Here is a 47095-nt window from a genome sequence, read left to right on the forward strand (position 1 = left end):
TAGTACATTTTTTTTCATTCCCGCTTCAATGAAGGCTTTTGCCACAGAAAGTGCATAAACAAAACCTGTACATGCGGCACTTACGTCAAATGCTTGAACAGTAGGTAAATCAAGTTTTGATGCAATTAAACAAGCAGTAGATGGCATACAAAGATAATCAGGAGTTACTGTTGCACAGATAACTAAGTCAATATCTTCTTTTGCAATATTTGCTCTGTCGATGGCAACTTGTGCTGCCCTTGCCCCTAAATCAGATGAAGCTTCATTTTCTTCTGAAATTCTTCTTTCTTTGATTCCTGTTCTTTTAGTAATCCATTCATCTGTAGTGTCAATGATTTTTTCAAAATCAAAATTAGTCATAATCTTTGGAGGTATATAAGCTCCAATTGATCTAAACGCTGCATACGTCATAAAAATTTTCCTTAAATAAAAAAGAGAGATTAAGAGCTATATTGCTCTAATCTCTCTTCAATATCGTTGTTTAAGTTAGAACTTGCACTATTGATAGCTTGAAAAATTGCATTTTGAATAGCTTTTGGGTTTGATTTCCCATGTGCAATTATAACTGGGGCTTTTACACCTAATAGTGGAGCACCACCATATTCAGCATAATCTACTCTAACTTTTAAGTTTTTAAATACTTTTCTCATTAATACTGCACCAGCAATTGAGATAAGTGATCGTTTTAGGTTTTTCTTAATAATTTGACCTATTGTATCTGCTACACCTTCAGCAGTTTTAAGTAAAATATTACCAATAAACCCATCACAAACAACAACATCAACTGAACCTTTAAAAATATCACTACCTTCTACATTTCCTGCAAAGTTAGGAATTTTAGAAATTAGTTTAAAGGCTTCCTTAGTAACTTCATTACCTTTACTCTCTTCTTCCCCATTACTTAGTAACCCAACTAATGGTTCATCAATTTGTAAAACATCTCTTGCATATACTTGACCCATAACTGCAAACTCAAATAAGTTTTTAGCATCACAGTCAACATTAGCTCCAACGTCTAATACTAAAGTATTTTGGTTTTCACTTGTTGGCATAAGTGTTGCAATTGCTGGTCTAGAAACACCTTTGATTCTTCCGATTCTAAGTGTTGCTAAAGACATAGAAGCACCTGAATGACCTGCTGAAACTACTGCATCTGCATCACCAGTTTTAACTAAATCTATTGCTTTATAAATAGTTGAGTCTTTTCTTTTTAATGCATCAGTTGCAGAATCAGTCATACTGATAACATCTTCAGTATGTATAATTTCTACTCTGTCTTTTAAGTGTGAAGGAATTAAGTTTTCAAGTTGAGTTTTATCACCTACTGCAACAGCAGTAAAGTTATTATTTAGTCTTAGAGCGGCAATTAAACCGTCTATTATGGGTTCGGGACCGAAATCCCCTCCCATAGCATCAATAGCAATTTTAAGCATTAGTTTTTGTATTCACCAGTATTTGGGTTTACCGTGTGAGGCATCTTCCAAGTTCCATCACTATCTTTTACTGGTCTTTTTAAAGTAATTTTATAGTGAGTTCTTCTCTTAGCTGCTCTAGTATGAGATACTCTTCTCTTAGGTACTGCCATAATATTCTCCTTATTTAATATTCTTTATCGACTAATTCAATATCTGTACAATTATTGCAGATATGATAGTCACTGTATATAGATGATAATTCACTTTCAATAATTTCATCAAAGTTTATCATATGGTCATCTATTTCTATTACTAAGTCATCTGACTCAGAGGATTCATTCTTGAAAATACCATCACTTATCAAGAAATTAAACTCTTCCTCTAAAGTAACAGTATCGTCTTCACCACATCTTGCACATTGAACTGTAGTTTTACCATTTAAAGTGCTGTCTATTTTGACTAAAGATGGCGATATTTTACAAAAAGTACCTTCAATTTTAACTGAATCGAACTGGGCACTAAAGTTTTTAGGGCTTTGTGGTACTTTTCTAAATTCTATTTTCATTTAAAATATGAACTATTCTTAGCAAATTTCTCTGTCAGAGAAGAAAAATTTAATTTCGATAGCTGCATTTTCTAAAGAATCTGAACCGTGTACTGCATTTGCATCAATTGATTCAGCGAAATCAGCTCTGATTGTACCAGCTGCTGCTTCTTTAGGGTTAGTTGCACCCATTAAGTCTCTGTTTTTAGCCATTGCGTCTTCACCTTCTAAAACAGAAACAACAACTGGTCCAGAAATCATGAATTCAACTAATTCACCAAAGAAAGGTCTTTCTGCGTGAACTGCATAAAATGCTTCAGCATCTGCTTTAGATAACTGTACTTTTTTTGTTGCAGCAATTCTTAATCCGTTTGATTCAAATCTGTCTAAGATTTTTCCTACAACGTTTTTAGCTACTGCATCAGGTTTAATGATTGATAACGTTTGTTCCATTGGTATTTTCCTCATTTATTTTTTAAGTCGCGGATTATACCTAAAAAATAAAAAAAAGGCAAGTAGTAAAAAATACCACTTACCTTATATAGTAAAATTATATATAATTATATTGAAAATTAGTTATTAATCTTCAACGCAAGGTTCACCTTCAGTCATACCTTCTCTAACTGGTTGAGCTGCACCATCTCTTGCATCCCATACGATACATCCTTCAGTAGGACATGCTTCTGCACATGCAGGTTCATCATTGTCACCAATACATTCAGTACATGTTTGAGGGTTTACATAATAAATATCTTCACCTGTTGGATTCTCATCGTTATCAACAATTGATTCAGTTGGACATTCATCTAAACATGCATCGCAATTAATACAAATATCTGTAATCTTAACTGCCATTTATAACTCCTTGTTAAATTTAAGAAACTTTAGCACAGTAATAATAAATTTATCTTTAAGTCTTTATATTATTAAAAAACCCACAGAATGGTAGTTTAATGAAAATAATAACAACTATCAAATAGTAAAAGTATATAAAACAAATTATTTGGATAAAAATTTTCCTAAAATAAAACTTATCTTAAATTTTAAACTTTATCTATACTCTTATTATTAGTTTCAAATAATTTGTACTATAATTTTATCACAAATAAATTTTAATAAAAGGAAATTACATGTTAGTTACAAAAAAAGCTCCAGATTTCACAGCTACAGCAGTACTTGCTGATGGTCAAATTGTTGAAGATTTTAACCTATATGATAACATTGGTGAGAAAGGTGCGGTATTATTTTTCTATCCATTAGATTTTACATTCGTTTGTCCTTCAGAAATTATCGCATTCTCTAAAAGAATTGAAGAATTCACTTCAAGAGGTATCAATGTAATTGGTGTTTCTGTTGACTCTCAATTCTCTCACTTTGCATGGAGAGAAACTGCTGTTGAAAATGGTGGAATTGGAAGAATCAAATATCCACTAGTTGCAGACTTAAGCAAACAAATTTCAAAAGATTATGATGTATTATTCGGTGAGTCTGTAGCATTAAGAGGATCATTCTTAATTGACAAAGATGGAACTATTAGACATGCAGTAATTAATGATTTACCATTAGGAAGAAACATTGACGAAATGATCAGAATGGTAGATACAATGTTATTTACTAATGAGCACGGTGAAGTTTGTCCTGCAGGATGGAACAAAGGTGATGAAGGTATGAAACCATCTACTGAAGGTGTAGCAGAGTACTTAGGTAAAAACGAAGGTAACTTATAATATCTTTTAAAGATGCCTCTTTAAGGCATCTTTACCTTTTGTAATATTTAATTTCTTGACTTTTTTTTAAATAAACACTAAAATAACATTATAAAAATTCTTAATAACACTACATAACTACATAACTTTATATATGTAATTCTATAAAAGGCAAAATATACTTATGGAAGAGTCAAAAACTCAATCTAAATCAAAATCTGCTAATAATGGCAGAAAAACAAGAACTCACGTACCCGTAGAGGGCTTTAAAATTGAACAACTTAGGGAACTCCCTTTAGAAGAACTTCTTAAAATAGCAAAAGACTTAGAAGTAGAAAACCCACAAGAACTTAAAAGACAAGACTTAATGTTTAACATTTTAAAATCACAAATTGACCAAGGTGGTTTTATTCTGTTTACAGGAATTCTTGAAATTAAAGATGGTGGATTTGGTTTCTTAAGAGCCATGGATGGAAACTTCTCTGATACTTCAAATGATTCTTATGTTTCTGCAACGCAAATTAGAAAATTTGCATTAAGAACAGGGGATATTGTAAGCGGACAAGTTAGACCACCAAACAAAGACAGTGAAAAATATAATGCTTTATTAAAAATTGAAGCTATTAATTACCTACCAATCAACGAATCAAAAAACAGACCTTTATTTGATAACTTAACTCCTTTATACTCAACAGAGAGATTTAAATTTGAGTATGACCAAACAAGAATGACAGGTAGAATGTTAGACCTTTTTGCTCCAATGGGTAAAGGACAAAGAGGACTTATCGTTGCACCTCCAAAAACTGGTAAAACTGAATTATTAAAAGAGTTAGCTCATGGTATTACTAGAAATCATCCTGATACTCACTTAATGGTTCTATTAATTGATGAAAGACCTGAAGAGGTAACAGATATGCAAAGGTCAGTTAAAGGTGAAGTTTATTCTTCTACTTTTGATTTACCAGCACATAATCATGTAAGGGTTGCAGAAATTGTTATTGAAAAAGCAAAAAGACTTGTAGAGATGAAAAAAGATGTTGTAATCTTACTTGATTCTATTACAAGACTAGCAAGAGCATACAATACAGTTACTCCAAGTTCTGGTAAAGTACTTTCTGGTGGTGTTGATGCAAATGCATTACATAAACCAAAAAGATTCTTTGGTGCGGCAAGAAATATAGAAGAGGGTGGTTCTTTAACTATTATCTCAACAGCACTTATTGAAACTGGTTCAAAAATGGATGAAGTTATTTTTGAAGAGTTCAAAGGTACTGGTAATAGTGAAGTTGTATTATCTAGAAATGCAGCAAATAGAAGAGTATATCCAGCTCTTGATATTATTAAATCAGGAACAAGAAAAGAAGAGTTACTTCTTACACCTGAGATTTTACAAAAAACTTGGATTTTAAGAAATGCAATTGGTTCTATGGATGAAGTAGAAGCACTTAAATTCTTATATTCAAAAATGCAAAAAACTAAAAACAATGAAGAGTTTTTCGCAGGGATGAATGAGTAGAAAAATGTAGTCCCAAAAGGGGCTGCTTTTTTTTATTCATAATCCTAAGTATAATAATCAAGATTAAAAGACTAGGTATTCTTAAATAAATATCAAAATTATAAATAAGTTGCCCTTTTAATACTTGTTTTATGCTTTTTTGTATAATATTCGGCCAGAAATAAGGACTTGTTATGATAACTATTAAAAATCTAAATAAATTTTATGGTAGTACAAAAGTTTTAAATGATATATCAATTGATATCAAAGAAGGTGAAATTTTTGCTATTGTAGGACACAGTGGCGCTGGAAAATCTACACTTTTAAGATGTATAAATGGACTTGAAGACTATAGTGATGGTTCATTAAGAGTAAATGATAAAGAGATTAAAACACTTGATAAAAACAGTTTAAGAGAGTTTAGAAAAAAAATTGGAATGATTTTTCAACATTTTTCACTAATTCAAAGAAAAACTGTATATGAAAATGTTGCATTACCTATGCAACTTTGGGGATATAGCAAAAAAGAGATTGATAAAAAAGTAAATGATTTATTAGCTCTTGTTGGATTAAAAAATAAGCTAAACTCATATCCAAGTCAATTAAGTGGAGGACAAAAACAGCGTGTTGCTATTGCTAGAGCATTAACTTTAGACCCAGAAGTTTTATTATCAGATGAAGCAACATCTGCCCTTGACCCAAATACTACTACTTCAATTTTAAATCTTTTAAAAGAGATTAATGAAAAGCTTAACATTACTATTGTAATTGTTACTCATGAGATGGAAGTTGTAAAACAAATAGCACAAAAAGCACTTCTTTTAGAGCATGGAAATATCATTGGTTTTGATGATACTGAAGAGTTGTTTTTAAAGCCTGATGAAAAGATGAAACACTTCTTAGGTGAAAGTGAAGTTGTACCTGCTCAAGGTATAAATATTAAACTCTATTTTCCAAAAGATAATGCTTATCAATCTTTTATCACCAAAATGGCAAGAGAGTTAGATATGGACTTTAATATTGTATGGGGAAAACTTGAAGAGATTAATACTCATATTGTAGGAAATATGGTTATTAATATTGAAGAAGAGAATCAACAAATAGTAATTGATTATATAAAAGAGCATGATATTGTATGGGAGGTATTATAATGGTTGATATTTTATTACCAGCACTTGGTGAAACTGTATATATGTCATTTGTATCTACTTTTTTTGCAGTAATAATTGGATTTTTCCTTGCAATTATTCTAATTCTTACTTCAAAAGATGGATTAAGAGAAAATCTAAAATTATATACAATATTAGATGTTGTAATTAATACTTTAAGGTCTTTCCCTTTTATAATATTAATGATTGTATTATTTCCTCTTACAAAGTTTTTAATAGGAAAAAGTATTGGTACAACAGCTGCTATAATTCCTCTTACGATTGGAGCTGCTCCTTTTATTGCAAGATTAATTGAAAGTGCATTTAAAGAAGTGGATAGAGGTGTTGTTGAAGCTGCAAAATCATTTGGTGCAAGTGATTGGCAAATTATTTTTAAAGTAATGTTTGTAGAAGCAATGCCAAGTATTATTTCTGCTATTACTTTGACTTTAATTACAGTTATAGGTTTTTCTGCAATGGCAGGAGCTGTTGGTGGTGGAGGTTTAGGAGATGTAGCTATTAAATATGGATACTACAGATTCCAAACGGACACAATGTTATATACAGTAGTTATACTGATTGCTTTAGTTCAATTAGTACAAAGTACTGGTGATTATATTTATAAAATTACTAAAAAATAAGAAAGGATATACATGTTAAAAAACATTTTAAAATTAGTATTACTTGGTGCTGTTGCATTAGGTTTTGTTGCTTGCACAGGTTCTGAAGAACCAAAAGAAGAGGCTAAAAAAGTTATTAAAGTTGGAGCTACTCCAGTTCCACATGCAGAGATTTTAGAAGTTGTAAAACCACTTTTAAAAGAAAAAGGTTATGAGTTAGAAATTGTTGAGTTTACTGATTATGTTACTCCAAATATCGCAGTTGATGAAGGTGAGTTAGATGCAAACTTCTTCCAACATACTCCATATTTATTAGAGTTTAACAAATCTAAAAATACAAAATTAGTTAAAACTGTAAATGTTCACTTAGAGCCAATGGGATTATATTCAAATAAAATCAAATCTATAGATGAATTACAAGATGGTGCAACTATTGCAGTGCCAAATGACCCAACAAATGGAAGTAGAGCTTTAGACGTATTAGTTAAAGAAGGTTTATTAAAATTCAAAGATGTTCAGTTTAAAACTGCAATTGATATTATTGAAAACCCAAAAAACTTAAAAATCAAAGAGTTAGATGCTCCTCAATTACCAAGAGTACTTGATGAAGTAGATGCTGCGATTATTAATACAAACTATGCTTTAGCAGCGGATTTAAATCCTACTAAAGATGCATTAGTAATTGAGTCAAAAGATTCTCCATATGCTAATATTTTAGTAGTAAGAGAAGGTAATGAAAATAAAGATTATATCAAAGCATTAGATGAAGCGTTAACATCAAAAGAAGTTAAAGATTTTATTGCTAAAAAATATAAAGGTTCTATTGTAGAAGCTTTCTAATATAAAAGAAGGAAATTTTCCTTCTTTTATTTTTCCTTTACAAACATATTTATTACATATGTGACGGCTGTAAATGCTACTAAACTCAAAACCACAAACATCAAAATCTCACTAATAAACATGACAATTCCTTTGCATATCTTTTAATAAATGAATGCTCATTCATAAAGTAAGCAGTATAAAGAAAATTGCTTTATATAACTCTTAAGTAGTTTTAAAAACTTTTGAATATTGTTCTAATCTAAAATCAAAAGTAGTATAGTTTGGATTTTGTAATTTTCTTTCTTTGAATAGTTTATTTGAACCAATATATCTATTTGCTGCATTTGATGGAGAAGTTAAAGAAATAGTTTTGATTTGTCTATTATCAAAGAAAAATTTATGCTCTTTTGGAATATCAGAAGATACTAGCTCAAATTTTATTTTTTGCTTTTTTAATATCTGTCTCAAAAAATATTCTGGACCATTTTTGGAATTTCCTCCTGTGAAAATAAGAGTATCGATATTTTTATATTCATATAAATAGTTAAGTATATCTCTTAAAATGATTTCACTCATTCCTAAATCACTTGCATTTATCTTTTCTCTTTTGCATGATTCAACAATATCACAAATACCAATTTGGTTTTTATCTAAAAACTCTTTTCTCATAGTTATAGCTTCTTTTGATTGATTGTAAATCAAATTTAGAGAAAAAATTTCATCTAAACATTTCCACAAAAGCCCATCTTGTGAACCATAACAAAAGTCAACATCATTTTGTTTAAACTCTCTTGTACAAAATCTTGGTGGAGGTAAAGTACCTACAATAATCTTTTTTGTATCTTTATTTAAATAAGGTTTATACGGATGAAAGTGATGAAACAAGTTATTCCTTTGTCTTTTGCTAATTCTAACGTTTAAAGCTTAAAATATTAAGGCTTTAAATATATATTATTTAACTAATTAGTTATAACTTTTTAGGTATAATCTTTCTTATTTTATAAAGGTTTTGTTTGAAAGTTGGTGTGTTTGATTCAGGTCTTGGAGGTTTAACAGTAGTTCAATCTCTTGCAAACTCTTTAAAAGGGCTTGAAGTTTTTTATATAGCAGATACTTTATTTGCACCTTATGGAGAAAAAACAAAAGAACAAATTTTAAAACATAGTTTGGATATTACAAATTATTTAATAAAAGCACATGATATTGAAGCGTTAATTGTAGCTTGTAATACAGCAACATCAGCAGCAATTATAAAGCTAAGGGAAGAGTTTCCCAATTTGATTGTAATAGGAACTGAACCTGGAGTAAAACCAGCAATGCTAATAAGTGAATCTAAAAGTATTGGAGTTTTAGCTACTCCTGCTACTTTAGGTGGTGAAAAGTATCAAAAACTTTTAAAAGATTTATCTTTAGAGCATGAATTTACAGTTTATGAGCAAGCTTGCAAAGGTTTAGTAGAACAAATAGAAAATGGAAAAGTTTCCCATGTAGATACACACAAGATGTTAACTACTTGGTTAGAACCTATGAAAGAAAGAAATGTTGACACTATAGTTTTAGGTTGTACACATTATCCTTTAATTAGTCATTTAATAAAAGAGATTATGGGAGCAAATATAAAACTTATTGAGACAGGGTCAGCTATTGCAAGAAGATTAGAAAGCTTCATTTCTAATAATATAAAAGATGAAGAAACAAAAATAAAAGTCTTTTATACAGGCAAAATAAAAAAAGATATGATAGATATGATTTTAAAAAACTGGGAAGATGGTGGACAAATAATGGTAAGGGAACTACATGAGCAATAATGAGATTGAAAAAAAAGTTTTAGCATTAAAATATAGACCGAAAAGATTTGAAGATTTAGTAGGGCAGACAACAATCTCTCAAACACTTTCATTAGCATTAGATTCAAATAGACTATCACATGCTTATCTTTTTAGTGGATTAAGAGGAAGTGGTAAAACTTCAACAGCAAGAATTATGGCAAAAGCACTTCTTTGTTCAAATGGACCAACATCAAAGCCATGTGAAGTATGTGAAAATTGTCAAAGTGCAAATGCAAACAGACACTTAGATGTTATTGAAATGGATGCCGCTTCAAATAGAGGTATTGATGATATTAAAGATTTAATTGAACATACAAAATATAAACCAAGTTCTGCAAGGTTTAAAGTATTTATTATCGATGAGGTTCATATGCTTACTACACAAGCATTTAATGCCTTACTTAAAACACTTGAAGAACCTCCTGGTTTTGTAAAATTTATTCTTGCAACAACTGACCCATTAAAACTTCCTGCAACAATTTTAAGTCGTACTCAACACTTTAGATTTAATAAAATAGCAAATACTGATGTACTTCATCATCTATCTCATATTTTAAATGAAGAAAACATTGAGTTTGAAACTGAAGCAATTGATATTATTTCAAGAAGTGGGCAGGGGAGTTTAAGGGATACTTTAACCTTACTTGACCAAGCTATTATTTTCTCAAAGGGAAAAATAACAGTTGCTTCTGTTGTTGATATGTTAGGTCTTATAGAACCAGAACTTATGAATAAGATTTTTGATGTTATATTAAAAAAAGGTGATGTAAGACAATTGGTTATTGAGCTTGAAAACTATGAAGTTTCTCAAGTTTGTGATGAGATGAGTATTTATCTTAGACAAAAAATGCTTGATAAAGATGCAAGATTTGATTTATTGCTTTTTGATAGATTCTTTAGAATTTTAAGTGATGCAAAACACTTATTATCTTTAAACTCAGATGGTACTTTTGTTCTTATTTTAACTCTTTCAAAAATGATTGAAGCAACAAATTTAAAAACTATTGATGATATTATAAATCAAGTAGAAGAAGTAGAAGTTAAGCCAATGATGAAAGAGGCAATATCTATTGAAAAAGTAATGGAGCATGCAAATAATGATGTTAACCATGCTTATGATGATATGCCAGTACAATTAAATGAACAATATCATCAAAATCAACGTACTTCTGATTCTCAAAATAATGATATCTCTTTAAATTCTGTAGATGCAATTGAGACTGTAAAACCTATTGAGACTGTAGAACATCCACCAGCTCAAGAAGAAATTCAAGAAAAAGAACCAGAAATACAAGAAGATAGTTTTGCAACTCCTTTTGATGAGTTTGCAACACCTTTTGATGAACCTATTGTTGAGCAAAAAGAAGAAAAGGTAGAAGATAGTGAATCTTCTATTACAGAAAAACCAAAGCAGTTTGAAACTGAAAATGTACAAGAAATAAAAGAAGAGCTTTCTTCTACACCTTTTGAAGATACAACACCATTTGAAACTACACCTACACCTGAATCAGTTCAAGAAGAAGCAATACAAAAAGAAGAACCTCAATCACCAGTTCATGAACCAGTAAATGAGAATAATGAAGAAGTAGTTTCACAAGCATATGATCCAAATAAAGATGTTTATGAAAAACTTATAAATAAAGTTTATGAAAGAGATGTACAATTAGGGGAACTATTTGAATACAACTTTGTGTATAAATCATATGAAAATAATAAACTTCAAATAAGCTCATATGCCCAAGGAGAAGATAGAAAATTCTTACTTAAACATTATGGTGTAATTAAAATATTCATTTATGATATTTTCGGAGAAAATACAGAAATTGAATTTATAAAGGAAGACCCCTCCGCAAGAGGAGCCTAAAAATCAGAATAGTTCACAAGTAGAAGAACAAGACAATAACTCATCTGATAGTGGCTCTATGATTGAAGATGTAGAAGTGGGGTCTGGTTGTGTTGCAGATATGCAAAAAACAGCTAATCCTACTCCTTCTCAAAGGGAGTTAGAATTAAATGAGATATTAAATTCTCCTATGCTTGATAAAGCAAAGGAGCTATTACACGTTAAGAAGATAACTGTAAAAACTAGAAACTAATGAAAGGATATATATGATTTTAAAACTACTGATTCCATTGATTTTATTGCTAAGTTTTTTAAATGCAAATGACACGGAAGACAAGATATTAGAGTTTGAAGAAAAAAGATTTTCTCAAAATCCTAGAATAGAAGTAAATGATTTATCTATTTTTATGAAAAAAGAGTTATCTCAAAAAGGTTGGTATGGTTTTATTGTTGATATTAAAGCAACAATGGCAGGAAATAACGTAAATGCAAAAGATATTGTTTTTTCAAATGGTGAAGTTATTTCATCGGAACTATTTGATTTAGAAACTGGAAAATCATTAAAAGATCTAATGACACCAAAACTAACAAATAAGTATTATGATAAGAAAAGACTTATTGCAGGAAATCATAATGCAAAAGATAAGATTGTGATTTTCTCAGATCCTTTATGTCCATTTTGCATGGATTATGTGCCAGATGTAATAAAATATGTTAAAAAACATGAAGATAAAATTGCATTATACTATTATCATTTCCCACTTTTAGCACTTCATCCAGCAGCAGCACCTTTAGTAAAACTAATGGTAAAAGCAAAACATGATGGAATAGAAAATATAGAAGAAAAAATATATTCTATATTTTGGGATGAAAAATTTTCTTCAAAAGAAAAAGATGAGAGTGTTGTAATTGATGCTTTTAATAAAGAGTTTAAAACATTATATACAGAAGAAGATATAAATAGTAAAAATATAAATGAAGAGATTTTTGAAGATGTATCTATGGGTGAAAACGTTTTAGTTCAAGGTACACCAACTGTTTTTATTAATGGTGAACAAGATAAAACTAAATTAAAATATGAAGAGTTAGGAAAATAAATGAAGAAAATAACAATAGCAACAAGAAGTAGTAAACTAGCACTATGGCAAAGTGAATATGTAAAAGCAAAACTAAATGAGCACTACCCAGAACTTGAAGTTGAATTAAAAACTTTTTCTACAAAAGCAGATAAAATTTTAGATGTTCCTTTAGCAAAAATTGGAGGAAAAGGTCTTTTTACAAAAGAGTTAGAGGTTGCACTTTTAAATAAAGAAGCTGATATTGCAGTACATTCTTTAAAAGATGTTCCTGTTGAGTTTGAAGAAGGTTTTGTTTTAGCAGCTTTATCTCAAAGATTTGATCCAAGGGATGCACTTTTAAGCCAAAAGTACGCAAGTATTCAAGAACTACCTCAAAATGCAGTAGTTGGAACAACAAGTTTAAGAAGAAGACTTGAAATAAAACTGTTAAGACCTGATATTGTTTTAAAAGATTTAAGAGGAAATATTAATACTAGAATTGCAAAATTAAAAGCTGGTGAATATGATGCTATTATTTTAGCAGCAACTGGAGTACAAAAACTTCAAATTGAAGATGAAGTAAAATATTTCAAACCTATTTCAACAGAAGAGATGATTCCTTCTATGGGACAGGCAACTTTAGGTATTGAAACTTTAGATAATCCAGAATTAGTAGAGTTAGTATCTATACTACATGATAAAAATGCCGAGATTGAATCAACAATTGAAAGAGATTTTGTACGAACTTTAGAAGGTGGGTGTCAAGTTCCTATTGGAATTAAAGCAACAATTATTGATGAGAATTCTGTTGATGTAAGAGCAATTGTTGGTATGCCAGATGGAAGTGAATATATTAAAGAAGAAATTGTATCAAATATCAATGAATACAAAACAGTTGGTAAAACTTTAGCTCAAACTTTTATTGATAAAGGTGCAAAAGAGCTACTAGCTCGTGCTGAAAAAGTAGCATTTGCATAGCATTTTAAGGGGCTTTTAGCCCTTTTTGCTTATTTATTTCTCAAATTGAATAAATCCTTTCTTAAATTGTAAAATTCACTAGATTTTTCTTATATGTTTTTGTATTATTAATTATTAAATTAAGGAGATAATATGAGAATAAAAGCAGAAAATTCAATTTTTGTACAAGTTGACATCCAAGAAAAACTATTTCCACATATTTCAAATAATGAAGAGTTAGAAAAAAATCTACAGATTTTAATCAAAGGATTAAAACTACATGAGATTCCAGTTATTGTAAATGAACAATATAAAAAAGGAATTGGTGAAACGATACCAAGTATTCAAGAATTAACAAAAGATTATCCTCATTTTGAAAAAACAACATTCTCTTGTTGTGGTAATGAAGATGGATTAAATGCTATTAAAAATAGTGGGAAAGATACGGTTATTTTAGCAGGAATTGAAACACACGTATGTGTTTTACAAACAGCTATTGATTTACTTGAAGAGGGATTTAAAGTTGTATTAGTAACAGATTGTGTTAATTCAAGAAAACAAGCAGATAAAGATATGGCAATAACTAGATTGGTTCAAGCAGGGGTTGTTCCAACAACTTATGAATCATTATTATTTGAATTAACTGTAAATGCAAAACATCCTGTATTTAAAGAAATATCAAAACTTGTAAAGTAGCAAAGGCTACTTTACTTTAATTCTTTCACTTATTTATTTACTAAGGTTTACAATTTTGTTATAATATTTCCCATTAAAGGCGAAATATGAAATACCTCTTAAATCTTCTACTTCTATTTTCAGTAAGTATAAGTTTATATGCAAATAACAATGAGTACTACCAAGTTAGAGAATATTTAAAAAAAAATAATCAAGAACATATTTATAAAGAGTTCAAGCAAACGGTAAAAGAAAAAGCAAAAGCTTTAGAAAAGAAGAATAAAAAAATAAAAATTGTTCTTGTTTACCCAGGAAATCAGATTTCTGATTATTGGAGAAAGAGTAAGCTTTCTTTTGAAAAAAGATTACAAGAGTTAAATATAAATTATGAATTAATAGAGTTTTTTACAAAACCTGCTATAGAGATAAAAGAGCAATCAAAACATCTTATGGAAGCTTTGAAATTAGAACCTGACTATTTAATCTTCACATTAGATACAAGTAAACATAAAAAGTTTATTGAAAGAATTATTAGTAATAAAAAAATAAAACTTATATTACAAAATATAACAACTCCTTTAAAATCATGGGGAGAGAGACAACCTTTTCTTTATGTAGGATTTGACCATTACAAAGGAAGTATTTTATTAGCAGATTATTATATAAAACAAACTAAAGGAGAAGGTAAATATGCTGTTTTATATGGTTCTAAAGGTTATGTTAGTTTTATGAGAGGTAATAAATTTGTAGACTATATAAGAAAGAATTCAAATTTAATCCTAACAGATGAATATTATACAGATTTAAATAAAGAAAAAGCAAAAAATGCAACACTTGATTTACTTGATAGAAGTAGTGACATAAAGTTTATTTATGCATGTACAACTGATATTGCCTTAGGTGCAATAGAAGCATTAAAAGAAAAAAACTTATTAGGGAAAATAAAAATAAATGGCTGGGGTGGAGGCTCTTCTGAATTAGAAGCTATTGAAAAAGCAGAACTTGATATAACTGTTATGAGAATGAATGATGATAATGGTGTAGCGATGGCAGAAGCAGTAAAGCTTGATATTCTAAAACAACCATATAAGGTTCCAACTATATATTCTGGTAACTTTGCTATAGTAAAAAAAGGAATCAAAAAAGAAGAGTTAGAGAAACTAAAAAATAGAGCATTTAGGTATACAAAAGATGACTAAAAAAAAGTTTTCATTAACACTTATAAATAGTTTATCTATTATTATATTTTTAGTAGTTGTCTCTTTTGGTATTTCTATTTGGGCATATTTCTCTACTGAGAAAGTATTAAATCATAATTTAAAACAGTATTTCAATCAAACAATAAATCTAACAAATATTATAATAGAAAATGAAAAAAGAAATTTAGATGAAATAACATTCAAAATTAGTAAGATTCTTGTAAGAGTAGATGAAAATCAAAGTTCTTTAGGAAGATTAATAAGTGATTCCACATCAACTGATCAAGTTGATTTATTATATTTAGAAAAAAGCAATGAAATTATTAATTTTAGTAACTCTTTATTTGATACAGATTATATAATTAAAAAAATAAGTGAAAAAAGATTAAAAGAAGGGAATATCTTTTTATTAATAGAAAATAAAGATGATATATATTTGATTTTACTTAGTTCAAAAAAAATTATTAATGAAAAAACAGGAAGAGTAAAAGCAAAACTTTATGCAGGAAAAATTATAAATGATAACTTTTTTATAGTTTCAAACATTAAACAAAATGCTTCTTTAGTAGATGTTTTTATTTATTATAATGATTATCTAATAGCAACAACAGCAAAAAATGAGTTAGAAAATATCCAAAGTCTAAGAGATAAAGAGATAATAAAAGAAGATAAAAGAATTTATTTTAATGAAAAAGTTAATATTAGAAATGATGATTTCATAAATATTATATATATAATAAATAACTCATCAATCTCTTTACTCAAAAATGATTTTATAAAAGCGGGATTACTTTTACTATTTTTTGTGATAGTCTCTTTTTCTATTTTATATATATTTACTAATAGATATTTTATTAAACCTTTTTCAAAATTACTTAACTTTGCAAAGGAGTCAAAGGATAACAAATTAGTAATTTATGAACAAAGTAATATTTTAGAGTTTGATAATTTTGCAGTAAATTTAAAAGAGATTATTGATGAATTAAGAGATTTAAAAGAACAATATGCAAGAGCCATCGAGGGAGTTCAGGATGGACTTTGGGATTTAGATTTAGTAAATGATAGTGCGTATTACTCTAGAAGATATTTAGAAATGCTAGGATACAACTCTTTAGATGAAGTGGATGACATAAAAAACTTTTGGAAAAAAAGTGTTCACCCTGCTGATTATAAAAATACTTTAAAAAAGTTAGCTAGACATCTAAAAGGTGAAACAAGTTTTTATCAGGACCATTATAGATTTAAATGTAAAGATGGGTCTTATAAATGGTTAAGAATTAGAGGAAAAATATTTTTTGATATTGAAGGTAAACCTGTTAGAATGACAGGTTTTCATACTGATATTGATGAGATTATTAAACTTCAAAAAGATAATAAGAAAAAAGAACAAATGATTTATCAACAAAGTAAGTTAGCATCTATGGGAGAAATGATTGGTAATATTGCCCACCAATGGAGACAACCTTTAAATGTAATTAGTACTATATCTTCAAGTCAAATAATGCAAATTGAGCTGGATATTGATAAAAAAGAAGAGACTATAAAAAATCTAGAAAAGATAGTTAATACAGTTCAATATTTATCTACGATTATTGATAAATTTAGGAATTTCTTTAATCCAAATAAAGAACTTGAAGAGTTTAGTATAGAAGATGTAATCAAAGAAAATATCGAAATATTTGAAGCTTCATATAAATCACACGGAATATATCTTCAAACAGATTTAACACCAGTTAATATAAAAGGTTATAAGTTTGAATTAATGCAAGTAGTAATTAACCTTATTAACAATGCTAAAGATGCCATTCAAGCTAATTTAAAACCTGAAAATAAAAAGTATATTTTTATGAAGAATTATATTGAAAATGATAAAGCAATCATTAAAATATCAGATAATGCAGGTGGAATAAAAAATAGAATAAAAGATAAGATTTATGAACCATATTTTACTACAAAACATAAATCTCAAGGAACAGGATTAGGACTTTATATGTCTTCTGAAATAATCAAAAAGCATTTTAGTGGGCAAATAAATAATGAAACTATAGTATATGAATATGAAAATAATAAATATAAAGGTGAAGAGTTTACAATAATAATACCTATTGCTATAAATCAATAGGTATTAAACTCTTAATAAATATTTTCCATATTTTAAAGCCCAAGCAAAAAATAAAAGAATCCAAATAGTAGCACTTAAATGTAAGATATTCATAAATATTGTTGAATTATCTAATACTAAAATAGAAGCTGCAATTCTTGAAATAACTAATACTTGTGTTAATATAAAAAGCCACTTTGTAAATTCGTCTGCAATAATAGGCTGTGCTGGAATAGCATGACCTAAGCTAACTCTACTTCCAAAACCTATTAATAAAGTTGTCACAAAACCTAATGCAAAAATATGAAGTCCAAGCTTTAAAATAGAACCTTCTAAAAGTGACTCTAAAAATATTCCTAAAAAACCTAATGGAAACCATGCAAAACCTATTACTAAAATCTGTAAAATAGCACTTGTTTTTTTAAACATATTAAGTTTTATAAATACATATGTAAAGAATAGAAATGATAGAAGTGAGCTAATCATAATAAGAGGTTTTAACTCAAACTGTAAAGCAATAGCAACAGTTGTAATAAGTATAAAAGACACTGGCTTTATAAATTTAGGTTTTTGCCAAGGGTTGATTTTTGTATAGGTAAAATAAAATCCTGGAATCATTCGTAAGGCTACAAAATATACCATATTGATTAGATAAGTAAAAAATATTAGATATGATAAGTCTAAGCTAAATACTGCATCAAAAGTAAGAAGAACTGCTCCTAATGTAAATATAGAGTTTAAATAAATACTATCTTCTTTTATTAAAGCTTTTCCTTCTTTAATAGTAGAATAAAAGATTTTAGCAAAATAGAACATTACTATAGCAACAATTAGTTTTCCTACAAGGGGATTAATTAATAAACTTATGAAAAAGGCAACTTGTAAAATAATCCAAGGTTTAACATATAATTCTTCTTTGATTGGTAATGAAGCATTATATTTAGGTATTACAGTAATTAAAAAACCTAAAAAAGCATTTGTAAATACTGCATAATTTAATCCAAAACCATGAATTGTAGAAAATTCTAAAGAAAGCTTACCCATTAAAGAGAATAAAGTCATAATCATAATAAAAATAGCAAAAAAGATTGCACTTACAAAAAACATTTGATGAGGTTGAGAATAAAATCTTTCTTTCCAAGATTGTTTTAAAATTTGTGGATTCGGAGAAGTTGAAAATTGCATATTGCATCCTAAATAATTTTAGGAAGTATTACATAAAAAGAACAGTAATTTGTTGATTTTAATCAATAAAAAAAGGTCTGAATATAAAACTCAGACCTTTTTGGATAAATATATTGGCTAATTAAACGTCCATAGTACCAGCAGGTACATGTACATCACCATCCATGATGATTCTTGCACTTCTACTCATACTAGCTTTTTCTACAATATATTTTCCATCTTTTTGTGATAACGTTGCTCCAACTTTGATTGCCCCTGAAGGATGACCAAAAGTAACTGTATCTTTCTCTCCTCCACCAGCAGCAAGGTTAACTAAAGTTCCTGGAATACAAGCAGCAACACCAATTGCAACTGAAGCTGTACCCATCATAGCATGATGTAATTGTTGCATAGAAAGTGCTCTAACATGTAAATCCATTTCATTGGCTTTAACTTCTTTTCCTGAAGAAGTAATAAAGTCTTGAGCAGGAGATACAAAAGCAATTTTTGGAGTATGTTGTTGAGTTAATGCATCTTCCTCACTTTTCATAACACCCATTTTAAGAGCACCTGCAATTCTAATCTTTTCAAATTTTTCTAAGGCAACAGTGTCAGAGTTAATATCCCCTTGAAGTTCTGTTCCTTTGTATCCAATTTCATCTGCATTAACAAATACAGTTGGAATACCAGCAGTAATCATAGTTGCTTTTAATGTTCCTATCCCTTCAACTTCTAAATCATCTACTAAATTTCCAGTAGGAAATAGTTCTTCAGATGGGTCAACAGGTTCTACAAACTCTAATTTAATCTCTTCAGCAGGGAAAGCAACACCATCAATTTCATAATCACCCATTTCTTTAACCATTCCGTCTTCCATAGTTACATAACAAAGAATAGTTTTTTTGATATTTGCTTGCCAGATTCTTACACAACAAACTCCATTTTCTGGAACATTATTAACTAAACCTTCTTTAATAGCAAAAGGTCCAACTGCACTTGAAAGGTTTCCACAGTTTCCACTCATATCTACAAAATCTTTGTCAATTGCAACTTGGCAGAAGTAATAATCTACATCATGATTAGGAATATCTGATTTTCCAACTAAAATAGCTTTAGAAGTAGATGAAGAAGCTCCACCCATACCATCCATTTGTTTTTTATAAATATCAGGACTTCCTACAATTCTTTGTAATAATTTATCTCTTTTTCTTGAATCATTTTTTGCTTCTTCTGGAAGATCTGCTATATTAAAGAAAGTACCCTTTGAAGTACCACCTCTCATATATGTAGCTTTTACTTTAAATTGTGGTTTATAAGCCATAAATTTCCCTTTTAATTTAAATATTTATAGAAAAATCTATATTAATTCTTCTATAAATATTTAAAAAAGAGGAGAACCTCTTTTTTAAATTTAAATGTTATTCTTACTTAGTTTCAGCAACAACATCTTTAGCGAATTTTTGTAAAATACCACCATTTTTGTAAACTTCAACTTCAGCAGAAGTATCTAATCTACAAAGTACAGTAAACTCTACTTTTTCACCATTTGCTCTAGTCATTTCAACTTTTAAATCACATCTTGGAGTAATATCACCAATAATATCGAATGTTTCAGAACCGTCAATATTAAATGTGTGTCTATTTTCACCTTCTTTAAATTGTAATGGTAATACACCCATTCCTACAAGGTTTGTTCTATGGATTCTTTCAATTGATTCAGCAATTAAAACTTCAACACCAGCTAATCTTACACCTTTAGCTGCCCAGTCTCTTGATGAACCTTGACCATAGTTTGTACCAGCAATGATAATAAGTGGTTGCTTTCTATTGTTATACTCTTCAATAGCTTCCCACATTCTTGATTCTTTACCTTCAGGCATAATCTTAGTTAATGAACCTTGTTTAACATTTCCATTTTCATCTTTAACCATTTCGTTAAATAGTTTTGGATTTGCTAAAGTAGCTCTACTTGCTGTATTGTGATCACCTCTATGCGTTGCATAAGAGTTTAAATCTTCAACAGGTAATCCCATTTTTAAACAATACTCACCAGAAGCTGAATCTGGTAAAATTGCATTTGATGGAGATAAGTGGTCTGTTGTTATGTTATCAGGGAATACACCAAGTGGTCTTAAACCTTTTAATGCTGGCATACTCATATACTCATCTTCCCAATAAGGTGGCTTTTGAATATAAGTTGAGTTTGGATTCCATTTATAGAATGGCTCAGCTTTAACAGCAGTAATTCCATCTCTATTAAACATTGGTTCATAGATGTCATTATACATTTCTGGTCTAACATACTCTTTTTCAACTTTATCAATCTCTTCATCTGATGGCCATAAGTCAGCTAACTTAATATCGTTACCATCTTTATCTTTGCCTAATACATCATTTTCAATATCAAATCTTACAGTTCCTGCTAATGCATATGCAATAACAAGTGCAGGAGATGCTAAGAATGCTTCTTTTACGTATGGGTGGATTCTTCCATCAAAGTTTCTGTTTCCAGATAATACAGCAGTTGAGTAGATATCTCTATCAATTACTTCTTGTTGGATTTTTGGATCTAAAGCACCTGACATACCGTTACAAGTAGTACATGCAAAACCAACTACACCGAATCCTAATTTTTCCATTTCAGGTAATAATCCAGCTTCTTTTAAATAAACTTCAATTACTTTTGAACCTGGTGCTAATGAAGATTTAACCCATGGTTTTCTTTCTAATCCAAGTTCATTTGCTTTTTTAGCTAAAAGTCCAGCTGCAATAACATTTCTTGGGTTAGAAGTATTTGTACAAGAAGTAATAGCAGCAATTAAAATACCACCATCTGGAATGAAGTCACCTTCTTGAGTCCACTCTTTTACAATTCCTTCATCTCTAAGTGTTGAAGTTGGAACTAATTTATGAGGTTTAGAAGGACCAGCTAGTGATCTAGTTACTTTAGATAAGTCAAACTGAATAGTTCTTGCATATGTAGCATTCTCAAATTGATTAGCCCATAAACCATTTGCTTTAGCATAAGCTTCAACTAATTCACATTGTTTTTGCTCTCTACCTGTTACTTTTAAGTAAGAGATTGTTTGCTCATCAATTGCAAACATACCAGCACTTGCACCATATTCAGGAGTCATATTTGCAATAGTTGCTCTATCTCCAAGATTTAAGTATTTAATACCAGGTCCAAAGAATTCTAAATATGCTGAAATTACATCGTTTTCTCTTAAAAATGAAGTCATAGCAAGTGCAATATCAGTTGCAGTAATACCAGCAGCTCTTTCACCAACAATTTCAACACCGATGATTTCAGGAACTCTCATATATGAAGGGTTTCCAAGCATTACATTTTCAGCTTCTAATCCACCAACACCAACAGCGATTACACCAAGTGCATCTACGTGAGGAGTATGTGAGTCAGTACCAACTAATGTATCAGGACTTGCAACACCATCATTTAAGTGTACAACTGGAGACATTTTCTCAAGGTTAATTTGGTGCATAATACCATTACCTGGAGGAATAACATCTACATTATTAAATGCTTCTTTAGTCCAGTTAATAAAGTGGAATCTATCTGCATTTCTTCTATCTTCGATATCTCTATTTTTTTGGAATGCATCTGGGTCAAATCCACCACACTCTACTGCTAAAGAGTGGTCAACGATTAATTGTGTTGGAACAACTGGATTAACTTTATCTGGATTTCCTCCTCTAGAAGCAACTGCTTCTCTAAGACCAGCTAAGTCAACAAATGCAGTAAGTCCTAAGATATCATGACAGATTACTCTTGATGGATACCAAGGGAAATCTTTATCTGTTCTTTTTTCAATTAATTGAATAAGTGAATCTTTTAAGTCTTCACTAGGACATTTTCTAATTAAGTTCTCTGCTAAAACTCTTGAAGTATAGTTTAGTTTTTCGAATGAACCAGGAGTAATATCTTCTACCGCTGATTTAACATCATAATATTTAACACCATCTACACCATCAAGGTCTTTAAGATATTTTTCATTTGTCATATTATTTATACCTATTTTTAAATTTTCTCTATAAAAAATAAAAGCCATCAAAAATTTGATGGCTTTTAAGTTTTGAATAATCTTTAAATTATTCTCTTTCTTCTAATGGAACATATTTTAAATCTTCTGGACCAGTATAGTTAGCTGATGGTCTAATAATTTTACCATCTTCTCTTTGCTCAATAGCATGTGCTCCCCATCCAGTAACTCTTGAGATAATGAAAATCGGAGTAAACATATCAGTTGGGATTCCCATTTGGTTATATGAAACTGCAGAGAACCAGTCTAAGTTAGGGAACATTTTTTTGTTTTCCCACATTACAGATTCTATTCTTTCAGCAACATCATACATTAAAGTGTTGTTGTTTTCTTCAGAAAGTTCTTTTGCAACTTGTTTAATTACTACATTTCTTGGGTCACATACAGAATAAACTGGGTGTCCAAAACCAATAATAATCTCTTTTCTAGCCATTCTTTCTAAGATATCTTTTTCTGCTTCATCAGCTGAAGAGTATCTCTCTTGGATGTAGAATGCAACTTCATTAGCTCCACCATGTTTTGGACCTCTTAAAGCTCCAATTGCACCAGCAATACATGAGAACATATCTGAATTAGTTCCAGAGATTACTCTTGAAGTAAATGTTGATGCATTAAATTCATGCTCAGCATATAAAATTAATGATGTATGCATAGCTCTAACCCAAGACTCTCTAGGTTTTTCACCATGTAAAAGATGTAAGAAGTGACCACCAACTGAATCATCATCAGTTACTACATCAATTCTTTTTCCATTGTATGCATAGTGGTACCAATAACATAACATAGAACCAAAACAAGCCATTAATTTATCAACAATTAATTGTGCTCCCTCTTTTGGGTGAGATTCATCTTCAGACATGATTGCTCCAAGTACTGAACAACCAGTTCTCATAACATCCATTGGGTGAGAAGTTTTTGGTAATTGTTCTAATGCAACTTTAACACCATCTGGTAAATCTCTCATCCCTTGTAATTTTTCTTTATAAGCAGCTAATTCTGCTTTATTAGGTAATTTTTCATGTACAATTAAGTATGCAATTTCTTCAAATTCTGCTGTGTTAGCAAACTCTAAAATATCATAACCTCTATAGTGTAAGTCATTTCCACTTTTACCAACTGTACAAATAGCAGTGTTTCCCGCAGCATGACCTGATAAAGCAACAGACTTTTTTGGTTTAAATCCCGTAGTAGTACTCATAAATTTCTCCTTATATTATCTTTTCCCTAGATTTTTTTAATTTAAGTATAAATTATTTTGCTTTTGCCTTAGCAAATAATTCATCCATTTTCTTTTCATAATCATGGTAACCTAACATATCGTATAGTTCCATTCTTGTTTGCATAGTATCAAGAACACCTTCTTGAGTACCTTTTTCTTTTAATTCTTGGTATACATTTAATGCAGCTTTGTTCATAGCTCTGAATGCTGATAATGGATAAAGTACCATATCAATTCCTACACTTGCTAACTCTTCAGTAGTAAACATTGGAGTTGCACCAAATTCAGTAATATTTGCTAATACTGGTACAGACATTTTTTCTGTAAACTCTTTATACTCTTTTAAAGTATGAATTGCTTCTGCAAAAATTGCATCTGCTCCAGCTTCAACATATGCTAAAGCTCTTGAAACTGCTGCTTCTTGACCTTCAGAAGCATGGGCATCAGTTCTTGCAATAATATAGAAATCTGGGTCTAATTCTTGCTTAGCATCTACTGCAGCTCTAATTCTGTCACACATTTCTTCAGTTGAAACTAACTCTTTATTTGGTCTATGACCACATCTTTTAGCAGCAACTTGATCTTCAATATGTAATCCAGCAGCACCAGATCTAATGAATTCTTTAACAGTTCTTGCAACGTTAAAAGCGTGTCCCCAACCTGTATCAGCATCTACGATTAATGGTGTATCACAGATAGATGTAACTCTTCTAATATCAATACATACATCCTCAATCATAGTCATACCTAAATCAGGTAATCCATAAGAAGCGTTTGCAATACCACCACCAGATAGGTAGATAGCTTTATGTCCTGCTTTTGTAGCTTGTAATGCTTGGTAAGCATTAATTGTTCCTACAATTTGTAAAGGACTTTCTTCTTTTAAAGCCTCTCTAAATTTTTTTCCTGCGCTCATGTTAATCCTTCATAAAATTAATTGACTTTAATTATACATGAGAATTATAAATAGGTAATGTATGTTTTTTGTTTTGGAAATGGCAATTTTTTTTATGAATATATAAATTTGTACAATATTTGTTCTTATGTATTGTTTTGGTACAATAACCTTTAAATATTAGTTAAGGTTTGAAAATGATGTATAAAAACGGTATAGAGAAGTTTATTGAGATTTTTAAAAGATCTAATCTAAGTATATCTAAATTTGCTTCGTTAATCCAAAAAGATAGAAGAACAGTTACCTCTTGGATTGATAATATTTCTGATATAGAACCAAATGATGATGTAAAACAAAAAATTTGTACAATATTTAGATATCCAGACTTTATTTGGGAAGAGGGTTGTACTGGAGATGAATTTGTAAAATCTATTACTCAAATTCCTCAAAAAGAAGTAAGAATTATTGATGAAGATTATTATGGAAGATTAAAGTACATAATGGATTTAGAAAGAAATAGAAGATTTGTAATACAAGCACAATTTCCTGGTCCTATGTATAGAGATACAGCAGTAAAAAGAGTATATAGAACAAAAACATCAACTGATATAGAAGAATTAAAACAAAAAAGAATTGATCAAATGTTAAAATATGATTATGATACTACAGAATGGTATTCTATTAAATCTGTACTCTCTTTTTGTTTTTCTACAATTGGGAATTTCTATACAAAAGAAGAAAAAATAAAAATATTAGAACTTATATATGAACTATTTAACAATAACTATAATAAAAAACTTTTTTTATTTGATTCTTTTTCAAGAAAAATATATGGAATGGAAACAACATATATATCAATAAATGTCAAACAAAAGATTCTTTTCTTTAAATCACCTATTGAGTCAGTATTTATTGAAATTAGAAATAAAAATTTAGTCGAAAGAATGCACAAGTACTATTCTTCTCCTGTGGAAGCTCCATCTCATGTAAACTTTTTAGAGTCAATTAATATTATAAATATATTAAAAGATGCGGTAAGATATAACAATAGTATTTTACAAGCATATGAAACTATAAATAGAACAACAGATTATGGAGAATTATTTTTCAATAATTTAAGTGTAGATTTACAAAAACAAGTAAGTCAACCAAAGCCTGGACAAAAAAGAAACTAAAGGTAAATTATGGATTTTTCTTTATATACACATGAGTTAATAGTTTTAATGACAGCAATGGTGATTGCATTATTATCTCCTGGACCAGATTTTGCAATGGTATTTAAACAAAGCATTACTTATGGTAGAAGAGCTTCTATTTTTACAAGTATTGGAATAGGTCTTGGAATTTCTGTGCATGTTATTTATTGTATTTTAGGAATTGGACTTATCATTTCAAAATCAATAATACTTTTTAATATCATAAAATATTTAGGTGCTGCATATTTAATCTATCTTGGAATAATGAGTTTAAAATCAAAAGGTTTTAAAATCGATAAAAATAATATAAAATATGATAAAAATATGAGTGATTTTAAATCTTTTATGGTAGGATTTTTATGTAACGCATTAAATCCAAAAGCAACACTATTTTTCTTATCAATGTTTACTGTTGTAATTAGTATTGATACACCGATTTTTATTCAAGCTATTTATGGGTTATTATGCATGTTATTAACGACAATATATTTTATAATAGCATCACTATTTTTAACAAAAGATAGTGTAAGAGAATTTTTTAATAAGTTTGGAGTTTGGTTTGATAGAGCTGTTGGAGCTGTTTTGATATCTCTAGGAATAAAAATTGCATTAAGTAAATAAGGAAAAATATGAGTAGCAAAGACAGATTACTAAAAGTCACATTTGATGAAATATATGAAAATGGTTATTATGCAACTTCTGTTGATAAAATACTTAAAAAAGCAAAGATGAATAAAGGAAGTATGTATCACTTTTTTAAATCAAAAAAAGAGTTGATGTTAGCCGTTATAGATGCTCATATATTTGAATATATTGATAAAAAATATGGTGCAATTTTAGAGTCTGAAAGCAATTATATAGATTCTATGTTCAAAGTTTTTGAAAATAAAGACTCTTTTAATTTTACTTTTGGTTGTAGATTAAATACTTTAGTACAAGAACTTTCTCATCAAGACAAAGATTTTAAAGTTGCACTAGAAAAGGTATATACTCATTTTGAAGATATTATTTATAATGTGTTATTAAAAGCTAAAGAAAACAATGAAATAAACTATGAAGATATAAAAGAGCTTTCTGTATTTGTTGTAGCAACTATTGAAGGTGCCTTGTCAACTGCAAAGAAATCACAAGATGGTAAATATTTTGAGGTTTGTATAAAACAACTTAAAGTTTTTTTTGATCAAATTAGGAATTAAATAATTAAATGTCTTGACTATATAGTCAAAGTTTGTTATAATTTTATTGACTAAGTAGTCATGTCCCTTTTTTTGTGTCCAAGGCTTGACTAACTGGTTAATCCCTTCCCCCGATTTAGTTCTTATACATAACTATGGAACTTCAATCTACTCTTTATTCAAACTACATAATTTGTAGTATGATAATTTGCTTAAAAGCATAAGTCTAATAAAAAAACGAAAGTTCTTTTTATTAGACTTTATTTTCAATTTTATAATAAATCTAACTCTTCACTTATATCTTTTATAAGTTTTGAAAGTGGGCGTTTATTTATATCTTTATCTTCAACATATCCTGATGTAATAAGTCTTTGTAAATCTTCTTTATTATTAAAAAGCTTTCCTTCGTATTCATCTAATAAACTATCTATATAATCATCTGAATATATTACTCTTTTTTGCAAAAGTTCAGAAACAATATCTTTATGTTCATTATATAAATTCTTTATATTAAAAATTTCTATATGATTTTCAACTTTATCTTTATTATTTAAAATTTTATAATCTAGTTCTATTCTCTTCTCGTCAAAGAAATCTAAATTTTGTATTGATAATTTTTCTCTACTTTTAATACCTTTTAATTTAAACTTTACACTATCATTAAAACTTTCATTATATGGATAAAATATATCTTGTTGTTTTGATGATTTTCTTAAATTACAAGTTCCACAACTTGGAACTAAATTATAAATACTTACAGATAAATATGGATAATCTTTTTTATCAAAAAAGTGGTCAAGTTGTGCAGTTGCATTTTCTTTACCTTTTTTGTTAAAATTAAAAATATAATTTCTATTACAATATGGACAAACTTTTACATTTAAATCTTTTACAAATAAAGCATTATTTAATCTTGAATACAAAGTTAAAAATATATCTTTTTGTTTTATTGTTAATTTTGTTTTTGATTTATTACTTTTTATATAATCTACAAGTCTACATAAATCAGAATATTCCATTTTAATTAATTTTTCTAAATCTAAATTTTCTTTAAATCCTTTTAGCTTTTTACTAATTAATGTATTTAATTCAGTTAAGGTAATAGTCCACATAAGCTTTTTATTTTTTTCTTTAGATAATTTTTCATTAATAAATTTATTAGATATATGTCCATAAAAATTATCTATTGCTTCTTTTGATATATTAATCTTCTGCATTTTCTATTTCTTCTAATCTATCACTTAATTTTTTCATCTGATTTTTTATCAAATCTATTTCATCTATTTTACTTAATCGTTTAGAATCTAACATTTTTTGTAACTGTTTTTTAATAACAGGTTCCCCAATTATATTTATCAAGTTTTGAGCTTCTTCATTACTTTTTATTGTAGATTTATTATTATTTAAAAAATTAATGACCTCATTTATCTTCTCTTTTGCAAACTCTCCCATAAGACCATCTTTCATAAAAAAACCATGGGAAAGTAACGTATGGATATTTGCGCCAAAAGTATCTATTTCTACATCTACTTCTCTTCCATTTTTTAAAAATATCACATTTTCTTTTGCTAGGTCTGAAATGATAAATGGCGAATGTGAAGTTAATATAAAATGGAATTTTTCTTGTCTATTTTTAAATATACTTATTAAATAATTCAGTAATTTCTTTTGCCATTCAGGATGCAATTCATTATCTGCTTCATCTAGAAGTATAAAGTAGTTTTTTTTCTTGTACTTTTGTATAACTTTTTCAATATAAAACCTAATTCGTAAAATTGCTTTTTCACCATTGCTTAGATCATCATAGTCAACATTATTAGTAGATAATATTTTTAGTTTAAAAAATTTACTTGGTAAAGACGTTAATAAACTTATATTATTTTCATTTAAATATTCTGTATTAACATTAATATTAGCGAAAGTGTTATCAATTTGAAATATTTGATTCAAATCATTTTCATTTAATATTTTTAAGTAATTTATTAAATCTTCAAGTTCATAAGATAAAGGTATCTCTTTTATATCTTGTCTAACAAATGATTTCTCAATTGATTTTAAATGTTTACTTATAAATTCTGCTAAATCTTTTGGATTATTTATTATATTTTTATTAGTATCATTTATTTTAATATGTCTACCTTTTAATAAATTAAAAATTGTGCTATATATTAAATGTAATATAAAATCTTTAATTTCAAGTTTATTCTTATATTGAAACTGATTTACAGTATTTCCTAACGGTTCTATAGAAATTTTGTAAGGTTCAAAATATTTATTATCATCAATATAGTTTTTAGAAATAATATGGTTTATTACTAAAGTCTTATCATAATTATAATGTTGATATATATCATATTCTTTATTTGGCACAGCAAGTATAGATGAATTATCATTTTCATAATATGTAAATCTATCAAATGAAAAATCATAATGTAATATAAACAATTTTTCATGAAGTTCATTTATATTTTTACTGAAACATTCCTTATTAAAATTACTATTAACTCTTTTTTCTAAAGCCAACCTTGTAATATCATCAAATTTTTTTTCTTTTAATAGTTTTATGTATTCATCTGATTTAAATGAATTCAATATATAACATGGAATGTTAAATGCAGTATTATTTGTTACTTTTACTTTATCTAAAATACTCCATAATATAAAAAACTGCTTTAGAGCTTTACTGTAATATATAAATATATAAGTCTTTGGATCCGTTATAAAAATATCAAACTTTTTATTAAGAAACAAAGAGGAGAATTGTCCAATATATTTTAGAAGGCTACTCTTTCCACTTCCATTTTCACCAACAATAGCAGTAATATTTATATTCTCAGGAAATATATTTACATAATCTTTGTTTTCATCAATAGTTAATTCATTTTTTTCTTCATCATACTTACAATCAAACCTAGGAGAAAAATTAAACCCCTGTTTCTTTATATTCTTATAACTCTCAACCCACAAATAAACCAATTCCATAATAACTCTTTAAATATAATATTTCTAAATATATTACAAAAATATCATTTAAAAGTTTACATCAAGTTCAAAGAGTTATTAATTGGCTTTTCTTTTTACTCCAAGATAAAAAGAAGAAAAAAGTATGAATCTGCTAAAATAAAAAATTATAAAAAAGAAGGAATATCATTGAAACAATACTTAGACTTACTACAACATATTTTAGATAATGGTATTAAAAAAGAAGATAGAACAGGTACTGGAACTACTTCTGTTTTTGGTTATCAAATGAGATTTGATTTAAGTGAAGGTTTCCCTCTTGTAACTACAAAAAAGACTCATCTTAAAGCTATTATTTCAGAGCTTTTATGGTTTATAGAAGGAAGTACTGATGAAAGAAGACTTGCTGAAATCCATTTTGGAGATAAAGCTTCAAACCTAATTGGTAAAAAAACTGTATGGACTGCAAATGCAGATGCTCAAGGGAAAGATTTAGGTTATACGAATACAGATACTATAAAAGAGCTTGGTCCTGTATATGGAAGCCAATGGAGATCTTGGGAAGGTGCAAATGGAAAAAAAGTTGATCAATTAGCTGATGTAATAAATCAAATCAAAACTAATCCAGATAGTAGAAGAATTATTTTAAATGCTTGGAATGTAGCAGAGATAGAAAATATGGCATTACCTCCTTGTCATACTTTTTTCCAGTTTTATGTAGCAGAGGGAAAACTATCTTGTCAGTTATACCAAAGAAGTGCAGATGTATTTTTAGGAGTACCTTTTAATATCGCTTCTTATGCATTACTTACTATGATGATTGCACAAGTTTGTGATTTAAAAGTGGGGGATTTTGTACATACTTTTGGTGATGCACATATTTATTCAAATCATATGGAACAAGTTAATTTACAACTTAGTCGTACTCCACATAAAAAACCAACTATGAAAATCAATCCTGATATAAAAGATATCAATGATTTCAAAATGGAAGATTTTGAATTAGTTGATTATGTATGTGATGAACCAATTAAAGCACAAATGGCTGTATAAAGGAAGGGCAAACAAATGAAGATTTCAATGATAGTAGCCTATGGGAAAAACTGGGAAATAGGTTTAAACAACCAAATGTTATGGCATATAAGTGAAGATTTTAAAAACTTTAAACAAATAACTTCAGGTCATCATCTTTTAATGGGAAGAAAAACTTTTGAATCTATTGGTAAACCTCTTCCAAATAGAACTTCACTTGTATTAAGCAAAGGTGATTTTGAACATGAAGGTGTTTATACTTTTAATGATATTTACAAAGCTTTAGACTTTGCACGGGCAAATGGGGAAGAAGAACTATTTGTAATTGGTGGTGCAAATATCTATGAAACTTTATTCCCTTATGTTGATAAGATGTATTTAAGTGAAGTAGATTTTGAAGGTGAGGCAGATGCTTATTTAAAAGAGATTGATTTCTCTTCTTGGGATTTAGTAGAACAAAAAGATTATGAAGAAATCAAAGAGGGTGATAAGGTTAAATCACCAGCTTGGAAATTTAAAGTTTGGGTTAAAAAAGATTAAGTAGATGCTTAAAAAAATAACTACACTTTTTCCTATATGGGCAATTATCTTTTCAATAATTGCATACTTACAACCTAGCATTGTAATTGATTTTAAATCTTGGATTATTCCTTTACTTATTTTGATAATGTTTTGTATGGGAATAACTTTAAAAGTAGATGATTTTAGAAGAGTTTTGAAAAAACCTAAAATCATTGCCTTAACTGTATTTTTACAATTTTTGATTATGCCCCTTGCTGCTTTTGTTATTTCAAAACTTTTTAGTCTTTCAGATGAATTACTTGTTGGGATGGTTTTAGTTGGTGCAGTTTCAGGTGGAACAGCTTCAAATGTAATTGCATATTTAGCAAAAGCTGATGTTGCTTTATCTATTACTATGACTATAGTTTCAACGCTTTTATCAATACTCATTACACCATATTTGACTTTACTTTATGTAGGACAAACAGTTCCTGTACCTGCTTTTAGTATGTTGTTGAGTATCTTAAAAATAGTATTTGTTCCTGTTGTTGTAGGGATTATTTTAAATCACTTCTTCCATAAATACATAGAAAAAAGACATGATTTATTTGCTTTTCTTTCTATAGTTTCTATTGTATTTATTATTGGAATTATCATTGGATTAAATCAAAGCAAAATAGCAACTATTGCATTACCTTTAATGCTTGCTATTATGCTTCATAATTTTACAGGATTATTATCTGGGTTTTACATAGCTAAATTTTTAGGATATGAAAAAAAGGAATGCAAAACAGTAGCTATTGAAGTTGGTATGCAAAACTCAGGCTTAGCAGTTGTATTATCAATGAAGTATTTTACTGCTTTAAGTGCATTGCCTGGAGCAATTTTTAGTATTTGGCACAATATCTCTGGTTCGATTATTGCAGGATATTGGTCAAAAGAAGATGAACACTAAAGCTTATAAAAGCTCTAGTGTTTCAGCTAACTTATTTGCAACTTTTTTATAATTTCTTATTTCTAAAAGTCTAGTTTGACCTTTTTTACCAATATCTGCAATCTCTTCTTTTGATAAATCAATTATCTCTTCAAGTCTAGTTTTTATAGAGTATTTATCAAACTTACAAAACCAAGCATCATGATTATCTGTAAATAAAGTATAGTTATTTGCATTGTTTGTCATCAAACAAGGAATGGCAGTAGAATAATAATCCATGATTTTAGTAGGGGTAGAAGTACTAAATAGTGGTATATCAGGCAATACACATATTCCAATATCAGCTTCAGAAATGTATTTTAATAACTCTTCTTTTGTCTTTGTATTTACAATTTCTATTTTATTTTCTAATGTTGGAAAAGATTTTATTATTGCTTTTGCATTTTCTGGATTCTTTGTAGAAATAGTTAATTTCCAGGAAGAACTTTTTACACTATCAAAAGCATTTATAACTGTTTCGAAATCCCTTAGTTTATCAATTGTCCCTGCATAGAAAAATCTTTTTTCATTTGATTGGTGTTGTTTGTTTTCTTTTAATTCATCTGGGTCTAAACAAGGAGGACAAACAAAAGTTTTTACTTTTACTGCTTCATAATACTCTTCTTTCATCAAATCAGAAGAAGGTAAAAAAATATCACATTGGTTTATGTATTTTGTTTCAGAAAAACTATTGATTGTAGTGTTTAGATATTTTAGAAAACTAGATTTATTATTTGCTTTATCCACTTCCATTTTTTCTATCTCTTTTGGAAATGAAAGCCTATATCCAACTTTATAGTTATAAGTTTTACTTTCTTGTAAAATTGCTTTTAAAATAGCTGCATTGTTTCTAACTATAATATAGTCATAAATAGTAGGATTTATTTCTGCTTTTTTCAATAAACTCAAGATTTTTGTTGCTTCTAACTTAGGTAAAACAAAACGCCTATCATCTTTTTTTTCTAGTTCAGTTTTGAATTCACTAAAATAAACTATATCAGTTTGGATATAATCATTTAAATGTTTTTCAAACAAAGGACCAATAAAACTGTGGTCAGTATATTCATCTTGGTCTGTTATATAAAGAAGTCTACTCATAATTACTCCTTGCAAGAAAATTGTTTTATACTATCATAAGCAAGTAGCATTAAAGAAGCACTAATATTATTTTCTTAAATATTTAGTTTATAGTATTTTAAAGGAATGAGTAAAAACTTATTATGAAGTAGATGAAACAGTTAGTTGTACGATAATTATACATTAATTTTTATTTAATTGGTATTATTATAATATAATAGCTTGAATCTAAAAAAAGAGAGATAATGGGTAATAGTAGTAACATTATTAGTATGAATAAAATTAATAAATTTTTTGACGACTTTCATGTTTTAAAAAATATTAATTTCTATGTAAAAAAAGGTGAAATTGTTGTTGTTTGTGGACCATCAGGTTCTGGAAAATCAACACTAATTAGATGTATCAATGGTCTAGAAGATATTGATGAAGGTGAAATCATAGTTGATAATATTGATATTCATAAAAGTAAAAAGAACCTACAAGAGATTAGAGGTGAAGTTGGAATGGTTTTTCAACACTTTAATCTATTTCCTCACTTAACTATTTTAGAAAATATCACTCTTGCACCATCTTTAGTAAAAAATGTAAATAAAGAAGAGGCAAAAAAGATTGCTTTAGAACTACTAGATAAAGTAAGATTAAAAGACAAGGCTAATTCATATCCTGCTGATTTAAGTGGTGGACAAAAACAAAGAATTGCCATAGCAAGAAGTTTAGCAATGAAACCAAAAGTTATACTTTTTGATGAACCTACATCAGCCCTTGATCCAGAAACAATAGGTGATGTACTTGCAGTTATGAAAGATTTAGCAAAGGAAAACTTTACTTTAGTTTGTGTTACTCATGAAATGGGTTTTGCAAAAGAAGTAGGTGATAGAATCGTATTTATGGATCACGGAGTTATTGTAGAAGAGAATACTCCAAAAGAATTTTTTGAAAATCCAAGAAGTGATAGAGCAAAGAAATTCTTAAAAGAAATATTAACACATTAATAAGGAGAAAAAGTGATAAAAAGAAATGGAATCCTGTTCACAGGTAAAAAATTAGTACTAGCTTTAATGGTATTTGCAACAATGAATTTACTTGCAGATGATATTAACCTTTGGAAGAAATCTACATTAAATGAGATTGTTAAAAGAGGGGAATTAAGAGCTTGTTTAGACCCAGGATATATGCCTTTTGAAATGAAAGATAAAAGAGGTAGAATTATTGGTTATGATATTGACTATGGTAAAAAAATGGCAAAAGAAATGGGTGTAAAGTTTACTCCTGTAGCGACTGCTTTTGATGGTATTATTGCATCACTTTTAACTGGTAAATGTGATATTATTATGTCAGCAATGACTATTACTCAACAAAGAAATTTAAAGATTAATTTTGCTAACCCATATACTGTACTTGGACAAACTGTTTTAATCTCTAAAGAATTAGAAGGTAAAGTTACTGAAGCAAGCCAATTAGATAAAAAAGGTTATACAATTGTTACAAAACTAGGTGTAACTGGTGAGATTGTTGCAAAGAAATTCTTTAAAAATGCAAAAGTAGTAACTTTTGAAACTGAACCAGATGCACTTTCAGAAGTATTAAATGGAAAAGCTGATGCATTTATCTATGATAAACCATATAATATTTTATTTATGACTGATAAAGGTAAAGGTAAATTAGTACACTTAGATACGCCATTAACTTATGAGCCATTAGGTTGGGCTATTAGAAAAGGTGATCCAGATTTCCTTAATTGGCTAAACAACTTCTTAAGACAAACACAAGAAGATAAACTAGTTGATTTCCATGGAAAATTAAATAAAAAATGGTTACAAGATACAGATTGGTTAAAAAGAGTTCAATAATTTATGAGTAAAAAACACGAATCTTGGGCACAAAACAAAAAGCTAGGGCATTTTATTGCTCTAGCTTTTTATATTGCAGTTGGATATTTCTTTTATCTAGCCGCAACAAATATGAACTACGTATGGAAATGGAACTCTATTCCTAAATATTTTGTTTATGAAAAAGTTGTAAATGTTGAAGCTCCTATAGATGGAAAACTAGTATTAAAAGATGGAAAATACTTTATTGAAGGAACTGATACAGTTCAGTTAGAAAATTTAGATAGTAGTTTTTCATTAGAGTATAAAGTAGGAGAATATGCATATCAGTTTGATGTAATTGCTTCAAAAACTAATACAAAACTAGGTCCAATATTGCAAGGACTTTGGGTAACATTAAAAGTATCCTTTTTTGCAGCAATATTGACTTTTATAATAGGTATTATCGTTGCCCTTATGAAACTATCTTCATATCAATTTTTAAAAGATATTGCAACAGTATATATTACACTTGTTAGGGGAACACCTTTATTAGTACAAATTTTCTTATTCTATTTCATAGTTGCAAATATTTTTGAACTTGATAGATTTATCGCTGGGGTATTAGCTCTTGGTATTTTCTTTGGTGCTTATATGGCAGAAGTTTTAAGAGGGGCTATTCAATCTATTGATAAAGGGCAACTTGAAGCTGCTAGTTCTCTTGGTATTTCAAAAACACAAGCTATGAGATATATTATTTTACCTCAAGCCTTTAAACGAGCCTTACCAACATTGGTTGGAGAGATGATTGCTTTAGTTAAAGACTCTTCTTTAGTTTCTGTTATTGCTATTACAGATTTAACTAAAGTAGGAAAAGAGATTGTATCAAATACTTTCTCACCCTTTGAAACATGGATTATCGTTGCATTGGTTTATTTATGTATCACTTCTTTATTAAGTTTTATAGGACATAAAATAGAAAAAAGAATGGCTTTAAAAGGTGGGATGAGTTAATTTGGAAATATTATCTAATTTTATCCAACAAACCATTACTATCTTCGCTATTATGGACCCAATAGGGATAAGCGCTTTAGCCTTATCTTTGTTGAGTACAAATATTACAAAAAATCAAATATCAACAATTGCAAGAAAATCTACTTTTACAATTATTATTGCATTTTTTGTAGTACTTATTACTGGGGATGGAATTTTAAGAGTCTTTGGTATTGGTGAAAATTCACTTAAAGTTATGGGTGGAATTATTCTTCTTATGATGGCAATTTCTATGGTAAATGGAAGTGCAAAAGAGGGTAAAAAAGATGATAATAAAAGTGATGAAGAACTTTCAGTTATACCTATAGGTATTCCTATTGCTTTTGGGGCTGGATTATTTACTACTATTGTTATTTTTAAACATGATGCAAAAACTTTTACTGATTTAATATCTATTACTTTTGCTTTTTGTATAAATGCACTTTTATTTTATTTAATATTAAAAAACTCTATTTATATTAGAAAACTTTTTGGCGTTACAGGACAAAATGTAGTAACAAAACTTATGGGATTAATTGTTGGAGCAATTGCAGTACAATTTATAATCTCAGGAATAGTCAGTCTTACAAAACTATATTTATAATGATATTAGACATATTTTTAAAAGGTTTTATTGTAACAATATCTTTGATTGTTGCAATTGGAGCTCAAAATGCATATATTCTAAAACTTGGGCTTTTGAAACAACATGTAGGAAAAGCAGTACTTTTTTGTATTTTTTCAGATATTTTTCTTATTTCGCTGGGTGTTTTTGGATTAGGTTTTTTTATAAAAGACAATCAAATTTTAATAAACTCAATTGCTATTTTTGGAATTGTATTTTTATGTTTTTATGCTTTTTTATCTTTTAAATCGGCATTTAAAAATGAGAGTTTAAAGATTGATGATGAGGTAAAAACAAATCCATTAAGACAAGTGCTAACTTTACTTTTTGTTTTCACATATTTAAATCCACATGCATATCTTGATACTATTTTATTAATTGGTGGAATTGGAGCAAATATTGAAGATGATTTAAAGTTGTTTTTTTTATTAGGAAGTTTATCGGCTTCTTCATTTTGGTTTATTACATTAGGCTTTTCAGCAAGATTTTTAATTCCATTATTTAAAAAGCCAATTACATGGAAGATACTTGATATTTCAATTGGATTAATTATGCTAGTAATTGCATATTCACTTCTTGAAATAATTGAATAAGATATATTTTAAGTTTAGATTAATAAATATAACTAAAATTATTTTATATAATAAAACATTGTCTAAGAAATTATAATTTAAAAAAGTCAATAAAATGTCCCACTTATAAGTACTATTATAAGGTTTCATAAAATCATATACAAGTGAGTTTTGATTATGAATGTAACAGTCGCCTTTTTAGAAACAGCTGAACAATTAAAACAATTTAATTTTTCAAATAAAAGTAAGTACTTAATTTTATGTACTCAAAATAGTAAAATCGATTTAGATGTATTAAATAGTTTTGAAGTAGAGTACTATGGTGCAATCTTCCCAAAATTGATATTCAAAAATAAAATAGTTGAAGATGGATATTTAATATGTAAGCTAAATGGTAATGTTCATATTGAGTTTATTGAAGATATGATTGACTATCAATTTTCAAACTCTCGCTTAGGTGAATTTAATACTTTGATTACAATAATTGATGGAATGTCTGATTATAATACTTCTTTTTTAGAAAACATGTTTGAATATACAAATTTAAATTCTACTATCATAGGTGGTGGAGCAGGTAGTTTAGAAAAAAATAAAAAATATCTTTTTAATAGTAAAGGTTTTTATGAAAACTCTTCTATAATAGTAATGATAGATAATAATATTGATATTGGAATAAGTGAAGGATGGCAAGTTTTAGATGGACCATTTGTTGTTACTTCATCAAAAGGTAAACTACTTGAAGAATTAGATTATAAAAGTGCTTTTGACTTATATAAAACTACAATAGAAAAAGATCTTGGTAGAAAAGTTGAAGTAGAGAACTTTTATACTCTAATGAAAGATTATCCTTTAGGAATATTAAAAAATGATGAGAAGTATATCTTAAGAGACCCAATATCTTTTCAAAAAGAGTCTTTATATTTAGCTGGGGATATTGAAAATAATAGTGTAATAAATATTTTAAAAGCAAGAGAGAGTGACCTTTTAGAATCTACTGCTAATACAAGAAGTCAGGTTTTAAAAAGTGGCGCTAAGCATTTAATGATATTTGAATGTGTATCTAGGCTTGAATATTTAACAGTAAATAGTTATTCTAAGCAATTAAGAGAACTGAACAAGTGTGAAACAATAAAGAGTGTTTTTGGAGTAGTTAGCATAGGAGAGATAGCTAACTCAGGAGAAAAATATATAGACTTACTAAATAAAAGTTGTGTAATAGGTGGAATATGTCATTAACAAAACTTTCTGCATCTTATAAGTGTGTAAACTCTATAGGAAACAGTTTAAATCTACAAGAGATGATGGAAGAATTTTTAAGAACTTTTATCAAAGAAACGGGTGCTATAAGTGGCTCTTTTTTTGTCAATAGAAGTGTGAAGTCTTGTGAAGAGATAGCTTCATTAGGAAAGAAAAACCTTTTTAGTATTGAAACAATTAAGAAAAAACTCAAAGAAGATACTCTTATTTTAGAGAAAATAGATAATGGCTTAAAACTACTAGCATATAAGATAAAAAAAGGTTGTTTGATTTTTATTTATTCTTGCGAAAATGATTTTGATTTTATTACTTCTATTTTGGAAAGTCTAAAAAACAAAATAGAGATTAATGTAGATTCATGTTTAAATGTTGAGAATTTAAAAGAACAAATAGAAGAAGCTACAAAAGAGAACTTAGAAAAAGAGAGACAACTTTTCGAACAATTAAAAATGTCTCAAATGGGTGAATTAATAGGAAATATAGCTCATCAATGGAGACAACCTTTAAATATTATCTCAACTGCAACAAGTGGAATGCAAATAAAACAAGAGCTAGATATTCTTACGAATGAAGACTTTAAAGAGTACACAAAAAGTATTTTAGAAAACTCAAGTTACTTGTCTGGAACAATTGATGAGTTTAGAGACTATATAAAAGATAGCAATAAAGAAAAAGAGATAATTATCCAAGACAGATTAAAAATGGCAACAGAGATGCTAAGGGCATCTTTTAGTTTAGAAAAGATTGATATTATAGAAGAGTATGTAGAAAATGAGAAGCTTCATTTTAGACTTGTACTTGGAGATTTATTACAAGTATTAATTACTATCTTTAACAATGCAAAAGAAGCATTAATGGAAAAAGATAATTTAGAACAAAAATGGATAAAGTATAGTTTACAAAAGACAGAAGATCTTATAAAAATAACTATTGAAGACAATGCTGGCGGAGTAGATGAAAAAATAAAAGATAAAATTTTTAATCCATACTTTACCACAAAACATCAAGCAAGGGGAACTGGAATTGGGCTTTACTCTGCCTATGGTATAATTGTAAATAAACTAGATGGTAAATTGTATGTAAAAAATACTGAATATGGTGCAAAGTTTCATATAGAGTTACCATTGAATGTAAACTATATTATATAAAGGCAATCTTATCTTACAAAATTCTGTAGAAACAATTGGTTGTTTTAATGCTATTTTAGATCCATACAATGGAATAACAATCAATAAAAAAAATCTTCCTAGCACAAAAGAAGAGTTTGAATTAAACCTTGATTTACTGGTAGATACCCTTAAAACAAAAAGAAATCTTATTTGGATATATATAGATATAAAATATTCCGAATATATCCCTATTGCTACACAAAGAGGATTTTTCTTTCACTCTTGTGATGAAGATTATATCTTAGTAGTAAAAAGACTAAAAAACAATGCAATAGTTCCAACGCCAGCAAATCATACTTTAGGAGTAGGGGCAGTTGTAATAAATGAAAACAATGAATTACTTGTAATAAAAGAAAAAATATCAACAGCAGGATATAAACTTCCAGGTGGTCACATAGACAATGCAGAGATGATTTCAACTGCTCTTGCAAGAGAAGTTTATGAAGAAACAGGGATAAGAGTAGAGTTTGAGTCTGTGGTTTCTTTAGGGCATTTTTATCCCCACCAATTTCATAAGTCAAATCTTTATGTACTGTGTTTAGCTAAACCTCTTACACATGAAATAAATATCTTTGATACAGATGAGGTAATAGATGCAAAATGGGTAGATGTAAATGAGTATCTAAATGATGAAAAGGTATTACCTTACTCAAAAGCAATAGTAAATGCCGCATTGAGAACTAAAGGTTTTAAGATAGATAATAAACCCCTTAGTCATATAAAAAAAGAAATGGAATTATTCTTTCCTTTAGAAAATTAAAGTATAATCCACAAAAAAATAAATTATTATAAAGGAAACTAAAAATGAAAGAAATTATCTCAACACCAAATGCTCCATCAGCAATTGGACCATATAATCAAGGTACATCTTTTGGTGATTTAGTATTTATCTCTGGACAAATTCCATTAATTGCAGAGACTATGGAATTAGTTGAAGGTGGAATTCAAGAGCAAACTAAACAAGTAATGGAAAACTTAAAAGCAGTATTAGATGAAGCAAACTCTTCTTTTGACAATGTACTTAAAACAACTTGTTATTTATCAGATATGGATAACTTTGTAGCTTTCAATGAAATCTATGCACAATATTTTAAAGCCGAAACAGCACCTGCAAGAGCTACAGTTGCAGTAAAAACTTTACCTAAAAATGTATTAGTTGAGGTAGATGTAATAGCTCATAAAAACTAGAAGATTTTCTTCTAGTTTTTTAAACTTAAACTCACTCTTTGCTTCTTCAAATCAACACTTAAAACTTTTACTTTTTCTAGATTTTGATTAATACTTAAAACCTCACTTGGATGAGAGATTCTTTTATTTGATATTTGTGAGATATGAAGTAGGGCATCATTTTTTAATCCTACATCAACAAAAGCTCCAAAGTCAGTTATGTTTCTAACTATTCCAGATAAAACAAATCCTTCTTTTAAATCTTCTATTGAAGCTACATCTTGGGCAAATTTTACTTGATTGAAGTTTTCTCTGATATCAAACCCTGGTTTTTTAAGCTCTTCAATTATATCTTTTAGTTTTAGTAAAGAAGAGCCAAGTTCATTTGCTATAGTTTGTATTTGTGAATCTTTGATATCTTCTATTTTATAGTTTTTTTGCAAGTTTTTTGTTACTTCATAATCTTCTGGGTGAATAGCTGTATTATCTAAAATAGATTTACCACCTTTTATTCGTAAGAAACCAACAGCTTGCTCATAAGCTTTTGCTCCGATTCCTTTTACTTTTAGAAGCTCTTCTTTTGAAGTAAACTTTCCTATTTTTTCTCTGTGTTCTACAATATTTTGCGCTAGTTTTTCAGTAATGCCAGAAACAAAAGATAGTAGTTTATATGAAGCTGAGTTTAAATCAACTCCCACTTTATTTACTAAGTCAATTGTTGTGTTTTCTAGTTTTAGGGCTAACTCTTTTTGATTTACATCGTGTTGATATTGACCAATACCAAGTGATTTTGGGTCTATTTTTACTAAAGCTGCCATTGGGTCACGAAGTCTAGCTGCGATTGAAATAGCACCTCTAATAGTTACATCAAGGTTTGGATACTCTTTTTGTGCGATTTTAGAAGCAGAATAAACACTTGCACCTATTTCACTAACAATTGCATAGTTTACATCAAGATTTTTTTCTTTGATTAAGTTTGCTATAAAATCAGCAGTTTCCCTTGAAGCAGTTCCATTTCCAATAGCTATTGCTGTGATATTATATTTTTCAATTAAAGCACAAACTACTTTAGAAGAGCTGACAAAGTCTTCTTTTGGTTTTGTAGGATAAATCACAGTAGAATCAAGGTATAAACCATCTTCATCTATAACAGCTAATTTACAACCAGTTTTATATCCAGGGTCAACTCCTAAAATAACTTGGTTTACTAATGGAGCTGTTTGAAGTAGCTCTTTTAAGTTCTTTCCAAAAAGCTCGATTGCTTCAGAGCTAGCTTTTTCTTTTAAAGTTGTTAGAGCTTCTCTTTTTAAGCTAGGAAGTAAAAGTCTTTTTAGTCCATCTTTGTAGGCATCAAATACAATATCTTTTGAGCTATTTGCCCAAGAAGGAATTTTATATTTTTGAATATTGTCTAAAATATGCTTTTCATCAATATTAACTTTTATAGAAAGTTGCTTTTCATTTACTGCTCTTAATACTGCTAAAGTTCTATGGGATTTGATGTATTTGATTTTTTCTTCTTTTTCTATAAAGTTTGAATAAAGACCATCTTTTTGAAACTCTTTGCCTTCTTTTATCTCTATAGTCCCCCAGTTTGATATGAGTTTTCTTACTATCTCTTTTGATTTAAAATCATCAGCATATCTTTGAGCAATAATATCTTTTGCACCAGTTATAGCATCTTCAGTAGATGTAACTTCTTTATTTAAAAACTGTTTTGCTTTTTGTAAAACTTCTTCTTTTGTATATTTTAGACTTTGGATAATGTTTGCTAAAGGTTCTAAACCATTTTCAATAGCCTTACTTGTTCTTGAAGATTTTTTATCTTTAAAAGGCGTATATATATCTTCTACTGCTTGTAAAGTTGTTGCTTCACTTAACTGAGATAAAACTTTGTCATTTAAAAAGTTTTCTCTTTTAAAATAGAGATTATCTCTTCTTTTCTTGCGAGTAATTTTTGAGAGTAAGAGTAAACTTCCTCAAAAGCTCTTAAGTTTTCATCACTTGCATTATTTGTTAAATCTTTTCTATACCTTGCAATAAAAGGAATAGTACAACCTTCAGAAAGAAGATTGATTATGTTTTTTATAACAGAAGGTTGTAGTTGTGTTTTTTCTTGTAGTAAGTTTAATAAATCGTTAGTCAAGTACAATTTCCTTAAAATCACTTCTTGTATTTTCAAGAGGTTTGTTATTTTGTGCTCGTACAGTATAAACAAAAGATATTTTTGCAGTATCTGTACTATTTTTACTTGCATGGTGAAGTGTTTTACAGTGGAATAATACAATATCACCTTTTTCTAAATTTTGATGAGTTCTTTTCTTTATGATTTTTTGGTTTTCTTCATTTTCATCAATAAAATTATCTACTTCATCAAAAGAATCTTTACCAAACTTTATTTTATGTGTTCCTGGTATAAATTCTAAAAGCCCATTTTCTAAAAACTCATCTCCTAAACTTAACCAAACTGATACTAAGTCATCATTTTCAAAGTGCCAGTATCTTCTGTCTTGGTGCCAATAAGTTCTTGTACTTTCATGGGGAAGTTTTGTCATAATTGAGTTGTGGTGGGCTAATGTTAAAATAGGAGTATCATTTAAAACTTGTTTTAAAATAGGTCTTATCTCTTTATTTGTCATCCACTCTTGAAATACTTCTTCTCTATCATATACTTGTCTTAATCTTCTAACTGTAATTTTATCTTCATCAAGGCTCATATACTCTTGTTCTGTTTCAATTGGAGCTTGTTTTTTTGTAAGGTGTTCTTTTGCTTTTTCTAAAATTTTATCGCATAATTTATTGTCAGCAAAATTTTTTATTATTAAAAATCCATCACAGTTAAATTGCTCTAATTGTTCTTTTGATAATTCCATTGGTAGCTTTCTTATAAATTTTTCGTATTATACATCAAAATCGATTTCTATTTTATTATTCAATAACTTTTATAGTTTCATTATAATTAAATCTTATGATTATATCATAATTATTTATTATCTATTAAGCCGTTAAATTTTATACTTAGTAACTCTAATATAGAGAAAAATTATCTAGGAGAAATGATGAAAAAATTAGTTTTATTAGTAGGTATTTGTTTATCATTACTTGTAACAAACTCTTTTGCAAGTGAAAAAAGAGGATTAAATGTTGTTTTAACTGCTTCAGATGCACAAACTCAACAAATGGCAATCGTATTATCTATGATGACTTTAAAGCAAGGAAAAGAAGTAAATATGACTCTTTGTTCAAGTGCAGGAGATTTAGCTGTGAAGGGTATGGAAAGTGAAGTTTTAAAGCCAATGAATAAAAGTCCAAAAATGATGCTTCAAGCAATTATGCAAAAAGGAGCTAAAGTAGAAATTTGTCCTTTATATTTACCAAATGCTAAAAAAGATGAATCTGTATTAATAAAAGGAATTACTGTTGCAAAACCACCAAAAGTTGCAGCACAACTTTTAAATGATGATTTTACAACATTAAGTTATTAATTTATGGGTGAACAGCCTTTAAGGCTTCACCTATTGATGTAATAGTTCTAACAGTAGTAACACCAGCTCTTTGTAAAGCTGCATACTTTTCATCTGCAGTTCCTTTACTTCCATCAATAATTGCACCTGCATGTCCCATTCTTTTACCCTTTGGGGCTGTAACTCCTGCGATATAAGAAACAACAGGTTTTGTAATATTTGATTTAATAAACTCAGCAGCAGCTTCTTCTTTAGCTCCACCAATTTCACCAATCATTACAATTGCTTTAGTCTCTGGGTCATTTTCAAATCTTTGTAAGATATCAATAAAATCACTTCCTGGAACTGCATCTCCTCCAATACCTACACAAGTACTTTGACCAAATCCTGCTTTTGTAGATTGATTAACTGCTTCATAAGTTAAAGTACCAGATCTTGATACAATTCCAACACTTCCTGGTTGATGAATTGCTTCAGGCATAATTCCCATTTTACATTGACCTGGAGTAATTATACCTGGACAGTTTGGACCAATAAGAGTTGAACCATTTAAATCAACTGCTGCTTTCACATCAAGCATATCAATAGTTGGAATACCTTCTGTAATACAAACAATTATTTCAATACCATTTTCGCTTGCTTCAATAATTGCATCTTTACAAAATGGAGCAGGTACATAGATAATAGAAGCATTTGCTCCTGTTAATCTTTTTGCACACTCTACTGTGTTATAAATTGGTAGGTCTAAGTGAGTTTGTCCACGTTTACCTGGAACTACACCACTAACTACTGTTGTTCCATATGCAATTGCACGTCCTGTATGGAAACTTGCTTGTGCACCTGTTAGACCTTGAACTAATACTTTTGTATTTTTATCAATTAAAATTGCCATTAGTTCGCCCCTTGTGCTAATTCAATAATTTTTTGTGCAGCTTTATCTAAATCTGCTTCTTCATAGATTTTTAAATCAGAGTTTTCAATTAACTCTAATCCTTCTTTTGCATTTGTACCTTCAAGTCTAACTACAACAGGTACATTTATTTCCATTTTTTTTGCAGCAGCAATAATACCAGCAGCAATGATGTCACATCTAACAATACCACCAAAGATATTTACTAAGATACCATCTACTTTTTCATCTGAAAGAATTATTTCAAAGGCTTCAATAACTCTTTGTTCATTTACACTTCCACCTACATCTAAAAAGTTTGCAGGTTCACCACCATGAGTTTTAATTAAATCCATAGTTGCCATAGCTAAACCAGCACCATTTACCATACAACCAATATTTCCATCTAAGCTTACATAGTTTAGGTCTAGTTTTTCTGCTTTTAATTCCCTTGCATCTTCTTGAGATTCATCTCTGATTTCATTCATTTTAGGCTGCCTATATAAAGCTGAGTTATCAACTTGAATCTTTCCATCAAGACATACTAAGTAACCTTGTTTTGTAACAACTAAAGGATTTACTTCTACAAGTGATAAGTCTTTTTCAATAAACATTTTATACATTTTTTGCATTAAATCAATCATTTGTGCAGAAAGAGTTTTATCTAGTTTTAAGTCATCACAAATTTGTCTACATTGTGCAGGCATAATTCCAACAACTGGATTAATAGGATTTCTTAAGATTTTTTCTGGAAATTTTTCTGCTACTTCTTCAATTTCCATACCACCTTCACTTGAAGTGATAATCATAATTCTCTGACTTGTTCTATCCACAGCAAAGGCTAAATAAATTTCATCTACAACATCGCAAGGTTCTTCTACAAAAATAGAGTTTACTGGTTGACCTTCTTTTGTTGTTTGGTGAGTTACAAGCCTACTTCCTAGTAATCTTCTAACTTCTTCATTTGCTTGAGTTTTTGATTCAGCTACAACAACTCCACCAGCTTTTCCTCTTCCTCCTGCATGAACTTGAGCTTTTATTACCCATCTGTCTTCACCAATTGTTCTTAAAATATCATCTAGTTGTGAGGGGTGAGTAAGTAGTTTACCTTTTGTAGTTGGAATATCATATTTTCTATATAGGTTTTTTGCTTGATATTCGTGTAAATTCATAGTTTGCCTTATTTATGAAAATGGATTTTTGAATGGAAACTTATACCAAAATAATCATATAAATGGGCTTAATAGATTTAAAAGAGAGGATTTTAAAATGTTATAGAAAGAGTATAAACTCTTTCTATAAAATGAATTATAAAACAGGAGATTTAATAACCATCATTTTTTGGTTTTGCATTTCATTCATAGAATCAGGGATACCACCTAATCCAAGACCAGAAGTTTTAGCACCACCAAATGGCATCCAGTCAACTCTAAATGCAGTATGATC

47 protein-coding genes and 1 pseudogene (1 of these 48 running past the window's edge) are annotated in these 47095 nt (G+C 28.7%); 29 read left to right on the forward strand and 19 right to left on the reverse strand.

The annotated features are described in order from the left end of the window. The 6 genes from CRV01_RS01935 to CRV01_RS01960 all read right to left on the reverse strand — a co-directional run. Nucleotides 1–411: the start of a beta-ketoacyl-ACP synthase III gene (locus CRV01_RS01935; protein ID WP_129006528.1), read on the reverse strand. It extends 588 nt beyond the left edge of the window; only the first 411 of its 999 coding nucleotides appear in the window; the start codon lies at nucleotides 409–411; the stop codon falls past the left edge of the window. A 29-nt stretch (nucleotides 412–440) separates the two neighbouring features. Next, entirely contained in the window at nucleotides 441–1433 is a 993-nt protein-coding gene (plsX, locus tag CRV01_RS01940) for a phosphate acyltransferase PlsX (RefSeq protein WP_129006530.1), read from the reverse strand. Further along, nucleotides 1433–1585 (reverse strand): 50S ribosomal protein L32, encoded by a 153-nt coding sequence (rpmF, locus tag CRV01_RS01945; protein WP_129006532.1) that lies wholly within the window; start codon nucleotides 1583–1585, stop codon nucleotides 1433–1435. Before rpmF ends, plsX begins: the two co-directional genes overlap by 1 nt. 14 nt (nucleotides 1586–1599) lie before the next feature. Next, nucleotides 1600–1980: a YceD family protein gene (locus CRV01_RS01950; protein ID WP_129006534.1), complete on the reverse strand. Its 381-nt coding sequence runs from the start codon at nucleotides 1978–1980 to the stop codon at nucleotides 1600–1602. Between the two features lie 18 nt (nucleotides 1981–1998). Continuing rightward, nucleotides 1999–2412 (reverse strand): nucleoside-diphosphate kinase, encoded by a 414-nt coding sequence (ndk, locus tag CRV01_RS01955; RefSeq protein ID WP_129006536.1) that lies wholly within the window; start codon nucleotides 2410–2412, stop codon nucleotides 1999–2001. 126 nt (nucleotides 2413–2538) lie between these two features. After that, nucleotides 2539–2814: a 4Fe-4S dicluster domain-containing protein gene (locus CRV01_RS01960; RefSeq protein ID WP_129006538.1), complete on the reverse strand. Its 276-nt coding sequence runs from the start codon at nucleotides 2812–2814 to the stop codon at nucleotides 2539–2541. Nucleotides 2815–3089: 275 nt separating this feature from the next. On the opposite strand from CRV01_RS01960, the gene CRV01_RS01965 reads away from it, so the two are divergent. The 5 genes from CRV01_RS01965 (at nucleotide 3090) to CRV01_RS01985 (ending at nucleotide 7768) form a co-directional block, all read left to right on the forward strand. After that, nucleotides 3090–3686, forward strand: a complete 597-nt coding sequence (locus CRV01_RS01965) for a peroxiredoxin (RefSeq protein WP_129006540.1) — start codon at nucleotides 3090–3092, stop codon at nucleotides 3684–3686. Nucleotides 3687–3849: 163 nt separating this feature from the next. Next, nucleotides 3850–5181 carry a transcription termination factor Rho gene (gene rho / locus CRV01_RS01970; RefSeq protein WP_129006542.1) on the forward strand — a complete coding sequence of 444 codons (1332 nt, stop codon included), beginning with the start codon at nucleotides 3850–3852 and terminating at the stop codon, nucleotides 5179–5181. Between the two features lie 173 nt (nucleotides 5182–5354). Then, the gene (locus CRV01_RS01975; protein ID WP_129006544.1) at nucleotides 5355–6311 is read left to right on the forward strand and encodes a methionine ABC transporter ATP-binding protein; all 957 of its coding nucleotides are present in this window, start codon (nucleotides 5355–5357) and stop codon (nucleotides 6309–6311) included. Further along, on the forward strand, nucleotides 6311–6949 hold the full coding sequence (locus CRV01_RS01980) for a methionine ABC transporter permease (protein WP_129006546.1): 639 nt from the start codon (nucleotides 6311–6313) through the stop codon (nucleotides 6947–6949). The genes CRV01_RS01975 and CRV01_RS01980 overlap by 1 nt, the downstream gene beginning before the upstream one ends. A 12-nt stretch (nucleotides 6950–6961) precedes the next feature. After that, a complete protein-coding gene (locus CRV01_RS01985; protein ID WP_129006548.1) occupies nucleotides 6962–7768 on the forward strand; it encodes a MetQ/NlpA family ABC transporter substrate-binding protein in 807 nt (268 codons plus the stop codon). Between the two features lie 204 nt (nucleotides 7769–7972). Here CRV01_RS01985 and CRV01_RS01990 read toward each other — a convergent pair whose 3' ends face one another. Beyond that, nucleotides 7973–8635: a uracil-DNA glycosylase family protein gene (locus CRV01_RS01990; RefSeq protein ID WP_129006550.1), complete on the reverse strand. Its 663-nt coding sequence runs from the start codon at nucleotides 8633–8635 to the stop codon at nucleotides 7973–7975. A gap of 128 nt (nucleotides 8636–8763) precedes the next feature. On the opposite strand from CRV01_RS01990, the gene murI reads away from it, so the two are divergent. The 8 genes from murI (at nucleotide 8764) to CRV01_RS02025 (ending at nucleotide 17433) form a co-directional block, all read left to right on the forward strand. Continuing rightward, the gene (gene murI, locus CRV01_RS01995; RefSeq protein ID WP_129006552.1) at nucleotides 8764–9558 is read left to right on the forward strand and encodes a glutamate racemase; all 795 of its coding nucleotides are present in this window, start codon (nucleotides 8764–8766) and stop codon (nucleotides 9556–9558) included. Next, entirely contained in the window at nucleotides 9548–11443 is a 1896-nt protein-coding gene (locus tag CRV01_RS02000; protein ID WP_258238286.1) for a DNA polymerase III subunit gamma/tau, read from the forward strand. Before murI ends, CRV01_RS02000 begins: the two co-directional genes overlap by 11 nt. A 58-nt stretch (nucleotides 11444–11501) precedes the next feature. Beyond that, the gene (locus tag CRV01_RS13805; RefSeq protein WP_258238287.1) at nucleotides 11502–11675 is read left to right on the forward strand and encodes a hypothetical protein; all 174 of its coding nucleotides are present in this window, start codon (nucleotides 11502–11504) and stop codon (nucleotides 11673–11675) included. 13 nt (nucleotides 11676–11688) lie between these two features. After that, complete coding sequence (locus CRV01_RS02005) at nucleotides 11689–12519, forward strand: thioredoxin domain-containing protein (RefSeq protein ID WP_129006554.1); 831 nt, start codon at nucleotides 11689–11691, stop codon at nucleotides 12517–12519. Next, the gene (gene hemC, locus CRV01_RS02010) at nucleotides 12520–13458 is read left to right on the forward strand and encodes a hydroxymethylbilane synthase (RefSeq protein ID WP_129006556.1); all 939 of its coding nucleotides are present in this window, start codon (nucleotides 12520–12522) and stop codon (nucleotides 13456–13458) included. It abuts the gene before it with no gap. A gap of 132 nt (nucleotides 13459–13590) precedes the next feature. Beyond that, a complete protein-coding gene (locus tag CRV01_RS02015) occupies nucleotides 13591–14133 on the forward strand; it encodes a hydrolase (RefSeq protein WP_129006558.1) in 543 nt (180 codons plus the stop codon). An 86-nt stretch (nucleotides 14134–14219) separates the two neighbouring features. Next, entirely contained in the window at nucleotides 14220–15311 is a 1092-nt protein-coding gene (locus CRV01_RS02020) for a substrate-binding domain-containing protein (protein ID WP_129006560.1), read from the forward strand. Continuing rightward, nucleotides 15304–17433 carry a PAS domain-containing protein gene (locus tag CRV01_RS02025; RefSeq protein WP_129006562.1) on the forward strand — a complete coding sequence of 710 codons (2130 nt, stop codon included), beginning with the start codon at nucleotides 15304–15306 and terminating at the stop codon, nucleotides 17431–17433. Before CRV01_RS02020 ends, CRV01_RS02025 begins: the two co-directional genes overlap by 8 nt. Nucleotides 17434–17436: 3 nt before the next feature. Here CRV01_RS02025 and CRV01_RS02030 read toward each other — a convergent pair whose 3' ends face one another. The 5 genes from CRV01_RS02030 to prpB form a co-directional block, all read right to left on the reverse strand. Beyond that, nucleotides 17437–18597, reverse strand: a complete 1161-nt coding sequence (locus tag CRV01_RS02030; protein ID WP_129006564.1) for an NnrS family protein — start codon at nucleotides 18595–18597, stop codon at nucleotides 17437–17439. Nucleotides 18598–18718: 121 nt separating this feature from the next. Further along, complete coding sequence (prpF, locus tag CRV01_RS02035) at nucleotides 18719–19897, reverse strand: 2-methylaconitate cis-trans isomerase PrpF (RefSeq protein ID WP_129006566.1); 1179 nt, start codon at nucleotides 19895–19897, stop codon at nucleotides 18719–18721. A gap of 103 nt (nucleotides 19898–20000) precedes the next feature. Then, entirely contained in the window at nucleotides 20001–22598 is a 2598-nt protein-coding gene (gene acnD / locus CRV01_RS02040; protein ID WP_129006568.1) for a Fe/S-dependent 2-methylisocitrate dehydratase AcnD, read from the reverse strand. 88 nt (nucleotides 22599–22686) lie between these two features. Next, the gene (gene prpC / locus CRV01_RS02045) at nucleotides 22687–23835 is read right to left on the reverse strand and encodes a 2-methylcitrate synthase (RefSeq protein ID WP_129006570.1); all 1149 of its coding nucleotides are present in this window, start codon (nucleotides 23833–23835) and stop codon (nucleotides 22687–22689) included. A 52-nt stretch (nucleotides 23836–23887) separates the two neighbouring features. Then, nucleotides 23888–24772: a methylisocitrate lyase gene (gene prpB / locus CRV01_RS02050; RefSeq protein WP_129006572.1), complete on the reverse strand. Its 885-nt coding sequence runs from the start codon at nucleotides 24770–24772 to the stop codon at nucleotides 23888–23890. A 176-nt stretch (nucleotides 24773–24948) separates the two neighbouring features. Between prpB and CRV01_RS02055 the strand changes: the two genes are divergently transcribed. From CRV01_RS02055 to CRV01_RS02065, 3 genes are read left to right on the forward strand one after another with little or no spacing between them, the layout of a single operon-like run. Further along, complete coding sequence (locus CRV01_RS02055; protein ID WP_129006573.1) at nucleotides 24949–25926, forward strand: hypothetical protein; 978 nt, start codon at nucleotides 24949–24951, stop codon at nucleotides 25924–25926. A 9-nt stretch (nucleotides 25927–25935) separates the two neighbouring features. Beyond that, complete coding sequence (locus CRV01_RS02060; protein ID WP_258238288.1) at nucleotides 25936–26568, forward strand: LysE family translocator; 633 nt, start codon at nucleotides 25936–25938, stop codon at nucleotides 26566–26568. 8 nt (nucleotides 26569–26576) lie between these two features. Then, a complete protein-coding gene (locus CRV01_RS02065; RefSeq protein WP_129006574.1) occupies nucleotides 26577–27143 on the forward strand; it encodes a TetR/AcrR family transcriptional regulator in 567 nt (188 codons plus the stop codon). A 251-nt stretch (nucleotides 27144–27394) separates the two neighbouring features. On the opposite strand, the gene CRV01_RS02070 is transcribed toward CRV01_RS02065, so the two are convergent. After that, nucleotides 27395–28339: a hypothetical protein gene (locus tag CRV01_RS02070; RefSeq protein WP_129006575.1), complete on the reverse strand. Its 945-nt coding sequence runs from the start codon at nucleotides 28337–28339 to the stop codon at nucleotides 27395–27397. Further along, nucleotides 28326–30104, reverse strand: a complete 1779-nt coding sequence (locus CRV01_RS02075; protein ID WP_129006576.1) for an AAA family ATPase — start codon at nucleotides 30102–30104, stop codon at nucleotides 28326–28328. The genes CRV01_RS02070 and CRV01_RS02075 overlap by 14 nt, the downstream gene beginning before the upstream one ends. Nucleotides 30105–30272: 168 nt before the next feature. On the opposite strand from CRV01_RS02075, the gene thyA reads away from it, so the two are divergent. The 3 genes from thyA to CRV01_RS02090 are packed head-to-tail and all read left to right on the forward strand — an operon-like array spanning nucleotide 30273 to nucleotide 32571. Beyond that, the gene (thyA, locus tag CRV01_RS02080) at nucleotides 30273–31136 is read left to right on the forward strand and encodes a thymidylate synthase (RefSeq protein WP_129006577.1); all 864 of its coding nucleotides are present in this window, start codon (nucleotides 30273–30275) and stop codon (nucleotides 31134–31136) included. Nucleotides 31137–31151: 15 nt separating this feature from the next. Then, nucleotides 31152–31655, forward strand: coding sequence for a dihydrofolate reductase (locus CRV01_RS02085; protein WP_129006578.1), 504 nt, complete (start codon nucleotides 31152–31154; stop codon nucleotides 31653–31655). Nucleotides 31656–31659: 4 nt separating this feature from the next. Further along, nucleotides 31660–32571 carry a bile acid:sodium symporter family protein gene (locus tag CRV01_RS02090; protein ID WP_129006579.1) on the forward strand — a complete coding sequence of 304 codons (912 nt, stop codon included), beginning with the start codon at nucleotides 31660–31662 and terminating at the stop codon, nucleotides 32569–32571. Between the two features lie 3 nt (nucleotides 32572–32574). On the opposite strand, the gene CRV01_RS02095 is transcribed toward CRV01_RS02090, so the two are convergent. Continuing rightward, nucleotides 32575–33687 carry a glycosyltransferase gene (locus tag CRV01_RS02095; protein ID WP_129006580.1) on the reverse strand — a complete coding sequence of 371 codons (1113 nt, stop codon included), beginning with the start codon at nucleotides 33685–33687 and terminating at the stop codon, nucleotides 32575–32577. 242 nt (nucleotides 33688–33929) lie between these two features. Here CRV01_RS02095 and CRV01_RS02100 point away from each other — a divergent pair, with 242 nt between their 5' ends. From CRV01_RS02100 to CRV01_RS02140, 9 genes are all read left to right on the forward strand, one after another. Next, complete coding sequence (locus CRV01_RS02100) at nucleotides 33930–34658, forward strand: amino acid ABC transporter ATP-binding protein (RefSeq protein ID WP_129006607.1); 729 nt, start codon at nucleotides 33930–33932, stop codon at nucleotides 34656–34658. Between the two features lie 12 nt (nucleotides 34659–34670). Next, nucleotides 34671–35516 (forward strand): transporter substrate-binding domain-containing protein, encoded by an 846-nt coding sequence (locus CRV01_RS02105; RefSeq protein ID WP_258238289.1) that lies wholly within the window; start codon nucleotides 34671–34673, stop codon nucleotides 35514–35516. 3 nt (nucleotides 35517–35519) lie between these two features. After that, the gene (locus CRV01_RS02110) at nucleotides 35520–36488 is read left to right on the forward strand and encodes an amino acid ABC transporter permease (RefSeq protein ID WP_129006581.1); all 969 of its coding nucleotides are present in this window, start codon (nucleotides 35520–35522) and stop codon (nucleotides 36486–36488) included. Nucleotide 36489: 1 nt separating this feature from the next. Continuing rightward, a complete protein-coding gene (locus CRV01_RS02115; protein WP_129006582.1) occupies nucleotides 36490–37110 on the forward strand; it encodes a MarC family protein in 621 nt (206 codons plus the stop codon). After that, a complete protein-coding gene (locus CRV01_RS02120) occupies nucleotides 37110–37724 on the forward strand; it encodes a LysE/ArgO family amino acid transporter (protein ID WP_129006583.1) in 615 nt (204 codons plus the stop codon). The genes CRV01_RS02115 and CRV01_RS02120 overlap by 1 nt, the downstream gene beginning before the upstream one ends. A gap of 156 nt (nucleotides 37725–37880) precedes the next feature. Beyond that, nucleotides 37881–38939: an FIST C-terminal domain-containing protein gene (locus CRV01_RS02125; protein ID WP_129006584.1), complete on the forward strand. Its 1059-nt coding sequence runs from the start codon at nucleotides 37881–37883 to the stop codon at nucleotides 38937–38939. Next, nucleotides 38930–40108 carry a sensor histidine kinase gene (locus CRV01_RS02130; protein WP_129006585.1) on the forward strand — a complete coding sequence of 393 codons (1179 nt, stop codon included), beginning with the start codon at nucleotides 38930–38932 and terminating at the stop codon, nucleotides 40106–40108. The genes CRV01_RS02125 and CRV01_RS02130 overlap by 10 nt, the downstream gene beginning before the upstream one ends. 52 nt (nucleotides 40109–40160) lie before the next feature. Beyond that, complete coding sequence (locus tag CRV01_RS02135; RefSeq protein WP_258238293.1) at nucleotides 40161–40889, forward strand: NUDIX domain-containing protein; 729 nt, start codon at nucleotides 40161–40163, stop codon at nucleotides 40887–40889. A 44-nt stretch (nucleotides 40890–40933) separates the two neighbouring features. Next, on the forward strand, nucleotides 40934–41317 hold the full coding sequence (locus tag CRV01_RS02140) for a RidA family protein (protein WP_129006587.1): 384 nt from the start codon (nucleotides 40934–40936) through the stop codon (nucleotides 41315–41317). An 11-nt stretch (nucleotides 41318–41328) separates the two neighbouring features. On the opposite strand, the pseudogene CRV01_RS02145 reads toward CRV01_RS02140, so the two are convergent. Together CRV01_RS02145 and CRV01_RS02150 are read right to left on the reverse strand one after the other, a co-directional pair. After that, a pseudogene (locus tag CRV01_RS02145) lies at nucleotides 41329–43442 on the reverse strand (helix-hairpin-helix domain-containing protein). Continuing rightward, on the reverse strand, nucleotides 43435–44169 hold the full coding sequence (locus CRV01_RS02150) for a phytanoyl-CoA dioxygenase family protein (protein WP_129006588.1): 735 nt from the start codon (nucleotides 44167–44169) through the stop codon (nucleotides 43435–43437). Before CRV01_RS02150 ends, CRV01_RS02145 begins: the two are co-directional and overlap by 8 nt. A gap of 186 nt (nucleotides 44170–44355) precedes the next feature. Between CRV01_RS02150 and CRV01_RS02155 the strand changes: the two genes are divergently transcribed. Beyond that, nucleotides 44356–44781, forward strand: a complete 426-nt coding sequence (locus tag CRV01_RS02155; RefSeq protein WP_129006589.1) for a hypothetical protein — start codon at nucleotides 44356–44358, stop codon at nucleotides 44779–44781. 1 nt (nucleotide 44782) lies between these two features. Here the strand turns inward: CRV01_RS02155 and sucD are convergent, their stop codons facing one another. Both sucD and sucC read right to left on the reverse strand, forming a co-directional pair. Continuing rightward, nucleotides 44783–45652 (reverse strand): succinate--CoA ligase subunit alpha, encoded by an 870-nt coding sequence (sucD, locus tag CRV01_RS02160; protein WP_129006590.1) that lies wholly within the window; start codon nucleotides 45650–45652, stop codon nucleotides 44783–44785. Then, complete coding sequence (gene sucC / locus CRV01_RS02165; RefSeq protein ID WP_129006591.1) at nucleotides 45652–46821, reverse strand: ADP-forming succinate--CoA ligase subunit beta; 1170 nt, start codon at nucleotides 46819–46821, stop codon at nucleotides 45652–45654. The genes sucD and sucC overlap by 1 nt, the downstream gene beginning before the upstream one ends. Nucleotides 46822–47095 lie beyond the last annotated feature (274 nt).

This window comes from Arcobacter sp. CECT 8983 (assembly GCF_004118855.1).
Taxonomy (GTDB): domain Bacteria; phylum Campylobacterota; class Campylobacteria; order Campylobacterales; family Arcobacteraceae; genus Halarcobacter.

What these genes read in the sequence shown, in the direction of transcription:
- CRV01_RS02075 (WP_129006576.1), bottom strand. Translation starts at nt 30,104, where the DNA reads ATGGAATTGGTTTATTTGTGGGTTGAGAGTTATAAGAATATAAAGAAA.
- CRV01_RS02125 (WP_129006584.1), top strand. Translation starts at nt 37,881, where the DNA reads ATGAATGTAACAGTCGCCTTTTTAGAAACAGCTGAACAATTAAAACAA.
- CRV01_RS02155 (WP_129006589.1), top strand. Translation starts at nt 44,356, where the DNA reads ATGAAAAAATTAGTTTTATTAGTAGGTATTTGTTTATCATTACTTGTA.
- CRV01_RS01950 (WP_129006534.1), bottom strand. Translation starts at nt 1,980, where the DNA reads ATGAAAATAGAATTTAGAAAAGTACCACAAAGCCCTAAAAACTTTAGT.
- CRV01_RS02055 (WP_129006573.1), top strand. Translation starts at nt 24,949, where the DNA reads ATGATGTATAAAAACGGTATAGAGAAGTTTATTGAGATTTTTAAAAGA.
- CRV01_RS02000 (WP_258238286.1), top strand. Translation starts at nt 9,548, where the DNA reads ATGAGCAATAATGAGATTGAAAAAAAAGTTTTAGCATTAAAATATAGA.
- CRV01_RS01975 (WP_129006544.1), top strand. Translation starts at nt 5,355, where the DNA reads ATGATAACTATTAAAAATCTAAATAAATTTTATGGTAGTACAAAAGTT.
- CRV01_RS01985 (WP_129006548.1), top strand. Translation starts at nt 6,962, where the DNA reads ATGTTAAAAAACATTTTAAAATTAGTATTACTTGGTGCTGTTGCATTA.
- CRV01_RS02065 (WP_129006574.1), top strand. Translation starts at nt 26,577, where the DNA reads ATGAGTAGCAAAGACAGATTACTAAAAGTCACATTTGATGAAATATAT.
- CRV01_RS02030 (WP_129006564.1), bottom strand. Translation starts at nt 18,597, where the DNA reads ATGCAATTTTCAACTTCTCCGAATCCACAAATTTTAAAACAATCTTGG.
- CRV01_RS02020 (WP_129006560.1), top strand. Translation starts at nt 14,220, where the DNA reads ATGAAATACCTCTTAAATCTTCTACTTCTATTTTCAGTAAGTATAAGT.
- CRV01_RS01965 (WP_129006540.1), top strand. Translation starts at nt 3,090, where the DNA reads ATGTTAGTTACAAAAAAAGCTCCAGATTTCACAGCTACAGCAGTACTT.
- CRV01_RS02015 (WP_129006558.1), top strand. Translation starts at nt 13,591, where the DNA reads ATGAGAATAAAAGCAGAAAATTCAATTTTTGTACAAGTTGACATCCAA.
- CRV01_RS02140 (WP_129006587.1), top strand. Translation starts at nt 40,934, where the DNA reads ATGAAAGAAATTATCTCAACACCAAATGCTCCATCAGCAATTGGACCA.
- CRV01_RS02150 (WP_129006588.1), bottom strand. Translation starts at nt 44,169, where the DNA reads ATGGAATTATCAAAAGAACAATTAGAGCAATTTAACTGTGATGGATTT.
- prpF (WP_129006566.1), bottom strand. Translation starts at nt 19,897, where the DNA reads ATGGCTTATAAACCACAATTTAAAGTAAAAGCTACATATATGAGAGGT.
- sucC (WP_129006591.1), bottom strand. Translation starts at nt 46,821, where the DNA reads ATGAATTTACACGAATATCAAGCAAAAAACCTATATAGAAAATATGAT.
- CRV01_RS02130 (WP_129006585.1), top strand. Translation starts at nt 38,930, where the DNA reads ATGTCATTAACAAAACTTTCTGCATCTTATAAGTGTGTAAACTCTATA.
- rpmF (WP_129006532.1), bottom strand. Translation starts at nt 1,585, where the DNA reads ATGGCAGTACCTAAGAGAAGAGTATCTCATACTAGAGCAGCTAAGAGA.
- CRV01_RS02120 (WP_129006583.1), top strand. Translation starts at nt 37,110, where the DNA reads ATGATATTAGACATATTTTTAAAAGGTTTTATTGTAACAATATCTTTG.
- CRV01_RS02085 (WP_129006578.1), top strand. Translation starts at nt 31,152, where the DNA reads ATGAAGATTTCAATGATAGTAGCCTATGGGAAAAACTGGGAAATAGGT.
- plsX (WP_129006530.1), bottom strand. Translation starts at nt 1,433, where the DNA reads ATGCTTAAAATTGCTATTGATGCTATGGGAGGGGATTTCGGTCCCGAA.
- CRV01_RS02110 (WP_129006581.1), top strand. Translation starts at nt 35,520, where the DNA reads ATGAGTAAAAAACACGAATCTTGGGCACAAAACAAAAAGCTAGGGCAT.
- acnD (WP_129006568.1), bottom strand. Translation starts at nt 22,598, where the DNA reads ATGACAAATGAAAAATATCTTAAAGACCTTGATGGTGTAGATGGTGTT.
- hemC (WP_129006556.1), top strand. Translation starts at nt 12,520, where the DNA reads ATGAAGAAAATAACAATAGCAACAAGAAGTAGTAAACTAGCACTATGG.
- CRV01_RS02025 (WP_129006562.1), top strand. Translation starts at nt 15,304, where the DNA reads ATGACTAAAAAAAAGTTTTCATTAACACTTATAAATAGTTTATCTATT.
- rho (WP_129006542.1), top strand. Translation starts at nt 3,850, where the DNA reads ATGGAAGAGTCAAAAACTCAATCTAAATCAAAATCTGCTAATAATGGC.
- ndk (WP_129006536.1), bottom strand. Translation starts at nt 2,412, where the DNA reads ATGGAACAAACGTTATCAATCATTAAACCTGATGCAGTAGCTAAAAAC.
- CRV01_RS01980 (WP_129006546.1), top strand. Translation starts at nt 6,311, where the DNA reads ATGGTTGATATTTTATTACCAGCACTTGGTGAAACTGTATATATGTCA.
- CRV01_RS13805 (WP_258238287.1), top strand. Translation starts at nt 11,502, where the DNA reads ATGATTGAAGATGTAGAAGTGGGGTCTGGTTGTGTTGCAGATATGCAA.
- CRV01_RS02070 (WP_129006575.1), bottom strand. Translation starts at nt 28,339, where the DNA reads ATGCAGAAGATTAATATATCAAAAGAAGCAATAGATAATTTTTATGGA.
- CRV01_RS01960 (WP_129006538.1), bottom strand. Translation starts at nt 2,814, where the DNA reads ATGGCAGTTAAGATTACAGATATTTGTATTAATTGCGATGCATGTTTA.
- CRV01_RS02005 (WP_129006554.1), top strand. Translation starts at nt 11,689, where the DNA reads ATGATTTTAAAACTACTGATTCCATTGATTTTATTGCTAAGTTTTTTA.
- CRV01_RS02090 (WP_129006579.1), top strand. Translation starts at nt 31,660, where the DNA reads ATGCTTAAAAAAATAACTACACTTTTTCCTATATGGGCAATTATCTTT.
- prpC (WP_129006570.1), bottom strand. Translation starts at nt 23,835, where the DNA reads ATGAGTACTACTACGGGATTTAAACCAAAAAAGTCTGTTGCTTTATCA.
- CRV01_RS02095 (WP_129006580.1), bottom strand. Translation starts at nt 33,687, where the DNA reads ATGAGTAGACTTCTTTATATAACAGACCAAGATGAATATACTGACCAC.
- sucD (WP_129006590.1), bottom strand. Translation starts at nt 45,652, where the DNA reads ATGGCAATTTTAATTGATAAAAATACAAAAGTATTAGTTCAAGGTCTA.
- prpB (WP_129006572.1), bottom strand. Translation starts at nt 24,772, where the DNA reads ATGAGCGCAGGAAAAAAATTTAGAGAGGCTTTAAAAGAAGAAAGTCCT.
- CRV01_RS02060 (WP_258238288.1), top strand. Translation starts at nt 25,936, where the DNA reads ATGGATTTTTCTTTATATACACATGAGTTAATAGTTTTAATGACAGCA.